General features: G+C 51.2%; 44 protein-coding genes (1 of these 44 only partly in view). 37 read left to right on the top strand and 7 right to left on the bottom strand.

Annotation, left to right across the window (positions count from 1 at the left end):
* The first annotated feature begins 641 nt into the window (after positions 1–641).
* The 12 genes from CFK45_RS14780 (at position 642) to CFK45_RS14725 (ending at position 20,798) form a co-directional block, all read left to right on the top strand.
* Entirely contained in the window at positions 642–2,480 is a 1,839-nt protein-coding gene (locus CFK45_RS14780; RefSeq protein WP_096087210.1) for an RICIN domain-containing protein, read from the top strand.
* 409 nt (positions 2,481–2,889) lie between these two features.
* Complete coding sequence (locus tag CFK45_RS14775; protein WP_096087209.1) at positions 2,890–4,347, top strand: circularly permuted type 2 ATP-grasp protein; 1,458 nt, start codon at positions 2,890–2,892, stop codon at positions 4,345–4,347.
* Positions 4,347–5,276, top strand: coding sequence for an alpha-E domain-containing protein (locus CFK45_RS14770; protein WP_096087208.1), 930 nt, complete (start codon positions 4,347–4,349; stop codon positions 5,274–5,276). The genes CFK45_RS14775 and CFK45_RS14770 overlap by 1 nt, the downstream gene beginning before the upstream one ends.
* Positions 5,277–5,291: 15 nt before the next feature.
* Positions 5,292–8,780: a transglutaminase family protein gene (locus tag CFK45_RS14765; protein ID WP_096087207.1), complete on the top strand. Its 3,489-nt coding sequence runs from the start codon at positions 5,292–5,294 to the stop codon at positions 8,778–8,780.
* Positions 8,781–8,849: 69 nt separating this feature from the next.
* Entirely contained in the window at positions 8,850–11,402 is a 2,553-nt protein-coding gene (locus tag CFK45_RS14760) for a circularly permuted type 2 ATP-grasp protein (protein WP_239923705.1), read from the top strand.
* A 2-nt stretch (positions 11,403–11,404) separates the two neighbouring features.
* Positions 11,405–12,283 (top strand): transglutaminase family protein, encoded by an 879-nt coding sequence (locus tag CFK45_RS14755; protein WP_096087206.1) that lies wholly within the window; start codon positions 11,405–11,407, stop codon positions 12,281–12,283.
* A gap of 51 nt (positions 12,284–12,334) precedes the next feature.
* A complete protein-coding gene (locus tag CFK45_RS14750; protein WP_239923703.1) occupies positions 12,335–13,180 on the top strand; it encodes a helix-turn-helix transcriptional regulator in 846 nt (281 codons plus the stop codon).
* Positions 13,181–13,277: 97 nt separating this feature from the next.
* Positions 13,278–13,883 carry a YbhB/YbcL family Raf kinase inhibitor-like protein gene (locus CFK45_RS14745; protein WP_096087215.1) on the top strand — a complete coding sequence of 202 codons (606 nt, stop codon included), beginning with the start codon at positions 13,278–13,280 and terminating at the stop codon, positions 13,881–13,883.
* Between the two features lie 152 nt (positions 13,884–14,035).
* Positions 14,036–15,052, top strand: coding sequence for a protein-methionine-sulfoxide reductase catalytic subunit MsrP (gene msrP / locus CFK45_RS14740; RefSeq protein WP_096087205.1), 1,017 nt, complete (start codon positions 14,036–14,038; stop codon positions 15,050–15,052).
* Between the two features lie 11 nt (positions 15,053–15,063).
* The gene (locus CFK45_RS14735) at positions 15,064–15,669 is read left to right on the top strand and encodes a protein-methionine-sulfoxide reductase heme-binding subunit MsrQ (RefSeq protein WP_239923701.1); all 606 of its coding nucleotides are present in this window, start codon (positions 15,064–15,066) and stop codon (positions 15,667–15,669) included.
* A gap of 208 nt (positions 15,670–15,877) precedes the next feature.
* Positions 15,878–18,235: a hypothetical protein gene (locus CFK45_RS14730; protein ID WP_096087203.1), complete on the top strand. Its 2,358-nt coding sequence runs from the start codon at positions 15,878–15,880 to the stop codon at positions 18,233–18,235.
* 166 nt (positions 18,236–18,401) lie between these two features.
* Entirely contained in the window at positions 18,402–20,798 is a 2,397-nt protein-coding gene (locus CFK45_RS14725) for an agarase (RefSeq protein WP_143247608.1), read from the top strand.
* A gap of 83 nt (positions 20,799–20,881) precedes the next feature.
* On the opposite strand, the gene CFK45_RS14720 is transcribed toward CFK45_RS14725, so the two are convergent.
* The 4 genes from CFK45_RS14720 to zntR all read right to left on the bottom strand — a co-directional run bounded on the left by CFK45_RS14720 (position 20,882) and on the right by zntR (position 23,756).
* Positions 20,882–21,595, bottom strand: a complete 714-nt coding sequence (locus CFK45_RS14720; protein WP_158224720.1) for a YbaY family lipoprotein — start codon at positions 21,593–21,595, stop codon at positions 20,882–20,884.
* Between the two features lie 272 nt (positions 21,596–21,867).
* On the bottom strand, positions 21,868–22,173 hold the full coding sequence (locus tag CFK45_RS14715; RefSeq protein WP_349677400.1) for a TIGR01212 family radical SAM protein: 306 nt from the start codon (positions 22,171–22,173) through the stop codon (positions 21,868–21,870).
* Between the two features lie 27 nt (positions 22,174–22,200).
* A complete protein-coding gene (locus tag CFK45_RS14710) occupies positions 22,201–23,307 on the bottom strand; it encodes an SO_0444 family Cu/Zn efflux transporter (RefSeq protein WP_096087199.1) in 1,107 nt (368 codons plus the stop codon).
* Positions 23,304–23,756, bottom strand: a complete 453-nt coding sequence (gene zntR / locus CFK45_RS14705; RefSeq protein ID WP_096087198.1) for a Zn(2+)-responsive transcriptional regulator — start codon at positions 23,754–23,756, stop codon at positions 23,304–23,306. The genes CFK45_RS14710 and zntR overlap by 4 nt, the downstream gene beginning before the upstream one ends.
* A gap of 255 nt (positions 23,757–24,011) precedes the next feature.
* Here zntR and CFK45_RS14700 point away from each other — a divergent pair, with 255 nt between their 5' ends.
* The 9 genes from CFK45_RS14700 (at position 24,012) to CFK45_RS14660 (ending at position 33,864) form a co-directional block, all read left to right on the top strand.
* Entirely contained in the window at positions 24,012–25,823 is a 1,812-nt protein-coding gene (locus CFK45_RS14700) for a DUF342 domain-containing protein (protein ID WP_158224719.1), read from the top strand.
* A gap of 80 nt (positions 25,824–25,903) precedes the next feature.
* The gene (locus tag CFK45_RS14695; protein ID WP_096087196.1) at positions 25,904–26,329 is read left to right on the top strand and encodes a CBS domain-containing protein; all 426 of its coding nucleotides are present in this window, start codon (positions 25,904–25,906) and stop codon (positions 26,327–26,329) included.
* Positions 26,330–26,448: 119 nt separating this feature from the next.
* The gene (locus CFK45_RS14690) at positions 26,449–26,760 is read left to right on the top strand and encodes an MGMT family protein (protein ID WP_096087195.1); all 312 of its coding nucleotides are present in this window, start codon (positions 26,449–26,451) and stop codon (positions 26,758–26,760) included.
* A 64-nt stretch (positions 26,761–26,824) separates the two neighbouring features.
* A complete protein-coding gene (locus tag CFK45_RS14685) occupies positions 26,825–28,270 on the top strand; it encodes an HD domain-containing protein (RefSeq protein ID WP_096087194.1) in 1,446 nt (481 codons plus the stop codon).
* Between the two features lie 60 nt (positions 28,271–28,330).
* Positions 28,331–28,996 carry an HAD family hydrolase gene (locus CFK45_RS14680; protein WP_096087193.1) on the top strand — a complete coding sequence of 222 codons (666 nt, stop codon included), beginning with the start codon at positions 28,331–28,333 and terminating at the stop codon, positions 28,994–28,996.
* Between the two features lie 385 nt (positions 28,997–29,381).
* Positions 29,382–30,551 (top strand): AI-2E family transporter, encoded by a 1,170-nt coding sequence (locus CFK45_RS14675; RefSeq protein WP_096087192.1) that lies wholly within the window; start codon positions 29,382–29,384, stop codon positions 30,549–30,551.
* A 15-nt stretch (positions 30,552–30,566) separates the two neighbouring features.
* The gene (locus tag CFK45_RS14670; protein WP_143247607.1) at positions 30,567–31,724 is read left to right on the top strand and encodes an HlyD family secretion protein; all 1,158 of its coding nucleotides are present in this window, start codon (positions 30,567–30,569) and stop codon (positions 31,722–31,724) included.
* 127 nt (positions 31,725–31,851) lie between these two features.
* Complete coding sequence (locus CFK45_RS14665) at positions 31,852–32,850, top strand: DUF2955 domain-containing protein (protein WP_158224718.1); 999 nt, start codon at positions 31,852–31,854, stop codon at positions 32,848–32,850.
* 123 nt (positions 32,851–32,973) lie between these two features.
* On the top strand, positions 32,974–33,864 hold the full coding sequence (locus CFK45_RS14660) for a prenyltransferase (RefSeq protein WP_096087189.1): 891 nt from the start codon (positions 32,974–32,976) through the stop codon (positions 33,862–33,864).
* Positions 33,865–33,873: 9 nt separating this feature from the next.
* Here CFK45_RS14660 and CFK45_RS14655 read toward each other — a convergent pair whose 3' ends face one another.
* Entirely contained in the window at positions 33,874–34,230 is a 357-nt protein-coding gene (locus CFK45_RS14655) for a hypothetical protein (protein WP_096087188.1), read from the bottom strand.
* Positions 34,231–34,690: 460 nt separating this feature from the next.
* On the opposite strand from CFK45_RS14655, the gene chrA reads away from it, so the two are divergent.
* Positions 34,691–35,911 (top strand): chromate efflux transporter, encoded by a 1,221-nt coding sequence (gene chrA / locus CFK45_RS14650; RefSeq protein ID WP_096087187.1) that lies wholly within the window; start codon positions 34,691–34,693, stop codon positions 35,909–35,911.
* A gap of 169 nt (positions 35,912–36,080) precedes the next feature.
* On the opposite strand, the gene CFK45_RS14645 is transcribed toward chrA, so the two are convergent.
* Positions 36,081–37,184, bottom strand: a complete 1,104-nt coding sequence (locus tag CFK45_RS14645; protein ID WP_096087186.1) for a tetratricopeptide repeat protein — start codon at positions 37,182–37,184, stop codon at positions 36,081–36,083.
* Between the two features lie 259 nt (positions 37,185–37,443).
* On the opposite strand from CFK45_RS14645, the gene flhA reads away from it, so the two are divergent.
* The 15 genes from flhA to CFK45_RS14570 all read left to right on the top strand — a co-directional run bounded on the left by flhA (position 37,444) and on the right by CFK45_RS14570 (position 52,968).
* Positions 37,444–39,675: a flagellar biosynthesis protein FlhA gene (gene flhA, locus CFK45_RS14640; protein WP_096087185.1), complete on the top strand. Its 2,232-nt coding sequence runs from the start codon at positions 37,444–37,446 to the stop codon at positions 39,673–39,675.
* 25 nt (positions 39,676–39,700) lie between these two features.
* Positions 39,701–41,110, top strand: coding sequence for a flagellar biosynthesis GTPase FlhF (gene flhF / locus CFK45_RS14635; protein WP_096087184.1), 1,410 nt, complete (start codon positions 39,701–39,703; stop codon positions 41,108–41,110).
* Between the two features lie 108 nt (positions 41,111–41,218).
* Positions 41,219–42,052: a MinD/ParA family protein gene (locus CFK45_RS14630; RefSeq protein ID WP_096087183.1), complete on the top strand. Its 834-nt coding sequence runs from the start codon at positions 41,219–41,221 to the stop codon at positions 42,050–42,052.
* Positions 42,053–42,088: 36 nt separating this feature from the next.
* The gene (locus CFK45_RS14625) at positions 42,089–42,799 is read left to right on the top strand and encodes an RNA polymerase sigma factor FliA (protein WP_096087214.1); all 711 of its coding nucleotides are present in this window, start codon (positions 42,089–42,091) and stop codon (positions 42,797–42,799) included.
* Positions 42,800–43,016: 217 nt separating this feature from the next.
* On the top strand, positions 43,017–43,403 hold the full coding sequence (gene cheY, locus CFK45_RS14620; protein WP_096087182.1) for a chemotaxis response regulator CheY: 387 nt from the start codon (positions 43,017–43,019) through the stop codon (positions 43,401–43,403).
* 14 nt (positions 43,404–43,417) lie between these two features.
* A complete protein-coding gene (locus tag CFK45_RS14615; RefSeq protein WP_096087181.1) occupies positions 43,418–44,212 on the top strand; it encodes a protein phosphatase CheZ in 795 nt (264 codons plus the stop codon).
* Between the two features lie 9 nt (positions 44,213–44,221).
* Entirely contained in the window at positions 44,222–46,525 is a 2,304-nt protein-coding gene (locus CFK45_RS14610; protein ID WP_096087180.1) for a chemotaxis protein CheA, read from the top strand.
* Between the two features lie 20 nt (positions 46,526–46,545).
* Positions 46,546–47,652: a protein-glutamate methylesterase/protein-glutamine glutaminase gene (locus CFK45_RS14605; protein WP_096087179.1), complete on the top strand. Its 1,107-nt coding sequence runs from the start codon at positions 46,546–46,548 to the stop codon at positions 47,650–47,652.
* A gap of 3 nt (positions 47,653–47,655) precedes the next feature.
* Positions 47,656–48,396 carry a flagellar motor protein gene (locus CFK45_RS14600; RefSeq protein WP_096087178.1) on the top strand — a complete coding sequence of 247 codons (741 nt, stop codon included), beginning with the start codon at positions 47,656–47,658 and terminating at the stop codon, positions 48,394–48,396.
* Between the two features lie 9 nt (positions 48,397–48,405).
* The gene (locus CFK45_RS14595) at positions 48,406–49,350 is read left to right on the top strand and encodes a flagellar motor protein MotB (protein WP_239923699.1); all 945 of its coding nucleotides are present in this window, start codon (positions 48,406–48,408) and stop codon (positions 49,348–49,350) included.
* 228 nt (positions 49,351–49,578) lie between these two features.
* Complete coding sequence (locus tag CFK45_RS14590; protein ID WP_096087177.1) at positions 49,579–50,361, top strand: ParA family protein; 783 nt, start codon at positions 49,579–49,581, stop codon at positions 50,359–50,361.
* 4 nt (positions 50,362–50,365) lie between these two features.
* On the top strand, positions 50,366–51,391 hold the full coding sequence (locus tag CFK45_RS14585; RefSeq protein ID WP_096087176.1) for a chemotaxis protein CheW: 1,026 nt from the start codon (positions 50,366–50,368) through the stop codon (positions 51,389–51,391).
* A gap of 116 nt (positions 51,392–51,507) precedes the next feature.
* A complete protein-coding gene (locus CFK45_RS14580; protein WP_096087175.1) occupies positions 51,508–51,993 on the top strand; it encodes a chemotaxis protein CheW in 486 nt (161 codons plus the stop codon).
* A complete protein-coding gene (locus tag CFK45_RS14575; protein ID WP_096087174.1) occupies positions 51,993–52,427 on the top strand; it encodes a DUF2802 domain-containing protein in 435 nt (144 codons plus the stop codon). Before CFK45_RS14580 ends, CFK45_RS14575 begins: the two co-directional genes overlap by 1 nt.
* Positions 52,428–52,449: 22 nt before the next feature.
* On the top strand, positions 52,450–52,968 hold the full coding sequence (locus CFK45_RS14570; protein ID WP_096087173.1) for a hypothetical protein: 519 nt from the start codon (positions 52,450–52,452) through the stop codon (positions 52,966–52,968).
* Between the two features lie 5 nt (positions 52,969–52,973).
* Here the strand turns inward: CFK45_RS14570 and CFK45_RS14565 are convergent, their stop codons facing one another.
* On the bottom strand, positions 52,974–53,117 hold the end of the coding sequence (locus CFK45_RS14565; protein ID WP_096087172.1) for a YciK family oxidoreductase. 627 nt of this gene lie beyond the right edge of the window; 144 of the gene's 771 nt are visible here — the last part of the coding sequence; the start codon falls outside the window, past its right edge; the stop codon is at positions 52,974–52,976.

Genomic DNA, 53,117 nt, shown 5'->3' with positions numbered 1-53,117 from the left:
TAGGGCCTGTTAACACTAATTAAATACGCTCTGCTGGAGCCTGAGTATTCGACCAGAAAGGCACTTTGAGCGCAGTTTAGCAAGCTAAATAAGCGATGAGTAACGCATCTGGGCGGATATCAGGCCCAGCCCAGTCGCGCTTACCGCTTGTGAGCGCGTATTCTTAAGCTTGTTGACCGTTCTCTACCCGCGTTTAGTTCTGAGCCTGCTTTGCTCGGCTTGTTTTTCTCTATCTGTTTTTCTCTATCTGCTTTAGTTGGCCTACTGGGTAAGCAAGACCACTTACTGACCTTTATTCTTAAGGCCGTTGTTACGATGTCTATACGCGTTGCATGTGTAGAGGCTGTTTTTTGATCAGTTGTTACCGTTTTATTAATATTTGTGATTTAAAAACCCATCTTTGAGTACTCAAGCTTCTCATATCCGTGAATCTGGTTATATAAACTTAACGTATGCATTCAAGGTGGTATATTGGCGCGTAATTCGTTGACAGTTCATACGGATGTTTGAATACTGGCGCAGCTTTGAGGGCCAAGGGCAAAGGTAAGCCTACCTAAGTACCTGGCTTGAGAAGTGTTGTTCTTAAAGAGCCTCAGCGCTTTATTCCATATTAAGACAATAAAAATAAACGGTGATGTTAGATGATGTACACACAAAAACTGTGCCTTGCGGCCGCGACCTTTAGTCTGCTTTCCAGCTTAAGCTTTAGCACAGCTGCACAAACTATTAACCATAGTTCGGGCCTTTGCTTAAGCCCTGAAGGTGGTTCCACTTCGCCTGCCAACGGTACCAAGTTGGTGTTGAGCAACAACTGTTCAACAGCGGCAGCCCAGTTTAGCTGGAGCTCCGGCGGCAGTATCAAGCATGTTGCCAGCAATAAGTGTGTGCACTCAGGTGGCGCCAATATTCCTGAAAATGGCACGGCCTTAGTGCTCTGGGATGGCTGCGATTTTACCGATCGTGTGCGTTTTGAGCGCAGTGCGGCAGGCAGTATCAAACAAGTTTCAAGTGCTATGTGTGTGCACCCAGTTGGCGGCTCGGCCAACCCCGCCAGTGGCACTGGCCTGGTTATGTGGCAGGGCTGTGACGAGAACCGCTTAGCCTTTAATGTGCAGAATTCGGGCTCTCAGCCGGGCACACAACCACCTGCCACAGGTGGCATTAACAGCCGCGCAGCCTTAGTTGCAGCGATTGCGAATGCAAGTGCCGGCGATGTGCTGACACTGTCGTCGGGCTTCAGTTATCAGCAATCCATTGTTGTCGATAAAGCGGTAGTCATCGATGGCAACGGTAAACAGCTGAATCACAGCGTACCGAGCAGCGGTGCCTACGCGGAATTTACCCCGGCCTTTATTATCGCGGCAAATAATGTGGTATTACGAAATTTAACCGTCGATGGTGGTAACCGTTACGGCTCAAATACGCTGATTGAGCTGAATAATAAAGCCAGTACACGCAGTAATAATTTTAGTTTGGTTAGTGTCACCTTAAAAAATGCAACCGCGGGTTTGCGCAACCAGGGTGTGATACCAAGCAATTTGTATATCGTCAGCAATACCTTTCAGAACATGAACAAAGGTATTGATTTAACTCGCGATGCATCGCTGTCGTATTTTAATAAAGTCGCCACCGGCTTGTATGACACTGCAGGTTCACCTCTTTATTACCAGCAGGCCGGTTCACTGACCATCAGCCAGAACCGCTTTTTTGTCGACAACGGCCAGCAAGCCATGCAGGTGGGTGTACAGATTGACGCAGGCAACGACGGTTTTAACGCCTACGAGGCGCCCGGTTTTCCGAACAATACAGCGGCCTACCGCGGTGCCAACAATTACATTATCACCAAGTTTAACAACGGTGTGATCTCTAAAAATACCGGCAGAACCGCCAGTGACGCTGTGCGCGCGACGGAATTTCCTATCGCGGTTGCGAAAGTGGCCGATGTGCGCATCGAAAATAACTTTGTTGAAACGGTCGGTGTTAGCAGTGATATGTACGACTTTTCATCGGCAATTAATGTTGAGCATATGTCGCGCGATGTGATCATCCAAAATAATGATATTGCGGTGAACCGTGTTGTAAATGGCGATCAGAACAATCAGGCCATCAGTATCCTGCCGTTCCAGGATCACGGTGCCAACGCCAACAGCACCGATGCCAGCGTTGGCATCAGCATTTTGTTTAATCGTTTTTACGGTTCCGGTCGCAGCGGCGTCTTTGCTTTGGCATTTCGCTCCCTGGAAATTGACGGCAATGACTTTGCCAGCTTTAGCTCTTCGCGCCAGGGCTTGGCAACCTTGAACTTGTACAATACCGATGACAACGGCAATGGGGCACTGGATCAGGGCGAGCGCTCAACCCTGCGCGGCTCATTTGTAAATATTGCAGCCAGTAGCAATCTAGGTGCCAGCGGTTTGGTTGAAGCGACTTTGTTTGATACCTCTGACCCGTCTGATTTACCGCCGGATCAGCGCCACTAAGCTTTCATTTTAAAAACTGTATGACTTGTAAGCCCGGCATCGTTGATGCCGGGCTTTTTTTTATCTTCGATTCTACTGTTCAGTGACAGCTAATCGCGCAACTACAAACACAGACACAAACACAAGCACTGACACAAACAGTTAATCGCTGCTGCCCCCTGGTGTTTTAACGCTCTTTTGTAGTCGGGCCTAGGTGCATAGGTGATGCATAGGTGCCTAGGTGAATAGGTGCTTAGCGTTTTGTCATTGTTTTCAACGCCAGCGCTTTTATTGTTCATTAACCCGGTTTTTACTGGTATTTATTCGCGCTATTTTCTGTTTTGTCATAATGGTGTGATATCTGCATTGCTTACTCTTATTGAGATATAACGCGCGGCGAAGGCCTTTTCAGCGGAGTAAGAACAGCGATATGAGCATTGCCTGGAACGACTATCAAGCCGGGGAGTTTTACGATGAACTTATTTCAAGCCCCGGCAATGCACGCAAACCTGCACAAAAATTATTAAGTTATTTAAAAAGCTTGTCTGAGCAGGAAGTCGACGCGCGGCGCTTGGCGGCCGAGGCCACCATTCGTGAAATGGGCGTGAGTTTTACGGTCTACACCGAAGAGGGCAATATCGATAGAGCCTGGCCGTTTGACATTATCCCGCGTGTGATTGCAAAAAATCAGTGGCAGCAAACCGATGCCGGTTTAAAGCAGAGGCTTAAAGCTTTAAATATGTTTATTGATGATCTTTACCACGAGCAGAAGATTATCAAAGACGGCATTATCCCCGAATTTGTGCTCAAGCAGAGCAGTAATTACCGCGCTGAATGTGAAGGCATCTCGCCCGCATTTGGGGTGTGGGCACATATATGTGGCACTGACTTGGTGCGCCATACCGATGGCAAATTTTATGTGCTTGAAGATAACTTGCGTGTGCCCTCAGGCGTATCGTACATGTTAGAAAATCGCTCGATAATGAAACGAGTGATGCCAGAGGTATTTGAGAAAGTGGATATAGCGCCTGTCGGCGACTATCCGTCGCGACTGTTTGATACCCTAACGGCGCTGAGCCCACGAGCGATCGAAAAACCCGTTGTTGTGGTATTAACGCCGGGCATTTATAACTCGGCTTATTTTGAGCACGCTTTTTTGGCTCAGCAGATGGGGGCAGAGCTGGTTGAAGGCAGTGACCTTGTTGTCCAGGATGACTGCGTGTACACAAAAACCATCGCCGGGCTCGAGCGTGTTGATGTCATTTATCGGCGCATTGACGATCTGTTTTTAGACCCTGAATGTTTTCACCGCGATTCGGTACTCGGTGTTGCCGGTTTGATGCGCGCGTGGCGTGCGGGCAATGTTGCGCTGGCCAATGCGCCGGGCGCAGGTGTTGCCGACGATAAAGTGATTTATGCGTTTGTGCCAGAGGTGATCAAATACTATCTCGACGAAAGCCCGCTGCTGCCAAACGTTGAAACCTACTTATGTTACGACGATAAACAGCGCCAGCACGTATTGGCCAATCTCGACAAACTTGTGGTCAAACCGGCAAATGAAAGTGGCGGCTACGGCATGTTGATCGGCCCACATTCGACTAAAAAAGAGCGCGAGCATTTTGCTGCGCTGATTCAGGCAAATCCGCGCAACTATATTGCTCAGCCGACCTTGGCCCTGTCGACAGCACCTACGCTGGTTGGCCGCAATGTGGCCGAGCCGCGCCACCTGGATTTGCGCCCTTTTGTACTGCAGGGCAAAGACAGCTATGTCACCACCGGCGGCTTAACCCGGGTGGCAATGAAAAAAGGCTCGCTTGTGGTTAACTCATCACAGGGCGGCGGCAGCAAAGATACCTGGATAGTCGATACCGAAGGGGGGGCAAACTGATGTTGTCAAAAGTTGCCGAGCGAGTGTATTGGACCGCACGCTACCTGGAGCGTATTGAAAGCACGGCCAGATTAATTACCATCTACGACAAATTGTTATTTGATTTGCCAAGGTCGGTGAGCTTGTCGTGGTACAACCTGATTAGCATTAACAGCCTGCAAAGCGATTTTGACGAGCGTTTTTCCGTTCGCGATGAACGCAATGTTGTTAAGTTTATGCTCGGCGATAGCAATAACCCCTGTTCAGTGGTGTCGTCGCTGGCCGCGATACGCGAGAACGTGCGCACCACCCGCGATGTGGTTCTGCAAGAGACCTGGGAGCTGACCAACGAGCTTAACCTCTATGTGCAGGAAAATCTGCAGCAGGGCATTAATCGCTCCAAGCGCTACGAATTTCTCGACACCATTATTAAAGGCTGCCAGCAAATTCACGGCTTGCTCTATGGCAATATGCCTCACGACGCCGCGTGGTGGTTTTTGCGCCTCGGCAGAAATCTCGAGCGCGCAGATATGACCACACGCAACCTCGACGCCGGTGCCGCGGCGGTACTTGAAGTCATTGAAGATGACACCTATGTGCGCCAAATTATTTGGGGCACCGTGTTGCGTTCGCTCAATGCCGAGCAGGGTTATCGGCGCACGGTGCGCGGGCCGGTTTCAGGCAGCATGGTTGCCAACTATTTATTACTGGATGCCAATTTACCGCGCTCAATTGAACACTGTTTTATATCCATACTCGATTCATGTGAAAAGCTTCCCCAGTCTCAGCCGCTTGTTGAGCAGCTAAAACACAGCTACGACAAGCTGAGCTTACATTTCGACGGCGAAACCAACGGTGCCGCGCTGCGGGCGTATTTAAACGAACTGCAAATTTATTTAGCTAAGGTGCACACAGATATACGCGAACTTTGGTTTCCTAAATACAGCTAGGTTAAGAGATTCTATATGACTATTCGTGTCGCAATTTCTCATAAGACGTATTACGACTTTGATCGTTTGGTGAATTTGTCGGCGCACACAATCAGGCTCAGGCCGGCGCCGCACTGCCGTACGCCTATACACAGCTACAGCCTGAATATCGAGCCCAAACAACATTTTGTTAACTGGCAGCAGGATGCTTTGGGCAATTATCAGGCGAGTGTGGTGTTTCCGGAAAAGTGCCGGCGTTTAGCGGTTGAGGTGGAAGTTATCGCCGACATGGTGGTGATTAACCCGTTTGATTTTTTTCTGGAAGAAAAAGCCGAGCACTTTCCGTTTACCTACGATGACGACTTAAAAAAAGACTTAGCGCCGTATCTTGAGCTCGAAGCTTGCGGGCCGCTTTTTAAGGCGCTGTTGGCCGATTTGCCTTTAGCAAACGCAGGCGCTCACGGCCCGATTTCGGAATTAAAACAAGAAGCAAAACAAAAAAAGATGCGCAGCATTGACTGGTTGGTCGCGGTCAATCAACAGTTGCAGGGTTTGATTAAGTACAGCATCCGCATGGAGCCGGGTGTGCAAACGCCCGAGCAGACACTTGAAAAAAAACTCGGCTCGTGTCGCGACAGCAGCTGGTTACTGGTTCAGCTGCTTCGCCACCGCGGGCTGGCAGCGCGGTTTGTTTCGGGTTACCTGGTGCAGTTAAGCGCCGATGAAAAATCACTCGACGGTCCTTCCGGGCCGGAAAGTGACTTTACCGACCTGCACGCCTGGTGCGAGGTATTTTTACCGGGGGCCGGATGGGTTGGGCTCGACCCGACCTCGGGGCTATTTGCCGGTGAAGGTCACATACCCTTAGCTTGTACGCCGAGACCGTCGTCGGCGGCGCCAATTTCCGGTGCCACGGACAAGTGTGAAGTTGAGTTTAGTTTTAGCAACGAGGTTGCGCGTATTCACGAAGATCCGCGTGTAACCCGGCCTTACGATGATAGCGAGTGGCAAAATATCCTAGCCTTGGGCGACAGCATTGATCAGCAGATGCTGGAACAGGATATTCGCCTGACAATGGGCGGCGAGCCGACATTTGTATCCATTGACGATATGGAATCGGCGCAGTGGAATACCGAGGCGCTGGGCGAGGATAAACTGGCGCTCGCTAAAAGTTTGTTGCTGCGCCTTCGCGATCATTTTGCACCGCAGGCGCTGCTGCACTACGGCCAGGGCAAATGGTATCCCGGCGAAGAAGTGCCGCGCTGGGCCCTGGGTTTGTTTTGGCGCAAAGACGGTGAAGCGCTGTGGCGCGAGCCTAAACTGCTTGCGCGCATCGACAGTGATTTAAAACACGATATAAACACTGCCGAGCGCTTTGCTCACTGCCTGCTGGATTTAATCGGGATCGACGAGCGTTTTTTACAGCCGGCCTATGAAGACGCGTTGCACTATTTGCTTGAGCAACAACAGCTGCCGCTAAACATCGATCAATTGGCGATGCGCGTCAGCGACGACCTCGGTCGCCGGCGCCTCGCGCGTTTATTAGAGCGCAAGTTTTCCGAGCCGGTTGGTTTTGTCCTGCCGCTCGAGTGGGATGCGATCAGCAAAAGCTGGCAGACCAGCGCGTGGCCGCTGCGCCGCGAGCGGCTGATCTTAACACCGGGTGATTCGCCTTTGGGGCTGCGCCTGCCGCTGGCGCAGCTGCCCGAAAGTGCCGAGCAGCCTTTTGTTAAGCAGCGCGATCCGGGTGAGCCGTGCGAGCCTTTGCAAAAGCGCATCGATATTCGCCTGCCATTTAATGTGCGCGAAATACAGCAAAACGAATACCGCGCAGATGCTGCTGGGCAACAGGCCGGGCGACAGGTTGGGCAAGAGCCTGGTGACAAACCCAGTAAAAAATCGCCACCGGAGCCGGGCGATGAAGGCGGGCGCAGTGTTAATGTTATTCGCACGGCGCTGTGCATCGAAGTGCGCGGGGGCAAACTGCATATTTTTATGCCGCCACTGTACGCCCTGGAAAACTATGTTGAGCTGTTGGTCGCGCTGGAGACGGCTGCTGAGCGCTGCGATACGCCGCTGATTATCGAAGGTTATGAACCGCCGAAAGATGCGCGCCTGCAAAAACTTCTGGTAACGCCCGACCCGGGGGTGATTGAAGTCAATGTTCACCCGTCCAGCTCGTGGCGCGAGTTGATCTCCACCACCACTGAGCTCTACCACGCGGCGCGCCAATCGCGCTTAGCGGCGGAGAAATTTATGCTCGATGGCCGCCATACGGGCACCGGCGGCGGCAACCACATTACCTTAGGTGGCGCGAGCCCGGCTGATAGCCCACTGCTCAGGCGGCCTGACTTACTGCGCTCGTTTGTCAGTTTTTGGCAGCATCACCCGAGTTTAAGTTACGTGTTTTCAGGCAGTTTTATCGGGCCGACAAGCCAGGCGCCGCGCGTTGACGAAGGCCGCGACGAAATGCTCTATGAGCTCGAAACGGCATTTCAACAGGTGCCCGAAGGTCTCGCCGAACAGCCCTGGTTGGTCGATAGGCTGTTTCGCAATTTGCTGATCGATATTACCGGCAATACCCACCGCGCCGAATTTTGCATCGATAAACTGTTTGCGCCGGGTTCGGCCAGCGGCCGCCTCGGCATTTTGGAATTTCGCGGTTTTGAAATGCCGCCGCACAGCCGTATGGCGCTGGTGCAGGCGCTGTTGATTCGCGCGCTGCTGCTGCGTTTTTGGAAAACACCCTACAAACAGCCTCTGGTGCGCTGGGGGACCAGCCTGCACGATAAATTTATGTTGCCGCATTATTTGTGGGCCGATTTAAAAGAAGTGGTTGAGGATTTAAACCGTCACGGCTTAGCTTTTGACCTCGACTGGCTCAAACCCTTCCAGGCCTTTCGTTTCCCCTGTTTTGGCCGCCAGCAGTTTGGCGATATCCACTTTGAGCTGCACTGGGCCATCGAGCCCTGGCATGTGCTGGGCGAAGAGATCGGCAGTTTTGGCACGGCGCGTTACGTCGATTCGTCGGTTGAGCGTGTGCAAGTAAAACTATCGGGTTTGACAGATAGCCGTTATGTGCTCGCCTGCAACGGTCGGCGAGTACCGCTGCAAGCCACCGGTAAACAAGGCGAGTTTGTGGCCGCAGTGCGCTATCGCGCCTGGGCGCCGCCGAGTGCGCTGCACCCGACTATCGGCGTGCACGTACCGCTGCACTTTGACTTAATCGACTGCTGGAATGGCCGCTCGGTAGGGGGCTGTACATATCATGTCAGCCACGAGGGCGGGCGCAGTTACGACAGTTTCCCGGTGAACGCCATGGAGGCCGAAGCGCGGCGGGTGAATCGCTTTAGTAGCATTGGCCACACTCAGGGGCCGTTTGTGCCAAGGCCACAAATGCAGGCCCTGCGCGAATTTTTCCCGAATCAAACGCCGCCGCAGCCGATGAGCCCACCGCCGGAGGAGGCCGCAGATGAATACCCGCATACGCTCGATCTGAGGCGCAGTGCCGCGCCCTTTATTTAGGGTTTAGGCAATAAACATTGTTGCAAAGTAGTGAGATAATGCCGGCCCACCCAGTTTAAGGCCCTCGCCGTGATAAGTGCCAAGCCCACCGATACCGCCCCGCTCGAGGTAATGAATTACGTCGCTTCTCGCCCCGGCGCCTGCGATGAAGTTTTTGATGAAGCTGGCAATGTCAAAGCACACTGGGCGCAGCTGCTTAGTTCATTAAAAGGCATGGGCTTTGATGCGTTTGCCGACCGCCAGAAAAAAGCCTTGCGCATTCTGCGCGACGATGGCGCCACCTACAATATTTACGATCAGGGCGATGCCGGTTCTCGCACCTGGGGGCTCGATTTGGTGCCGGCGCTGATCAGCTCCGAAGAGTGGGCCAGCACCGAAGCGGGGCTACTTGAGCGCGCGGAATTATTTAATCTGCTGCTCAAAGATATTTACGGTGAGCGCAAGTTGCTGCGCAGTGGCGTCTTGCCGCCGGAAGTGCTGTTTGCTCACCGGGGTTTTTTGCGCGCCTGTCAGGGTTTGGATTTACCGGGTGAACACAATTTAGTGTTGCACGCGGTGGATATGATGCGCGATAGCTCGGGCCAGCTTAGGGTGCTGACCGATCGCAGCCAGTGCCCCAGTGGTTTGGGTTACGCGCTGGAAAATCGCACGGTGATGTCGCGGGTGTTGCCGAGCCTGTTTCGCAACAGCCGTGTGCACAGGCTCGCTCCGTTTTTTCAGCGCCTGCGAGTCAAACTAAACAGCCTGTCGCCGAGTGATGACCAAGCCCGCGTAGTGGTGCTGACGCCCGGCGCCCACAATGAAACCTATTTTGAGCACGCGTATCTGGCCAACTACCTGGGGCTGGATTTGGTGCAAAGTGGCGACTTAGTTGTGCGCAACGGTTTTGTGTGGATGAAGTCACTGGCCGGTTTGAGCCGTGTTGATGTGATTTTGCGCCGCGTTGACGACTGGTACTGTGACCCGGTTGAACTGCGCAGCGACAGCCAGCTCGGTGTTGCAAACCTGCTCGAAGTGGTGCGCGCCGGGCGTGTGGCCATCGCCAACCCACTTGGTTCGGGCATCCTTGAAAGCCCGGTGTTGCTGAAGTTCTTGCCCGCTATTGCCAAAGCTCTGCTCGGTCGTGACTTGCGCCTGGGCTCGGTGCAAAACTACTGGTACGCCGACGCCGAAGATCGCGCCTACATCGATGCCCACCTTGACGAGCTGGTTATCAAGCCGGTATTTCGCCGGCCCGGCGAGCGCAGTGTGTGCGCGCGTGAATTAAGCGAGCAGCAGCGCCTTGCGCTCAAGCAGCGCCTCGCGGCAGCGCCGCTTGATTATGTCGCTCAGCCTTTAATCGAGGCGGCGCCAATGCCGAGCTTTGACGGCCGCGCGTTGCAGCCGCGGCCGGTGATTGTGCGCAGCTTTGCCGTGGCCTGTGATAATTCCTACGCGCTGATGCCCGGCGCTTTGACGCGTGTTGGGGTTGACGAGAGCTCGTTTCATATTAGCAATCAGGCCGGTTCGCTCAGCAAAGATACCTGGGTCATTGCATCCGAACCCCAGCTTAATTTGCGCGATGATGAGCAGCCCGAGCCGCAAGCAAATCAAAGTGAATTAAACAGCCTGCCTTCGCGTGTGGTTGAGAATTTATTCTGGATGGGGCGCTACGCCGAGCGCGCCGAAGCGTCACTGCGCATCTTGCGCACGGTATTTGTATTGTTAAATGGCGAAGAAGACTTGCCCGATACCGTGCGCCGTATTTTGCTCGGCGCGGTGACCAAGATCAGCTCGACCCAGCCGGGTTTTCTCGAGGCGAGCGACGAGGAGTTGGCCGACCCCGAAGCGCGCCTGCTCGGTGTGATTACCGATGCAAATCTTGTTGGCAGCGTGCGCTCGAATTTAAATGCGATGTTGTTCTGTTCGGATGAGAGCAAAGAGCTGTTGTCGTCCGATACGCTTCGGGTCATTAACGACATTCGCGATGCCTTAGGTGAGCTGGATGCGAGTTTTAAACCTGGTTTGAACTCGGCACCGGAAGAGGCGCTCGACCCCTTGGTAACCGCGCTGATGGCGCTTTCGGGTTTGGTGCAAGAGAGCATGGTGCGCAATATCGGTTGGCATTTTTTACAGCTGGGGCGCCGGCTTGAGCGCGGCATGCAAACGGCGACCATAATTAGTGAGTTTTTAAGCCCCGAACTTGCGCCGGCCGAGCAGAACATTTTAATTGAGGCGATGCTGTTGTCGATGGAAACCCTGATTTCTTATCGGCGTCGCTATCGCGCCCGCCTGGCCGTGCAGAGCAGTCTCGATCTGGTCTTACTGGATACCAGCAATCCGCGTTCGCTGTTGTTTCAGATAGAGGCCATAGACGAACACCTTAAGCGCCTGCCCACAAACCAAGAGCCGCGGCACGAGTTGCAGCCTGAACAGCGGGCGATACTTGAAGCGCAGAGCAGCCTTAAGCTCAGTGTGCTCACTGAGCTCAGCCAGCGCGACGGTGGCGAGCGTAAAAAACTCAGCGATAAACTGGCCCAGGTTGGCGAACTGCTGGCATTGATCAGTACGCAAATCAGTGACAAACACTTTGATCACCGCGAGAGTTCGCGTCAGCTTGTGCGCAGTAATTGGGAGTTTTAACGGTGAAATATCGTATTCAACATGTGACCGAGTATCAGTACGCCGACCGGGTTAGTCACTGTTACAACTTAGCGCACATGGTGCCGCGCAATACCTTAAGGCAGCGCTGTTTATCTACCCAAATTAGTGTGTCGCCAGAGCCCGCGCACGAACACCGGCGCGAAGATTATTTTGGTAATCAGGCTTACCACTTTGAAGTGCAGCGGCCACATCAAAAACTAAGTATTTGTTCAAGCGCGCAAGTGGAAACTTCTGCTCAGCCTTTTGCCGACAACCTGGATTTTGGTTGGAGCTGCTCAGAGGTGCGCCGCAAGTTAGAGCAAAGCCGCGATCACGAGTGTTTGTTAGCGCGCGAGTTTTTATTAGATTCGCCGATGGTTAAAACCGTGGCCGAATTAAAAAAATACGCTGAGCCGAGTTTTGCCGACGATAAACCGCTGCTGGTTTGTGTGCGCGATTTAACCAAGCGCATATTTAATGATTTTAGCTATTGCCCGGAAGCCACCACCATCGCCACACCGCTTGAAGAGGTGTTAAAAAATAAAAAAGGTGTCTGCCAGGATTTTGCCCATCTGCAAATTGCGTGTCTGCGCGCACTTGGGTTTCCGGCAAAATACATCAGCGGTTATATTGAAACGCTGCCGCCGCCGGGGCAGGAAAAACTGGTAGGCAGTGACGCGAGCCACGCCTGGCTGTCGGTGTATTCGCCCGGCGAGGGCTGGGTTGAATTTGATCCGACCAATGACAGCTTAGCCGGCGAGCAGCATATTATTACCGCCTGGGGCCGCGACTACTTTGATGTCACGCCACTAAGGGGGGTGATTTATGGCGGCGGAGACAACCCTGCGCTCAGTGTTTCGGTGGATGTTGCCCGTCTATAGCCTGTCTGTAATGGTTTTAAGTCACGTGTTCTATTGCGCTTAAGTAAGCTTATGGCAAATTTTTTATCGCCCATTTTTATGCAGCGCGCCCGCACTTTGATCAATGCCGGGCGGCCGCTGCCGTTTTCGATATACAGCTCTAAACGCGAGCAACACCTTTTAAATGTGCCTATTCACAAACCGCTATTAGTTTGTGTCGCCACCGGCAATAAGCACTTGGGCAATGATGGTGAGCGCGTTTGCCGGGCTGGTCATTTTGTTTTTTTGGCAACTCAAGCGGGCATCAATATGCGCAATATCCCGGGCGATATCGAATACTGCGCGTTATTAATTGAATTTGATGTCGATGACTTCGCGTGTTTAAGTCCAAGCGATATTGAACCTAAAAAGCTTAAAAACAGCAGTGATAAAACCTTGCCGGTCACAGGGCCGCTCAGTGATCTAATGTCGCTGGCGCTTGAGCAGTTTGTTCACTGGTCGGCAATAGCGCCCGAAACGCTGTGGTCTGCCAGGCGTCAGGAGCTGTTAAAGCTATTGCTTCTTGAAGGGCACAAAGGGCTTTCTGAGCTCGCCGGCGAAGCGCGCTTGAGTCAGCGCCTTTACGCCCTTATCGAAGCGGATTTAAGCTCGGATGACACCGCGCAGGTTTTTGCCCGCAAACTGGCGATGAGCGAAGCGAGCTTGCGGCGCAGATTAAAGGCCGAGGGTACCGGTATTCAGCAGCTCAAAGACGCTGCGCGCCTGGGGCGGGCACTGCACCTATTGCAAAGCAGTGATTTAAGTGTTGCGGCGGTGGCCGAGCAATGTGCGTATCAAAGCCCGTCGCGCTTTACCGATAAATTTAAACAGCGTTTTGGTTTGACGCCCAGCGAGCTGCGTAAAACACGTTCAGCGTGATCGCTTTGAGCGAAAAATTGAGTGTTTTTGTAGTAAAGCGCGGCGCTTTCAGGCTTTATCATTGTTGCACCGAAAACAAGAGCCTATGGAGGGCGCTATGTACCAAATATTAAAAAGCCAAAAACTCAATTTTTATTTAAGCGCAAGCCTAACAAGGGCGCGCTTACGTGTGTTGACGCTCGGCCTTGGCCTTGCTTTGTGTGCACCGTTAAATGCGCTGGAGCTTAGCAGCGAAGATATTAAAAATGGCGAGTTTATGGACAAAGCCCACGAGTACCAGGGTTTTGGCTGCGATGGCGACAATCTCTCGCCCGAGCTTAGCTGGTCGGAGGTGCCCGCGGACACCAAGGCCTTTGCGCTGTTGGCCTACGACCCGGATGCACCCACCGGCAGCGGCTGGTGGCACTGGCAGCTGGTCAATATCCCGGCGGATGTTCGCCACTTGCCCCGCGGCGCCGGGCAGGAGGGCTCAAAATTACTGCCCGATAACAGTGTGCAAATGCGAAACGACTACGGTGCCAACGCCTTTGGCGGCGCCTGCCCGCCCAAAGGGCACGGCAAACACCGCTATCAATTTACGCTCTATGCTCTGTCGACGCCGCTGCAGTTGCCCGAACAGGCATCGGCAGCTCTGGTTGGTTATATGGTTAAAGCTCACGCCATCGACGAGGCGAGCATAGAGGCTTATTATCAGATTGATTAAGCCTCAGCGCGGCGTCTGTTTGTGTACACCGAGCACAAGTGTAAGACCGGGCCTGCGGCCGCGACAAAGCTTTAAAGAATGTTTTAACGAACGCTTTAAAAGTTTTAAAGCATGATCCGGCCGCTACGCGGCTACTGTAGTTGAGGTTATTGATGTCTAAAGCTTGTTTATCTGGCGGCAAGTTGCGCGAAGGCGACGTTACTCCGGAATCGCTGTATGTAAATCGCCGCAGTTTAATTAAAGCACTGGGCCTTGGCAGCGCCAGTGTTGCGGCTCCGGCTCAGGCGGGTTTGTTGGATTTTTGGGCCGGTGACAGTGACAACCAAAACGATCGAAACCGCGATCAACGCAAACCCTTAAGCTATCAAGTCGATAATAATGCGGCCAAGCTTTCGCTGACGCCTTACCAAAAAGCCAGCAGCTACAATAATTTTTACGAGTTTGGCACGTCTAAAACGGCGCCGGCTGAAAACGCACACTCATTAAAACTCGAGCCCTGGACTTTGACAGTGGAAGGTGAGGTCAACAAACCTGGCAAGGTGGATGTCTGGCAGTGGATGAATCAGCAGAAACTCGAAGAGCGTATTTATCGCATGCGCTGCGTTGAGGCGTGGTCGATGGTGATACCGTGGCTCGGTTTTGAGTTGGGGAAGTTTTTAAAGCAGTTTGAGCCGACAAGCAACGCAAAATTTGTAGCTTTTGAAACGCTCTATGACCCCGAGCAAATGCCCGGGCAGAAATCTCGCTTGGTTGGCGGCGGTATCGATTACCCCTATGTTGAGGGGCTGCGCATCGATGAAGCCATGCACCCTTTGAGCATACTCGCCGTCGGCATGTATGGAAAAACACTACCGCCGCAAAACGGCGCGCCGCTGCGTTTAGTGGTGCCGTGGAAGTACGGTTTTAAAGGTATTAAATCCATCGTTAAAATCCGCTTGCTTGAAAAAATGCCGGCGACAACCTGGAATTTATTAGCACCGAACGAATACGGCTTTTACGCCAATGTTAACCCCGAGCACGATCACCCGCGCTGGTCGCAGGCGAGTGAGCGTTTTATTGGCCCCGGCTCGGCATTAAAAGTTGTGCGGCAAAAAACGCTGATGTTTAACGGCTACGCCGATGAGGTTGCGTCGCTGTATCGCGGCATGGATTTACATAAGTTTTATTAACGGTTTTTTTTGTGATCACGGTGCTTAAGATGCTGCTGCACTTGGCTGCATTTTTGCCCCTGGTGTGGCTTGTTTACGCTATTCCCGCCGGCGAGCTCGGCGGCGACCCGGTTAAAGAGTTAATACATTTTTTAGGTCTCGGTGCCTTGCGTTTGCTGCTGTTGACCTTGTTGGTTTCCCCGCTGCGTGCTTTAAGCGCGTATTCGCCGCTAATAAAATTGCGCCGGCCCTTAGGCTTGTGGTGTTTTGCCTGGGCCAGCCTGCACTTTTTTGCCTGGCTGTATTTAGAGCTCGGTTTTGATTGGCCCTTGATTGCCTCGGAGCTGTTAACGCGTAGTTATGCGCTAATTGGCCTGTTTGTTTGGTTGATACTGAGCTTGCTTGCACTGACCTCTGTGCCGTTATTGCAGCGTAAAATGGGCCTTCGCTGGCGCGCATTGCACGGCTCGATTTATATCCTGGTATTACTGGCCTGTTTGCATTTTTACCTGTCGGTAAAAAGCGATGTTGTTGAGCCGCTGCTGTATTTTGTGGCCGCTGTTGTGCTGTTGGCGCTGCGCCGGCGCAGTATCAAATCGTGGCTTAAGAGTTTGAGCGTTTTGTGGTCCCGAGCTTAAGGCAGCTTTTGAGCTGAAAGCTATCAACGTTAAGCGCTTTATTTAAGCGTTTTAATTCCTTTCTTATTTGTCTTTTGGCGTCTAAATTATCTTTGCTTATATCCGCTGGAGCGGGGTGAGTTTTGACCTACACTGAACTGTACTTTCGCGGCGGAGCCCGCAGCCCCCTGATATCTCTCAGTCATCAGACAATTGGAAGTACAGATTTATGACCTTTAAAAAGCTCGCCTTAAACAGTGTTTTTCTTTCTTCGATGGCCGTATTAACGGCCTGTGATAACGGCAACGGTGGCAGCGACGGCCTGCTCGGATCAAGCCCGGAGCCGTCGCCGAGCTCAGAGCCGGTGGGCAGTACCACCTTTACTATTTCGGTTGAGGCGCCGGATTCACTTGCCGGTGCGCAGACGGCGAGTATATTTGACAAGCTCGGCCAGTTTTTTCTGCCCTCGGCGTATGCGATTGGCAATGACGACCTAGATGCCGATAACTTTGTGGTCACCATTGTCGATACCGCCGGCAATGTTGTAGAGCTGGTTGAGATTGCCGCTGAAAATATTTTCCAAAATGAAGACGGTACCTGGGCCATTCAGGTTCCGGGCGATCCACGGCTCGACTGCGTGATTGCGGTGGATGTGAACGGCTCGCCTCAGGTCACGGTCGGTTCGCCTTTGCCAAGTGATACCCTGCAAGCGCCCACTTTGGATGAGGATATCGACATCGACATCGCATCGACGGTGGCCTTTCAGAGTTTTATTGAATCGCTGGCCGAAGAGGGCGGCGGTGCCGGCGTGGGTTTTGATGAGCTCGACATCGACGTCGACGACAGCACCGAGCTTGCGGCGGTCGAACAATTGATTATCGCTGTTGAAGAAACCTTTGACGACCTAGTCGACTCGGGAGCGATTGCGCCGGAAGACTTTACTTCGGTCGAGAGTTTTTACGCGGAAGTTGAAGCGGTCACCGCCGAGGTGATAGAGCAGGAAATTGAAAATATTCAGTCATCGGTCAGCGACACACTTGCCGACAATATCAATGGCGGCGGTGCTCTGTACTGGTGGGAAGCCGAAGATGAGGGCGAAGATGGCTTCTTTATTGAGCGCGGCGTGGTATCTACCAGCGCTGAAGTGCTCTACGAGTACGATGTCGACGGCGGCCAGTGGCAGATGTTTGTTGCCGATGTCGCTGACGACGATTTAGTGTTAAGTGCCGATGGTTGGGTCTTTTCATCTGATTCCGTTGTGATTTCCAATGTCGCTGACGACGGCACCATCACGGTTGCTGACGGCGCGGTTGCCAGTATTCAAGAAACAGTGATCAGCGAGCAGAGCATAGATCTTAACGGCCGCTCTATTGCCGACTTTGCCGCAACTAATGCCGACATAGCGCTGTTGAGCCCGCTGATTGATGCCGGCGCTAACTTTGGTGATGGCGCGCGCGCCTACCGTATTACCGCGGCGACAATCACCGATGTTTACCACCTGTGGTACGAACCGGGCGACGACAACGGTACATGTCCGTGGTCTGAACAGAGCGCTGCGGCACTTGGGGGCAACTGTATTACCGCCATCGTCAACAACTCCGGTCAGGATGAAGCGGCGCCGGCAACGCTCGATGCTCTGTTAAGTGAAAGCGCCGCCGATGCCACGGTCAGTGCGCCACAGATTAAGGGTGTGCAGCTGGCCTGGACAGAGCAGGGCATAATCCTGGCCGAACTGGTTGACAACAGTGCCCGCGACGTAAACGTTTATCATTACATCTGGCAAAGCAGCGCCGGTACATCTGAGTACGAATTTATCGCGGCGGCTAACTGGCAGCAAACCAGCCCGGCCGGTCTGCCCGATGGGGAAAGCATGATCGTGCTAGAGCTGCCAGATGCAGTGCTTGAAGCCGGTGATATGGATGAAGACGAGCGCATCGCTATCTTTGCCGTGCACGACAGTTTTGTGCGCCAGGGTAGTTTTGAAGCGGCCGGTGCCGAAGAAAGTGGTATTACTGTCTATAACGAACTGGCCAATAATGAACTGCTGGCCGCACTCGACTTTGTGCATATTTCGGCGCTCTATGTTAACGAGGCCAATGCTTGTTCGTTTGCCAGCGAGTGGGACGATACAGCCTACGATGGTTTTGGTGGCCCGGCCTCTGAGGCGACAATGGTGACCTTCGAAAAAGTTGTTGAGCTGTGTCGTCAAAATACGGGTTATGAGGGTGCGGGTTTTGTTGCCGCAGATTTGCAAGATAGCAGTTTCCTTGTTGGCAACGATACCTACAGCTTTAATGCCGATGGCAGCGGCGACAGCGGTGCGCCGTTTACCTGGTCGGTGGCTGAAGGGCGCTTGAGCTTGAGTTACAACGATGTGCAGATGCAAGGTGATAGCGGTACGTCCTATACCCTTAATGCGAGCGAAATATTTGAAGTGGTGGCGCAAGATAGCAGTACGGGTTTGATGGAGTTCAGGGCTTTTTTCCAAAACGACTTGTGGCAGCAAGCGAGCCCGGGGCCGGCAATTGATGCAGCCTTCGGTGATTTGTGGAGCGGAGGGTTTGAAGAGCTAAGCGCTCAGCCCTAAACGCGGCGCCAGTCCCTAGCTAAAAGCCCGAGCTGAATTGTCGCCCGGGCTTTTTTGTTTGTTTTAGTTGTTGGAGATATTGATCGTTCGTTGAGCTTGGCGCCCTAGTTCTTTTTTAGTGTTTCGGTATACTCGGTGCTCAAAATAAAGATAGCTAGGGAAAACTATGATAATGCTTCGCCCTTGGTCCCACGTTGTAGCGCTTGCCTCTGTGTGCTGTTTGGCAGCGTGTAAGCCCCATGCCACCGATACCGATAGCGCTAAAGACGCTGCTCAATCGACTCAAAGCTCGCCGTTAGTTAGCAGTGATCAACCGGCAAAAACGAGCGCCGATGCCTTTGCCCAAGAGCGGGCGCTGTTGACCATGCTCGATTTTGAAAGCCCGGATCAGATCGCTTGGTTAGAAGACAGCGGTGCCAGCCACACGCTTCAAAAAAGCGACGATGGCAATGCCGCGCTTGTACTTAGCTTTTCCGATCAACACGGTATTTCCAAAGTCTCGGCGACACCCTCTAAACCGTGGCCGTTAGCAGGCTTGGAGGAGTTTAATCTAGCCCTGGATGTGCAAAACCTAAGCCCGGTTTCGACGCAGTTCTATGTATCAATAGAAAACGGCAGTGGCGCCTATATGAGTCGCTCGATTGCGCTGCCGGCCTCGTATAAAGGCACTATTTATTTCCCTGTTGCCGGTGTTGCCGCTGAAACTGAAACCGGCCTGTGGGGCGAAGAGCCTGTGTGGCACAGCGAAGATCAGTTGATGATCTGGCGTTCGTGGCGCAAAGACTGGGCGCCTTCAACGCAATTAAGTCGCATCAACTTTTTTGCTCTGGGTTTATTACAAGAGCAGCAAGTGCAAATAGATAATGTGCGTTTGCGGGCCAACCCTAAAATGCGCGAGGACTGGATGCTCGGCATTATCGATCAATACGGCCAGTACAACCGCATGGATAGCCCGCTCTATGTGCACAGTGATGCCGAACTAAAACAGCGTGCCGAACAAGAATTGAAAGAGCTGGAAAGCTCTAAAGGCATGCCCAATCGCTCGCGCTTTGGCGGCTACAGCGCCGGCCCCAAACTCGAAGCAACGGGATTTTTCCGCACAGAAAAAGTAGATGGCAAGTGGTGGATGGTTGACCCAGACGGCTACGTGTTTTTCTCCCACGGCCCGGCAAACGTGCGCATGGCCAACCTGACAACCATTACTGGTATCGACTTTAAAGACGAGCGCGTTCGCGCGCGCAGCGACGATGAGCTGACGCCGGAAGATTCGATGGGCATTGTTAAAGTCAGCGACGAAGCGCGCAGTACCCGCTATGTGGCCTCCGAGCTTCGCAAAAATATGTTTGCCTGGCTGCCAGCTTACGACGAGAGCCTGGCCAAGCACTACAGTTATCGCCGTTCGACCTTAAAAGGCCCGGTCGCCCACGGTGAAACCTACAGTTTTTACCGCGCCAACTTAGAGCGCCGCTACGGCGAGCAGGCGCCGCTGTCGTTTATTAAAAAATGGCATGAAGTGACGGCTTTGCGCATGAAGCACTGGGGTTTTACCTCGTTTGGCAACTGGGTTGACCCGGCTTTTTACGATATGGAACAGGTGCCATATTTTGCAAATGGTTGGATTATCGGCAATTTCAAAACACTTTCTGGCCATAAAAATCACTGGGGTTTAATGCCCGATTCTTACGACCCGGTATTTGCTGAGCGCGCCGAGGCAACGATTAAAGCCATTGCCGATGAGGTCAAAGCGTCGCCGTGGTGTGTTGGTATTTTTGTCGATAACGAAAAAAGCTGGGGTGAACGAGAGGGCAGTGTCGAGGAGCGCTACGGCGTAATTCTTGACGCGCTGTCAAAAGATGCGGCCGACAGCCCTGCTAAAACTGCGTTTAGTAACATCATTAAACAGCAATACGGCAGCATCGAAAAGTTAAACCAGGCATGGAATACCGAGCTTGCCTCGTGGCAGCAGTTTGAAAAAGGCTTAAATTTTACTCAGCACAGTGACGCGCTAGTGGCCGACCTGTCGATGCTGCTTGAACAGCTTGGTGAGCAGTACTTTAAAGTGGTCAAAGGCACATTAAAGCGCTACCTGCCGAATCATCTATATATGGGCGCGCGCATGGCGAACTGGGGCATGCCCGATGAAGTGATCAAAGCCTCTATTAAATACTCCGATGCGTTGAGCTTTAATATTTACGAAGACGGTGTGCAGCAAAGCTCTTGGTCCTTCCTCGAAGAGGTTGATTTACCGGTTGTGATTGGTGAGTTCCATATTGGTACGGCAACGGATTCGGGCCTGTTTAACCCCGGCATTGTGCACGCCTCGGATCAAAAAGACAGGGCCAGAAAGTACCGCGATTATATGGACAGTGTTTTGGCAAAAGATTATATGGTTGGTGCGCACTGGTTCCAGTACGTTGATGAGCCTGTTTCCGGCCGTGCCCTCGACGGTGAAAATGCCAATATCGGTTTTGTTACCGTTGCGGATATTCCCTACCCGGACTTAATCAAAGAGGTGCAAGACTTTACTTCAACGATGTATCAGCGCCGATTAGATCAAAAATAGGCCTATTACTAAAAAGTAACGGCATGCGCTGTATTGTCTTAAGCGCATACCGTTACTGCCACTGCCTATCGGCACTTAAGTTATTAGGGCTTATTTACGCGGGTAAAGCTCATCAGCGCATTGCCACTTTTATCAAAAAATACCAGTGATTCAGCCGCTGCTTGATAGCTGCTAACTTGAGAGAGGGCGGGCAGGTAAAGATCTTCATTTTTCTGGCCGTCGCCCTGGCAGAGCATCTTGGTCGAGGCGAGTGGGCCGAGTGTGATTTTACTGCCCTCGAGGCTATAGCCGCCCATAAAACGGTTGCAACCGCCATAACCGTTGGCCTGCCCCTCACTGAGTTTTAAACTCAGGGCCTCGCCACTGGCACCTTTAGGGTTTTTCAGCCCGCCGAGTGAACTTAGCTCCCAGTGGCCTTCTATCAACACAGCTTTAACCTCACTTTGATTAATTTTTTCGCTCGCAGGCAAGCTCGGCACACGGCGCACTAATACCTGCACAGTTTCGCCTTCAGCTTTTGCAAACGGGTCAATATGTTCGGTATTGGTAAACATTAATTTGCCGTCGTTATTGATACGTGCGCGCAGCGCGTAGCGGTGTTTGCTGTTTATCTCAGAGGTTGTGTAACTTAACTTGATTTGATATGGCGGTGCTTTATCGAGCGTAATTTGTTGCTCTTCAATCACCGTGGCAGCAACGTCTTGCTTGGATACATCTTCGAGGCTAACGGTTAGGGTTGCACTCGGTGGCAAGGCCATGCGCTCGCGATAAAAAACTTCGACAGGGATGCTTTTCATATTTTTGTCCCCATTACCCTCACAGGCCGAAAGGCTTAGAAGAAGCGTAGCGGATACAGAAATTATCAGCGCAGTGCGCATAATCAGGGCTTTGAACATAGTTCGTCCTTGGTTCTATTGGTTAATGCAAGAATGTGGATTACAGAGATTCATACGCTAGCATGAAGCTTGAATACGTATTTGAAAAGCCTTGCAGGTAAATTCAGCAGGTGTTTTTTGTCGTTTGTATATTTAAGCTTCGGCCGAGTTGTGCTCTGGTCGCGTGAATCATTCTAGAGCGCAGCCTTAAACGGCTTTTCTGTCAGTGAACCTTGTGCTCCGCGCTGCTTTAGCTTCTCGAGAACTAAATTTGGCGCCAGCCATTTGTTGGCTATCCACTCGGGTGCAAGCAAGGTGGGGCGCCGTGCGTAGGCGCTGATGCGGTGCATAACAATATCGCCAGGGCTTTTTCGGATAAGTTCGGCGGCCATTGTCGCGTAGTCATTTACGCTTAGACAACTTAGCCGCCCGTTTCGCCAGGTACGGGCCATAGCGCTGCCATCGACGCCGCACCTTAACTGAAAGCTGTGTGTAGTCAGTGACGTATCAAAGTGCCCTAACAGTTTTTAATTATTTGTGGGAGCCGGCCTTGCGTTAAATTGACTCACCAAGCCCCTTGTCATAAATGCGGCAAGCACAATAGCGGCGGCGTAGCTCAGGGTGCTAGGCAGCATGGCATGAGCGTGCTGAGCCTGGGCGAGAAAGTTAAGATCATACTGTGCGGCAAGATAATTAGTCAGTGCACCAAAAACAAAACCGACGCCGATTACGCTGCCCAGGTAGGCCGCCAGCGCGCGTTTGCCGAGTTCGCGCCGGACCAGGCCAACCGTGGCGATATTGGTGGCTGGGCCAACCAGCATAAACACCAGCACGGCACCGGGGGAGACGCCACTAAATAAAAAACCGGCGGCAATTGGCGTAGACGCGGTGGCGCAGATATACATCGGCACACCGATGGCTGCCATAACAATAAAAGCAAGCAGGCCGTCGCCCCATTGGCTCAAAAATTCGGTTGGCACATAAGTGCGCACGATCGCCGCAAAGGCAAGGCCAATTAACAACCATGGGCTGATATCTTTAACCAGGTCGATAAAACAAAAACGCAGGCCCTGTTTGATCTTTTCTATAACACTCGTGCTTGTGTTTGCTTTTTCTTTGCTGCAGCACGTACTTGTTTCATTGGCTTTGGTTTCAGTTGTTTCAGTTGTTTCAGTTGTTTTAGCACAGCAGCTTGCTTGTTTATCCGCCTGTTCTGTTGCGCTCGTGGGCGTTTTATCGTCGTCCTTGCCGACCAGAAGGCCGGCGCAGATAGCGCTGCATATCGCAGCAATCGGGCGGATGATGGCCATAAATGGCCCGAGCAGGGCGTAGGATATTGAAATGGAGTCCACCCCGGTTTCTGGGGTGGAAATTAAAAATGAGGTGGTTGAGGCCTTGGAGGCGCCGCTTCGCCTAAGCCCCAGAGCAGCAGGAATAACGCCGCAGGAACAAAGCGGCAGCGGTGCGCCAAACAGCGCAGCTTTAAGTGTTGAAGTAAAACCCGGTTTGCCTAGATGGCGGGCGAGTAACTGCTGGGGCACAAATGCTTTCATCAGGCCGGCTACCAATAAACCGAGTAATAACCACGGCGCAGATTCAACAAAAATATCGGCGAAGTTGGCAATTAGATTCATTGCGGTGCTCCTGTTTGTTCGTTTGCCGCAAGGGCTTCGAGTATGCTGCAGTGGCTTGCGCTACTCGGCCCGCCGGCGCAGTTTTGGCTAAGCAGAGCCAGGCTTGCACGGATTCGGTGAAGTTCGCTTATGCGCGCATCGACGTTGGCCAGCTTTTCATCGACGAGGTCTTTCACCTCTTGGCACGAACTTTTATCTTTGTCGATTTTCAGCGCCAGCAATTCGCGGATCTCAGTTAGGCTAAAACCGACTTGTTTGGCTTTAAGAATAAAATTTAAGCGCGCGAAGTCGTCATTGGAATAGAGCCTGTAACCCGAGGCGCTGCGCGCGCTGGCACAAATAAGTGCGTTTTTTTCATAAAAGCGCAGGGTGTCCTGGCTGATGCCCGCTCGCTTGGCCAGTTCACCTATTTTGAACTGCTGTTTCGCTGTGTTATCTGAGTCTGTCATGGGCTTAGTATAAACCTTTGACTATGGTCCAGGGTCAAGCCTTGAATGGCTTTCTTTTGCATAATTGGCAGCAGCGCTTAGGTTTGCTTGCTGTTTAGCTGCTGTTTGCATTTGCTTCGTTTTTTGTGGGCATATTCGTAGCTATCGTTAGCTTGCGTCTCAGCTTAAGCTTGCGCTGCGATAATTGGGCCAAGTTGGCGATATCGAGCTTAAGTTGATCTATATTAGAAGTACTATATGACAGCCGGCTTGTTTATGAGCAGCGCCTCTGATTCGCCTTCCTCCAGGTCTTCCAAGCAAGCTTCGCCCGGTGTTGAAAACAACCGGCATGAAGCTCCACCAGCGCGCCGCGACCCGCCCGAGCGACCGCAGTTCATTCCCTATCGTTTTGAGTTTGATGAAGACAAAGGCCTGCTCTGGGGGCATGCCGAAGAAAAACCGACACTAGAGCAGTGCAATGAAGAGGGCAGCCCCTATCAGTTCACTGAGGTTGAGCGCAATATCAACCGGGTGACCTTGCCAAAACTGCAGATGGAACTTGAACAGCTCGGCTGGGGTGAGCTGTTTTATCCGCGCAATAGCCTCGATTCATTTGTGCGCAAAGTTAAGCAGAACTTCCCCGGTCGTTATCAGCTGGCTGAACGCAAACACGCCGGGCTTAAAATTACCGTCAGTAACGATAGAAAATCTGCGCGCGCACAGACAACTCAGGCGTGGGGCGGTATGGCAATTAGTGACGAGGCGATAGCGCTCGCGGTAGACAAAGCCCGCCTTGACGAGCGCTGCACTATCCCCTCGGCGCTGGCTAAATTGCGCAACTGTAAGATCGCAATTGATGTGATTGTTGCTGAAGCAAAGCCGGCCGTTGATGGCGATGATGCGTTGATTAAAATCAACGTGAACAGTAAAAAAACAGTTGATCGGGATGTCGACTCACTCGAAGCGATCGATATGCACGAGGTGTTTGATTACACGGTGGTGGATGAGGGTGAGGTACTTGCTGAAAAAATCCCAGCAAGCGAGGGTGAGCCCGGTTTAGATGTGCTTGGCAAAGCGATAAAACCTAAAAAAGGCAAAGACCTTAAGTTACCTAAAAAAGGTGACGGCGTTGATTATCACCCCGAAAATAAGCATGTCTTAATCGCGAAGATAAAAGGCCACCCGGTTGTGTCACCGAGCCAGGCAAAGGTCGACCCGGTACTTACCTTAAAATCCGTTGATTTAAGCAGTGGCAATATTGACTACGATGGCACGGTAATTGTTACCGGCAATGTCAGAAGTGGTTTTGAAGTTAAAGCAACGGGCGATATTTTTGTTAAAGGTTTTGTCAATAAATCTCATTTAAGTGCCGGTGGCAGTATTTTTATTTCTGGTGGTGTGCAGGGGGATAGCGGTGACAACGAGCACAGTTCATCGTTTTCCGCCAAGGGCAATATTGAAGCGAAGTTTATCAATCAAAGTAAAATTCACTGTGTTGGTGAGCTGCATGTGAAAGAGTATTTGCTCGGTTGTGACACGCTGGCGCTTAGCAAAATCAGCCTCGGGGAAAAAAGCGGTCGCGGTGCCATCATCGGTGGTGTGACCAAGTGCAATGGCCCGATTTACGTAAAAAAACTCGGCAGTGAAGCCTACATCAGTACAAAAATTGAGCTGGGTACTGTGTCGGCCGCACAGAAAGAGCTGGAAAAAACCAAGCTAAAAAGAGAGCGGCGTGTGGCTGAAAGCCAGCAGCTTGGGCAAATCCTGGAAAAATATCGCCAGTCTGACACGCCGACCTTAGTTGGTAAGCTAACGGTTGATAAGGCGCGAAAAATCGAAGAGACATTTTTGGCTATCCAGAAAATCATTGAAGATTACGATGCGCATATTCACGCATTGCAGGCACTGGTGCCGGATGCCGATAAGCTCTATATCGATGTGCAACATCGCATTTATCCCAATGTCTCGATTTGTATTAACGATGCCTGTCAGGAAATTGAACGGGAGCTTAGCAAAGTGCGTATTGAAAAGTCGGAGCAGGGTTTGCAGTTTCAAGCCTTAACAACCGGGCTAAAGGGGCAGGCTTAGGTTTTCAGGCATTCGGTTTTAACGATTCGGGTTTGGCTTTAAGCATGCGGGCTTAGCTTGTAAGATTAAGAGGTAAGTAGATGTTTGTTGCAGATATTATGACTGCCAAGGTGGTGACAGTTGGGGTAGAGGCCAATTTGGCCGAGCTTCGTGCAACCTTTGAGCTGGTCAATTTTCGCCACCTGCTGGTTCAGCAGCAGGGCAAGCTACTCGGTGTGATCTCCGATAGGGATGTCGCCAGGGCCTTGAGTCCTTTTTTAGAGACAGAACAAGAACGCGAGCTCGACCGGCAACTGCTGAGCCGCAATGTTGCCGAGATAATGAGTAAAAACTTGATTACAGTTGATGAAGAAACCCTGATTGACAGCGCCTCAATACTATTAATAGAAAACAATATCTCTTGTTTACCGGTTGTGGACGAGCTGTCACATATACGCGGTATCGTTAGCTGGAAAGATATTTTACAGTTTCATGTCTACGGTGTTGATACAACGGTAAGTGCTTAGCCGGGTTTTGATTCTATTGCTGGCTAGTAAGCTCTGAGGCCGCCTCTGCAGGCTAAAAGGCGTGTTCACCATTTATCTGAGCCAGCTTGAATTTAAAGGAAGCACGTGCGCGCTAGCTTATGAGTGACAGCAACGACAAACAACATCGTATCTGGCTTGCGTTAAGTGCTATACCCGAAGGCAAGTTGGTCACTTACGGCCAGCTAGCAAAGCTAGCCGGGCTGCCAGGTTATGCGCGTTACGTTGGCACGCAGCTTAAAAAGCTACCGCACGATACCAATCTGCCTTGGCATCGTGTTGTCAATGCGCAGCGCCGCTCGTCGTTTCCACCGGGTTCAGATTCATACAACAAACAGCTACAGCGCCTGCGGTTAGAGGGGGTGGATATCAAAAACGGTAAAATCCCTCAGACCTTTTTTCTGCCGTCTTAGGGCCGGTTAACACTTGTTAAATGCATTCGGGATTTTTTACTCAAAGAGATAGGCTGGCTCACGCATGGCGCAAACGCTTTTTGGTTCAAGTTGTTCACAAATTATGGATCCAGTGCACGGAGGCATCGGCTGTCTTAGTCACGAAGTGCACTGCATTGATCACGCTCTGTTTCAGCGCCTGCGCTACATTGTTCAAAATGATGTGGCTCACTTTGTATTTCCGGGTGTTACTCACACGCGCTTTAGCCACTCTCTTGGGGTAATGCATTTAGCCGGGCGTTTTTATCGCAATTTAATCGAGCAATATCTGGCGCAGGCAAAAGACAGTTTTTACGGCAGTCAGGCGCATGTTGATGCTATTTATTATGTCAATTGTTGTTTTCGCTTAGCTGCGCTTTTGCACGATACCGGCCACTTTCCGTTTTCCCACGAATTTGAACGCATTCATTTTGCACAGCCGGTATTGGCCGATAAGCGCTTGCTAAAAGAGTTCTGGGGCAGCGATAAACTTTGGCAAAAATACGCCGCTGCGCGGTTCGAAACGCCTGGCCAGAGTTTTGCCCACGAAGACTACTCGCTTGCCGTTGCCTATAAAATTTTAACGCATGCTAATGCAGTGGCTGAACTGCCGGTGCTTGTTGACGACGTGCTTGCGCTAATGGAAGGCAGTTGTCATCCGAGCTCAGAGCGTTGGCAAAAGAGCTGTGTTTTGCTTTATGAGGTGATTGCCGGCCGCGAAGATGCAAGCCAAGCGCAGGATCACGACTTTCTCTGTGCTGCTCTGCGCAAATTCTTTTCGCTGATGGTTTCGGGTGAAGTGGATGTCGATAAAATGGATTACCTACTGCGCGACTCGTATTTTTCCGGTGCGAAATATGGCTTATACAACTTAGATCACCTGCTCAGCACCTTGCGTGTTGGCATTGACCCCGATACCAAGTGGGTGGGTTTAACGGTGATGGAAAAAGGCGTTGTCGCACTTGAAGACTTTGTGTATTCGCGTTTTCAGCTGTACCAAAATATGTGGAGCCATAAAGCCGTTGTCGGCGCCAAGCTTTTGTTGGCCGATGCGCTACTGGAGTGTGAAAGTCCCGAGCTGGTTGCTCAAATTCGAGCTTATTTAAGCTGTGAAAACAGTTTTTGTTTGTTTACCGATCAGTTTTTCCTCGAGTTGTTTCGCCGGTCAGCGATGCAGGGCCAAACTGTTGCAGTCAAACGTTTTTTAGCGCGCGAAAAATACACGCTGCTGGCCAAACTTGAAAACCCAAGTGGTGAAGAGGTAGAAACACAGCTGACTTTGTTGCGACGTCGTTATGGTGATAGCATTCGCTACCGGAAAACACGTATTAAGTTTTCAAAAATTCCCGATCGGGATTACAGCGATATCAAAGTCATAGGTCGCAGTGTAAATGGCCAGGCGGCCCCATTGCAGCCGCTGAACAAATCGCTTGCAATGCTACAAAAATTTACTGAGGTACTGCTAGTTAACTTTTATTTGGCCGATTATTAGTGCCAGTAATACCGAGTTGCAGCGGCTATTTCTACAAACCTTTAGCTGGATAACGATACGATGCTGCAGCGCCCAGTGCATCTGATGTTTGATATTGATGGAACCTTAACTGAGTCCTGTGCCTTTGACAGTGAATGCTACGAAGCGGCAATTGCTGAACTGGTCGCTAGCCCATTAGTTGAAGATAGAAATCATTACCGCGATGTCAGCGATGAAGGTATTTTGCGTCAGCATTTAAGTGAATGTGGCATCACTAATCAGCAGGCTCTTATCGCGGAGCTTAAGACAAGCTTTGTTGCCAAGATCGGGCAGCGCCTTAAGCGCGAACCTGCGCGGGCGATTACAGGTGCCAGGCGCATGCTTGACTACTTCGGCACAATGCCGCATTGCACCTTGTCCTTGGCAACGGGCGGCTGGCTTGAGAGCGCTAAGCTGAAACTGGCGTCTGCGGGCCTGAATGTAAATGATGTGCCTATAGCCAGCAGCAACGACCACTTCAAGCGCACTGAAATTATGCGATGTGCCTACAACAGAGCCGGCGTCACGGAAGCTCAAACCGTTGTTTATATCGGCGATGGCCTTTGGGATAAACGCGCGTGCGCCGAGCTGGGCTGGCCTTTTGTGTTGGTGGGCAATAAGTGTGAGCACCGTTATCGCGTCGACGATTACTCGGATCTGGATCATTTTCTGTTCGAGCTCAAGCTCGCTGTTAACTCCATGCCTTAGTGCAGGTGTTGAATAGGTATTTTCTCTTCTTATGCTGCTTACTGAAATGCCGATTAGCGCAAGGTGGTTTGTCTCAGCCTGTTTGTGGCTTGGGCATTGCTTTTTTGACATAGCAATCGTCAAATAGGCTTGGTACTATTTCATCTTCATCTATTAGCCACTGCTCTTCGCTGAATTCGTTTTAGTGTGTCAGGATTTCTCAACCTTTAGGTTTCCGCTACCAGCGCTAGTTGCCGCTGTCTGAGTGCTGGCAACTAATACTAGTAAGTGCCGTTAGCAAGTAACGTTAGTAAGTAAACGCGGTTTAGATGGAACATAACAACAAATAAAATAACAAGAAAGAACGATACAGCAGTAGACCAACAACGAGTAAAAGGGACGATCTATGCTCGACCAAAAGCCATCAAGCAAAGCTATCTTTGAACACATTATTCAGTTGCTGATACTCGGCATTATGATTTATTGGTGTTTCAGCATTATCCGCCCGTTTATTCAGCCTGTGGTCTGGGGCATGATTATCGCGGTGTCTTTATTTCCGCTCTATACGCGTTTTAAAGCACTGTTTGGCAAACGGCCCAAACTGGCCTCACCTATTTTCACCTTGATATTATTGGCCTTGTTAATTGTGCCTGCCTATCAGGTTACTGTCAGTGCCTCTAGCTCGGCTGCAGACTTTGCGCAAAAGCTCGATGCCGGTGAGCTGGTGGTTGCGCCACCGTCCGAGCGTGTCAAACAGTGGCCCGTCGTCGGTAAAGACTTATATGAGCTGTGGTACAGCGCCTCTAGAAACCTAGACGAAACCATTGCCAAGCATAAAGACGCTATTGGGCGTTTTGGCAAAGCCGCGTTTTCAACGGTTGCCGGTGTAGGTTTTGGCATCTTGCAGTTTATTTTATCGATCATTATTGCAGGTATTTTTCTTGCGAATGCTGAGTCATGCCGCCGCTTCGCGGATGCATTGGTGGTAAAACTTGCAGGTAAGGTCGGTGAAGATTTTGCTGTGCAAGCGGGCAAAACAGTTGCCAGTGTCGCCAAAGGTGTGCTTGGTGTTGCGTTTATTCAGGCGGTATTGGCGGCAATAGGTTTGCTGCTATTAGGTGTGCCCGGTGCTGGAATTTGGGCCATATTGGTGTTGATTGTTGCCATCGTGCAGTTGCCGCCGATTATTGTATTAGGCCCCGTTGCGATCTATGCGTTCTCGGCTTACGACAGCACATCGGCGACCATATTTTTAATTTGGAGCCTGCTTGTCAGTGCATCCGATGGTGTGCTCAAACCGATGTTGCTCGGTCGGGGCCTGCGAACGCCAATGCTGGTGATTTTACTCGGCGCAATTGGCGGCATGATGATGTCGGGCATTATGGGCCTGTTTGTTGGCGCAGTTGTCTTAGCACTTGGTTATGAACTATTTATTGCGTGGCTTTACGGTCATCGGGACAGCCTTGAGCAAACAAACAGCCCTGAGCCGATAAACAGCCCTGAGCAAGTAAACAGCCCTGAGCCCCAAAACAACCCTAAACAAGCAAAGAGCGACGATATGGAGGCCGAGGCCTAAGGTCGGGTGAGCGATATGAGCAAGGATAAATCCGCGGCGGGACACGACGACGCTGCGCAAGGTGACAGCGGGCAAAGTGACGATACGCAGACAAAACACACAGCCGACGAGAAAGACCCGATTAAAAAGCTGACAAAAATAGTATTGGCGCTGTGTCTTTTTCTGTTTATCTGGCATTTGTTTGCCGATCGTTATACGCCGTTTTCCGACAACGCTCGGGTGCGCAGTTATGTGGTGCCGATCGCCCCGCAGGTCGCCGGTAAACTTGTATCGGTGCAGGCAAATTTCTCTAAAAAAGTTGAAGCCAATGAGCTGCTGGCGCAGATCGATGCGCGAAGCTATCAGATGGCCCTGGATACGGCCGAGGCAAATCTGGAACTGGCCGGCCAGGACATCAGTGCCAGTACGGAAAGTATTAGCTCTGCTGAAGCCAAGCTGGCGCAGCAACAGGCGCAGCTGACCTATGTTCAGCAGCAGGCCTCGCGCTATCAAATTCTTGCCGCCAAAGGTGTTGTGTCAAAATCAGAGCTCGATCGCAGCATCGCCGAAGTCGCTAAAGCTGAAGCTAACGTCGATGCCGCTCAGGCCGAATTTGATAAAGCCAAAGAGCAGCTGGGAGTAGGCGGTCAGGACAACCCTAAAATTCGCTCGGCCATCGCAGCGCTCGGCCAGGCGCGGCTCGATTTAAGCTACACCGAAATCAGAGCGCCAGCTGCAGGTTACGTGACCAACGTTAGTCTCGATGTTGGTCAGTACGCAAGCCCCGGGCAGCCAATTATGACCCTGATTTCTTCGAAAGAAACCTGGATTGAGGCCTATATGCGTGAAAACAACCTCGGTCATTTGCGGGTTGGCGCACCGGTTGATATCGCGCTCGATAGCATGCCGGGAAAAGTGTTTAAAGGGCATGTTGTATCGCTGACGCTGGGCGTTGACTGGGCAAATAAAAGCACCAGCCCAGGCAAGCTACCCGTGGCGCCTCAGCAGAGCGGTTGGCTGCGCGAATCTCAGTCGTTTCCGGTCATTGTGCAGTTTGATGCAGGTGAAACCAAGACCATGCGTTTAGAAGGCGGGCAAGTCGAGCTTGTTGTTTATACAGGTTCAAATGTAATTTTGAACAGCTTGGCCTGGCTGAAAATACGAGTGTCTAGCTGGTTGTCTTACATTTATTGATGCCTGAGTTCAGTCGATGACACAGACGGCCTTGCCCCGACAGCTGCGAGCTGATCAAAACATAAAAAAACGTTGGCCGGTTTTTACAGTCGCTGGCCTGGATCTTCGCCAGCGCAGGATTCTGCGCTTGGCCTGCTTTTTGTCATTGTGTTTTATCGTTGCGGTGAGCATAAACTGGCCACTGGCTTTTTTGAGCCCGGTATTGCTGTCGAGTTTATTGGTGTCAAATAAAAAGCCGCTGGATCTAAAGGCGGGCCTGGGTTTGGTGACGCTTATTTTCCTGGCGCTTTTCCCTTTTGTTTTGCTCGGCTTAATTGTACCGCGCTGGCCGGGTATATCTGCCTTACTGTTGATACTCTGTTTTTATTATATTTTTTACTGGCGGGCGATGGAAAAACTGCCTGAGCTCGCTAGCTTATTGTTACTTATTGGCATTTGTTTGATGCCGCTGATGAGCTTGACCAGTCAGGCGCTGCCGCTTGGGGTGACCGCCGGCTTTATATTTTCAGCGGGCATTGCCGTTGTATTTGCCTGGTTTGCCTTCAGTGTATTTCCCGACCCCGCCGGTACCGAATACGATGTTACGGCTTCGAGCTCGACCTCGCTCTTTCGCCACGAAGCTCAGGTCAAGGCGATGGCAAGTACGCTTGCACTTTTACCGCTGGCCTTAAGTTTTTATGCCCTCGATTTACTCGACGCAGCCTTAGTGTTTGCATTTGTGGCGATTTTGATGCAAAACCCTGATATCGGTACCAATTTGAAGGCGGGCGTTGGGCTGTTGCTCGGTAATTTTCTGGGCGGCTGCATTGCCTACGCTGTATTTATTTTGGTCAAAGCCTCGCCCGAGCTGCTGTTTTTTTACTGTCTGATGCTGCTGTGCTTGTTATTGCTTGGCCAGCGTATTTTCTCTACTCATCGGCTCTCTGGTTTGTATTCGGCGAGTTTGTCAACGGTGCTGATATTGCTCGCTTCGGTAACGAGTTCGGCCGGTGGCGATTTTCAAGACAAGTTTGTCAGCCGTATGGTGCAGATATTTTGTGCCGGTGCTTACGTTATTATTGCTTTGGTGGTAATCAAAGGCCTGTTTCGAAAAAAAGCGCTGCGTTATTTGGCGCGTTTTGATTAACGTCAAGCGGCAAGGATTGGCGCTTGTAGCACGTGCTGGTGCTTGATGTTTGTCGAATCGATCGAGCTGCAACCTGATATAAACGCTCATTAATGTTTATTTCTGTGGATTCGAGGGGAATCTATGCTCAAAGCTGTATTAATGACAAGTCGCCCGCCATTTTTGGTGTTGGCGTTTACCTGCATGAGTTTAGTTGTGGCAACGGGCTTGTGGCTTGGCGGTACAGCGACAACGGCCTTTGTTGTGGCGATGTTGCTGTTGCTTTTTTTGGCCCATGTCAGTGTCAATGCATTAAATGAAGCGGAAGATTTTCGTTCGGGGCTCGACCTAAAAACCATTAAAACTCCGTTTAGTGGCGGCAGTGGCACTTTGCCTAACAAGCCCGAAGCGGTGAATGCCGCCTATGCTTTTGGCTTGGCAGCTTTGCTGTTGGCGGTATTCATTGGTTTGTGGCTGGCCGTGAAAACGGATTGGTATTTGCTGTTACTGGGTTTGCTCGGTGTTGTGATTATTCTTGCCTATACCAAGTGGATCAATCGTATGCCGTGGCTCTGCTTGATCGCACCGGGCCTTGGTTTGGCCGTTATTCCGGTATTTGGCGGGGCTTGGGTGTTAACCGGTCACGCTGAAGCGGACGCGCTGCTAATTAGTTTTATTCCGGCTTTGCTGATTAATAACTTGCTGCTTTTGAATCAATTTCCCGATCTTGAAGCCGACCAAAGTGTTGGGCGGCGAACCTTGCCTGTGGCATATGGGCGCCGTTTTAGCGCGTTTGTTTATTTATTGAACTGGTTGTTGGCGCTGATATTGCTGCTGGTGTTGATCGCTTTGCAGAAATTGCCACTGCTGGCGTTTGCAGCGGTAGTGAGCATGCTGCCCGGCTTGATTGCAGCGCGAGCTGCGTTTGCCTGTGGTGATAAATTGCACGAGCAAACGGCTTTCCTTGCCGCAAATGTTGCCTGTGCCGTACTGAGCCCGTTGGTGCTCGCCCTGGCGATGTATGTTTCGCGCTAGTGTTGCAATTTAGGCGACAACTCGGCCGCGATACATTTTTTTAGGTGTCTTGTTTTTACGCTCGTCGGCGCTGTCAGCTTTGGCCGGGGCTTTGTCTTCAAATACGGTCTGCCCGCGATAGACTTTTACTTGCTGGCGCGGGTGGTTTTTAGTGGGGTTATCTAAGCGCTCAGCCCACTCGCCGCCGGCAAGGTTGAAAAGCTCCTTAATCAAAGCTTTGTTAACGGCCGTAGCGGAGTCAAAATAGTAGTTGCGCAGTTCATCAAAAAGCTCGGGGTTGGCGAGCTTCACTGAAGGTTTCAGATCGCTAGGGCAGGTTCTACGTATCTCGTAGACCAGCTCTATCATTGGTTTGCTGAAATTCATATGTGCACCAGTTTAAGGCTTACCAAGCATTGGCGCGCACTCATGTTTGGCGTGCGAGCACAAGGTAAGAATGTTTTTGTGTGAAAACCCAAACTTTTTTCTTAGCCTGGGTACCGACATTATGTAAATAGACTTAGCTCTGTAGAAGCCTAAAGTAAATAGGCATAAAACGCGCCAAATTATTGTCTCCTTTTAGTTTACAAACAGCAAGAAAAGTCTCGGTGCTTGTTGTCGGTCTTTGTGTTTTGCGTGTTGGTTCAAAATTATGCGTCGCCGCAGACATCTTTTTGCCGTGTTGTTTTGTCATAATCATTGGCAAAAAAAATATGTGCTTACGATTTGAGTGATTTACGAAGTCGAAGTCGCACTTAGAACACTTTATCTTTGGCCTTTACACGGGCTGTATTAAATATCACTTAACAGTTTTTAGGTTTTAAATCGATACGGGTTTGATTGCTTGATGAGTACATATTGGCAGCGTGTAGGACAAATATGGCAGGCGTTCTTGTTGCTGGGCCTGACAAGCTTTGGTGGCCCCATGGCGCATATTGCGTATTTTCGCCAGGCGTTTGTCAGTAAGCGCGGCTGGATAAGTGAGCAGGGCTTTGCTCAGCTGCTGGCGCTTAGTCAATTTTTACCCGGGCCAGCGAGCAGCCAACTGGGCTTTTTAATTGGTTATCACCGCGCGGGCGTATTCGGAGCGCTATTGGCATTTGCTGCGTTTACCTTGCCTTCGGTGCTGTTGCTGATTGCTTATGCAAAGTTCAGCACTGCACTTTCACCGTTTTGGCAGCAGAGTTTGCTAGGCGGCTTAAAAATTTTGGCCTTGGTCATTGTCTGTGATGCATGCTGGGGCATGGGCAGGAACTTCTGCCGCGAGACCAAAGCCTTATTGTTAACCTTTGTTGTGTTTGTTGCTTTAATTATTTTTCCAACGTGGCCGTGGTTGGCTATCTCCTTGGGGGCTGTATTCGGACTGGTATTTTTTTCTGGCGCAGGTGAAGTCGGCTATGAAGCAAAAGCGGCGCTTAAAGAGGGGGGCTTAGTTCGTTCCTATGCAGCAGGGTCGTATAAACGTTCACTGCTTTTGTTGGCCGTATTTATTTTTTTGTTGCTTTTGAGTTACACGCTGCTTCCCGATACTTTGCTCGCTCGTTTAGCGCTGTTGTGTTATCAAAGTGGCGCCTTGGTCTTTGGTGGTGGCCACGTGGTGTTGCCGCTACTTGAAGTACCTGTGGTGCAGGCGGGCATGCTGACAAACGATGATTTTCTTGCAGGTTATGGCGCGACCCAACTTGTACCCGGGCCGATGTTTAGTTTTGCGGCATTTCTTGGGGCGAAAATTTCGCAAACGCAGCCAATCATGGCCGCGCTGATTGCGACATTGTGCATTTTTTTACCAGGTTTTTTGCTAGTGTTGGCGGCGCTACCACTTTGGCATAAATATATGGCTCAGCGGCATCTGGCCGGTGTTATTCACGGTGTTAATGCCGCGGTTGTTGGCCTGCTGGCGGCGCTTATTTTTACCACGCTGATTCCGAGCGCGATCCACGGGCCACAGGATGGTGTGTTTGCAGCGCTTGTTTTTATGTTGTTCAAGGCTCTGCGTTGGCCGATACCTGTGTTAGCGCTTGTGTGCTGTTCGTTTACGGCGTTATTTAATTTTTTTACGGGTTATTAAAGGCGACAACGAGTTGAGTTTAAAGCGCTCTACGCCCTGATAAATATTTTCGGCACTTTGGTTGAGCAATTCGGTGCGCGCTTTATCGGACTTAATTGTTAACAGGTGCTTGCATGCCCGCCTGCTTTATGTGGCGAGCCCAGGGTAAACTCAATGTTTTCCTGGCGCGCTAGAACGATGGCGCTAACGCTGCGACTTTTTGCTCATAGCGCTGTTTGTCTTGACCTTCAGCCAACTTGGCGGCCCGTTGCAGGGCATCAAAACCTTGCGTGGCAGCGCCACTTCGGTAGTAGATTCTGGCCTGTAGATAATGGAATTCGGCGTGTTCTGGGCGCAGTTTGATGGCTTTTTTTATGCTGCTCAGTGCGACATCGTACTGCTCATTCACCAGCGCTTTCCCGGCAAGTTTTGCCAGCCGAAAGGGGTTTTTACGGCTGTATTTTTGCACTTTGTTGGAGATCTCTTTGGCTTCTTGCTTGCGCTGCTGTTCACTTAAAAGTACGTAGAGATTTGTCAGTGCGCTGTAGTTGCGCTTGTTTATCTTAAGCGCTGTGCGGTAGGCCTTTTCGGCGGCTTGGCTATTGCCGCTGAATTTTTCAAGCACACCGAGGTTGGACCAGTACATGTCGGAGTCGGGTTCAAGCTCAATGGCGGTTTGCATGGTACTGCGGGCCTGTGGCCACTTTTTTTGATCCATAAGTGCCATGGCTATGTTGTTGTAATAGTCGGCAAAGGCTTGTTTGTCACTAATGCGTCTGCCTTGGCTTGGGTCAACTTCAAAGTCGTAAAAGGTGCCGAGAAATTCGATATAGATACGCTGGCGATGGGTGCTGACAGCGACGTTGACGTGGCCGGGTACTAAATAATAATCGCTGCGCTGTTCCCATTGGGCCGGCGTTTGCACACGCTGGAATTGCGCTTTTAAGCCGACATAGCGGGCGCTGGCAACATAGAGTAGGGCCAGGCTCAGGCAGTTACCGCGGCGAAGTTGCCAGGCCTGCTGCGCACTTAAGTTGGCATCGAAGTCGTAGCGAATCTGCCAGCCGTCTGGGCCAAACATCAGTTGGTGCAGAGCGACGGCGCGCTCACCGGGTTTGCGAATGTTTTTTATATTGTTTTCAAGTTCGGTTTTTATCTCGGCGCTGAGTTCAAGCAGTTTACTTTGATCAATAGCATAACGATTGCCTTCGACACTGTGTACAGGTGTGGCGCTGCTGTTAAATGCCAGGCTGAGCCCGGCGACGAGGCTCAAAACTTTGAGTGGCAATGTCATAAGCGTACTCCGGGCGCGAAGTAACCAATACCGTTTAATTATAGTTTGTGTTGCCGTTTAGCTGTTACGGCTCGACGCATTTTTACGCCTGTTTAACGCCTATTGAGGCCGCTTGTAAGGCATGTAAAACATAGCTGTGCGCCGCTTGCTGATTACTTTATTTGATAGGCTTTTCGATGCGGCACAGCTTTTGCGATAAGCCCCCTTAGTAAAAAAATCGCCAATTTATTGGCAAGTTTGTTGTTGCTTTGGGGTCGTTATGGCAGAAACATTTTTTCAGCACTTGCGCAGTTTGCCGTCGACGGTCGATGGCCAAAGCTTGCGTCAGGGTGTCGGCAGTGCCTGGCGCGGCAATTTAACTATACCTGTGCTGCTGCTTGCGCTGCTGGGCATGATGACGCTGCCGCTGCCGCCATTTCTTCTGGATGCATTTTTCTCTTTTAATATCGCCTTATCGATTGTTGTGGTGTTAGTCGCTGTCTACACCTTAAGGCCGCTGGATTTTGCCGTTTTCCCTACGATTCTGTTGGTCGCGACGCTGCTGCGTTTGGCGCTGAATGTCGCTTCGACACGGGTAGTTTTACTTAATGGTCACGAAGGTGGCGATGCCGCCGGCAAGGTTATTCAGGCCTTTGGCGAGGTGGTGATCGGCGGCAATTACGCGGTTGGCTTGGTTGTATTTATTATTCTGATCATCATTAACTTTGTTGTGGTCACCAAGGGCGCGGGGCGAATATCTGAGGTCAGCGCGCGTTTTACTTTAGATGCAATGCCGGGCAAACAAATGGCCATTGATGCCGATTTGAACGCCGGGCTTATCGACCAAGAAGAGGCGCGCACCCGCCGGGCCGATGTCGCTGCCGAAGCGGATTTTTATGGCGCGATGGACGGCGCCAGCAAGTTTGTTCGCGGCGACAGTGTTGCCGGTATTTTAATTTTGGTGATCAATATCATTGGCGGTCTTGCTGTTGGTATGGTCCAGCACCAGCTCGAGTTCCAAACAGCTTTGCAAAATTATGTATTGCTGACCATTGGCGACGGCCTTGTCGCCCAGATTCCGTCGCTGCTGCTATCGACGGCAGCGGCGATCATGGTTACCCGTGTCAACAGCTCTGAAGATATGAATCGCCAGGTCTTGTCACAGATGTTTGAGTCGCCAAAGGCGCTTGCGGTAGCGGCTGCGATCTTATTTATTATGGGCTCTATTCCCGGCATGCCACATTTTGCATTTTTAAGCCTCGGTGCAATCTGTGGTTTGTTGGCTTATTACATTTACTACCGCCAGCGAGAAGCGGAAGTGGTCGACGAGGGCGGCTTTAAAGGTGGTCGCGCCGCCGGAGCGCCGCCGTTTGTTCCCGGAGACGGCAGCGCCGCGCCGGTCGCGGCTATTGAACATCAAGCGCCCTCGGCGGCGCCCGCCGAGCCGGTGGAGGTTAGCTGGGACGATGTGCAGCCGGTCGACATTATCGGCCTGGAAGTTGGCTATCGTCTGATTCCACTGGTTGACAAAGCTCAGGGGGGCGAGCTGCTGGGGCGCATAAAAGGGGTTCGCAAAAAGCTCAGTCAAGAATTGGGTTTTTTAATACCCGCTGTGCATATTCGAGACAATCTCGATTTAATGCCAAATACCTATCGCATTAGCCTGATGGGGGTTGCGGTTGCCGAAGCTGAAGTGTTCCCCGGGCGCTTTATGGCCATCAACCCCGGTCAGGTTTTTGGCAAGCTCGATGGCACACCCGCCAAAGATCCGGCATTTGGCCTGGACGCCTACTGGATAGACGACGACAAACAGGATCAAGCGCAGAGCCTGGGCTACACCGTTGTCGACCCGGCCACCGTGGTGGCGACTCACCTCAATCAGATTATGCAAAATCATTCGCACGAGTTAATCGGCCACGAAGACGTGCAGAAGTGGCTCGACTTACTGGCCGAGAAATCGCCGAAGCTTGTTGAAGAACTGGTGCCAAACACGATTGGAATCAATCAGTTACGGAAGGTTTTGCAGATGCTTCTGGCCGAGAAGGTTTCGGTTAGAGATATGCGCAGCATCGCTGAGACACTCGCAAGTCGCGGCAATAATCAAATGAGCACCGAGGCGCTGTGTGCCGAAGTGCGGGTCAGCTTGGCTCGCCAAATTGTGCAAAGCATTGTCGGCAACGAAGCAGATGTGCCGGTGTTAACACTGGCTCCACGGCTGGAACAGTTGTTGCTTCAGAGCATACAACAGGCACAAAAAACTGGCGCGGACGACAGCGCTTTTGTTGAGCCGCAGCTAGCCGAGCGCATAAATCAAGCGCTGGTCAGTGCAGCTAAAAAACTAGAGGCGCAGGGTAAACCACTTATTTTGCTGGTCGCCACGCCGCTCAGGTCAATGCTTTCGCGCTTTTCACGCATAGCGATACCTGAACTGCGCGTACTGGCTTACAACGAGGTGCCGGATAACAAGCAGCTGACCATCGAAGCGACGGTGGGCGAAGGCTTGGTAAGTTAACCCCTGAACGGTGGCGGGAAAAAAGATGAATGATAGCGAAGCTGAAGTAAAACGTTTTGTCGCGCCGAGCATGAGTCAGGCTCTGGCGTTAGTTCGGGATGAGATGGGGCCGGAAGCGGTTATTTTAAGCAGCAAAAAAATTAATGGTGGGGTTGAGATCATTACTTCGCTCGAGCCCGATTACCACACCCGCGGTGTACCTGAGCGCCGCGATTTTGGTCAGAAGTTTGACACTGAACTCGACCACGCCATGAGCAGCGATAGCAGCTGGCAAAGCCAGGCAGGTATCGAGCAAGCTCTGGCCTCATACCCCAATTCTATGACCCCGAATGAGCGCGATCAGGCGCAGGTGCAGCCCAAAGGTGTTGAGCTTGCCGCTGAGATTGAGCGCGCGAGAGAGCGCATGCTTGCCGCGCGCAAAGCCGCTGCACAGGCTGAGCAGCAGGTATCGGCGCCGCAGGCAAACGAGTTGCCTGCATCCGCCGTGGCCGAACGATCGCCACCGCCAAAACAGGCTTGGTCGGAGGATCTGGTTCAGGAGCAAAAGCTCGCCGGCCTTAAAGAAGAGATTGCCGATTTGCGCTTGTTATTAGAGCAGCAAAGCTGGGCGGCGGTGGCGAGTGATGTTCAGGAACCAACACCGTCGCGCAGTAAAGTGCACAGCCATTTAGAACGCGTCGGGCTCAGCCCGGCCGTTATCAGTGAAATTCATATGGCCGTGCCCCACGGCCTTCGCCTTAACGATGCCTGGAAGCAGAGCCTGGCGACCTTGGCCAAAGGCATTCCTGTTGCTGAAGAATACGCTATTGAGCGCGGTGGCTGTTTTGCTTTTGTCGGCCCGACAGGCGTTGGCAAGACAACGACACTAGCGAAATTGGCAGCGCAGTACACCTTGCGTCACGGCCCAGGCAAAGTCGCGCTGTTGACACTCGACAGCCATCGTGTCGGAGCGGTAGAGCAACTGCGCTCGCTGTCAAAAATCCTCGCGGCACCTTTAAAAGTTGTCGGTCCGCGTTCGAGCTTGCTTTCTTGTCTTGCCGATTTTCGCGAGTTTCCACTCGTGCTTATAGATACCGCGGGTTTTCGTCACGGTGACACTAAACTCGCCGAGCAAGAAGCGCAGCTTGCCCAGTGCCCCCAGCTTCGGCGCATGCTGGTGCTGTCGAGCTTGAGCCAGAGTCAGCACCTAAAAGCGAGCGTACACGCCTACAAAGCCCGAGCCGATAGAGATTTGTGTGTATTGAGCAAGCTCGATGAGGCTTGCTCGCTAGGCGATGCACTAAGTGCGCTTTGGCAGAGTAAATTACCGTTGGCCTATATCACCGATGGCCAAAGCATTCCCGACGACATTCATCGAGCCAAGCGCCACGACTTGATCAGCCGTGCGGTCAGTTTGTCAAAGGCTTCGTATCAACAAGAACAGGCGAGCTTTTAACCAGCCGAGCTAAGTGTGTTTGCAAACGCAGCTGTTTTCCCTACAAGCTCAAGTGAAGTGCCCAGCCTTTGCTACATTGAAGTTAGATAAAAGTAAGTAGAGCAGATTATGAGTTCAAATCATCCAGTTAGAGTGATTGCGGTTACCGGCGGCAAGGGGGGAGTTGGTAAAACAAATGTGTCCGTGAATCTCAGTCTAGCTCTGGCCGCGCTGCGCAGGCGGGTTGTGTTGATGGATGCCGATCTCGGGCTCGCCAATGTGGATGTTTTGCTCGGTCTCGATGTCAAATACAGCATCGCCGATGTGCTCGATGGTTCTCGCAGTTTACGAGAGGTGTTGGTCAACGGCCCGGGGGGCATCAAAGTGGTTCCGGCCAGTTCAGGTGTACAGCAACTGGTGCAGTTGAGTAATCATGAACACGCGGCCTTAATCCACGCGTTTAGCGATATCAGTGATCAATTAGATGTGTTGGTGGTCGACACCGCCGCTGGTATCAGCGACATGGTTGTTAATTTTGTCCGCGCCTCTCAAGAAGTGCTGGTAGTTGTCTGTGACGAGCCGTCATCAATTACCGACGCCTACGCATTGATGAAACTGCTTAACACTGAACACGGTGTCAGTCGTTTTCGGGTTATAGCCAATATGACTCGCAGTGCAAAAGAGGGGCGCATGTTGTTTGAAAAACTCAACACTGTGTGTGAGCGTTTTTTAGACGCGACGATGAGTTACCTCGGCCACGTTCCATTTGACGAAAATGTACGAAAGTCTGTACAGGCTCGCAAACCGCTGCTCGAAACTGCACCGAACAGCAAGGCTGCACTTGCAGTTAAAGAATTGGCAAAAAAAGTAGATGAATGGCCGCTGCCGGGTGGTCCGCGTGGACATCTCGAATTTTTTATCGAGCGTCTATTGGCAAGTTCCAGCGCCGATACTCTGGTGTAGCGCTTTTCAGTATCAGTGGAGATAAATGCTGAAAGCATGTATGAGCTTAAAAACACGCTGCAATCGACGTACCGGGCTGAAGATTACGCTTATTTAGTCAAGCGCATTGCCCTGCATATTATGGCGCGTATGCCGGCCTCCGTTCAGTTAGAAGACCTTATGCAAAGCGGCATGATTGGTTTATTGGAGGCGATTCAGAAATTTGACGACAGCAAAGGTGCGAGTTTTGAAACCTACGCGGGGATTCGTATTCGCGGTGCAATTGTCGATGAAATGCGTCGGGGCGACTGGGTGCCTCGCTCTGTTCACCGCAACAAGCGAGCCATCAGTGAGGCGATTGAAGGGCTTGAAAAACGTTTGGGTCGAGATGCGCGAGACACTGAAATTGCCGACGCGCTGGGCGTTACGCTCGACGACTATTACAGCATGGCGCACGACTGCATGTCGGCGCGTTTGTTCAGCCTAGAAGAAAGCCTGGAGGGTGACGACGAGCACAGCCCCGGCGAAATTAAGGCCAACGATGGCGCAGAGCCGGCCGCGCAAGTTAGCGACGATGCGCTGCGCAGCGCCCTGGCTGCACAGATCAAGCACTTGCCGGAGCGCGAGCAACTGGTGCTTTCACTCTATTACGAGCAGGAACTCAATTTAAAAGAGATTGGTATGGTGCTCGGAGTCAGTGAAAGTCGGGTCAGCCAGATTCACAGCCAGGCGGCTGCGCGTTTGCGATCGCGCTTAAAAGGCTGGTAAGGCCTTGAAAGAACGCCAAAAACTGGAGTACTGACAGCGAGCGACTAGACTTTAATTCTGAGAAGGCGTGGAAGTTTGCGCTCGGCGCTCAGCAAGCAGGCTTAATCGCTCGGCACAGGCGCATGGCTCGACTGGAGCCTGCGGGGAATTTGAACAGTAAAAGCCGGATAACAAAAACCGGATACGTAAAGCACAAGCCGAAAATTAGGAGGCTGACTTGGACAAAAATATGAAAATCCTAATCGTCGATGATTTTTCGACGATGCGGCGCATCATAAAAAATTTACTGCGCGATTTGGGCTTTACCAATACCCAAGAGGCAGATGATGGTTCCACAGCCTTGCCAATGTTGCGCAGCGGGGATTTTGATTTTTTAGTCACCGACTGGAACATGCCAGGCATGACCGGCATCGATTTACTTAAAGAGGTTCGCGCCGACGCGAAACTTGCATCGCTACCGGTGCTAATGGTAACGGCTGAGGCAAAGCGAGACCAGATTATTGAAGCCGCTCAAGCCGGGGTCAACGGCTACGTTGTTAAACCTTTCACTGCTCAGGTTCTGAAAGAGAAAATCGACAAAATTTTTGAGCGTGTTAACGGTTAGTCCGGGGGACTCAGATGGCGAATGCATCTTTAAGACCGGATGATGAGCAATTCATTGCCAAGCTGGAGGACTCCGCCAAACAACTGGTTGATGTTCTTCAGAATCAAGAATACAAAACTGCATCCAAAATTATTCACGAGTTAATCGAGGCCAGGGATAAACATATCTTTAATTCTGTGGGGCAGCTAACGCGTGCACTACATACGGCGATTGTTAATTTTAATGTCGATGCGGATGTAAGTACTAACCCGCCGGAAATTAAAAACTCCGAAATCAGTGACGCCTCCGATCGGCTCCACTACGTATTGAGCCTCACCCAGGCGGCAGCTGATAAGACCATGGACAAGGTTGAAGCGGTTGCACCAATAGCGATGAATCTCGGCCAGGAGGCGCAGCGCCTGCAGGATGAGTGGAGCAAACTTAAGCGCCGGGAAATGACCAAAGAACAGTTTAAAGCTTTGGTTCTGCGCATTGATGAATTTCTTGAGCAGATGGGCGATGGCACCACTCAACTTAATAAAAGTCTGCAGGATATTATTCTTGAACAGGGCTTTCAGGACTTGACCGGCCAGGCCTTAAAAAAAGTTATCGAGCTTGTTACGGATGTCGAGCGGGAGCTGGTTGATTTAATGCGTATCGCCGGCCAGGTTGAAGTGGTAACGGGCTTGGCAAATGAAGACACGCCGGAGGGCGCTAAGCGTGAGTACAGCTCGCAAGGTGAGGGCCCCGCCATGCATGCAGATAAACGCGACGACGTTGTCAGCGGCCAGGACGATGTCGATGACCTCTTGTCGAGCCTTGGATTTTGAGGAATAAGCATGGCGTTTGGCGATGACGAAGAAATACTCCAGGACTTTCTTGTTGAAGCAGGGGAGATCATAGAGCAGCTGTCCGAGCAGTTGGTAGAACTAGAGCAGAGCCCCGATGATAAAGATCTGCTTAATGCAATCTTCCGTGGTTTTCATACGGTCAAAGGTGGTGCAGGCTTTTTGCAGCTCAATGCGATGGTGGACTGCTGTCACGTCACTGAAAACTTATTCGATATCCTGCGAAACGGCGATAGAGAAGTCAGCCCTGAGTTGATGGATATTGTTTTACAGGCGCTCGATACGGTGACAAGGCAGTTTCATCAACTGCAAAACGGAGAGAGCCCTGATGAAGCCGACCCTCAGTTAATTCATCAGCTCGAGCTGCTTGTTGCAGGGGAAGACCTGAATGCGTCGTCTGCAGCAGTCGAGCCAGCCCAGTCTACTGAGTCGGCTGATAGCACAAGCACAGACAACACACCAGCGCCAAGTGTTGAGGGGGCAAGTCAGTCAGGTGCTGAGGCTTCATCGGCTGATTTTGATATGAGCGATGAGGAGTTTGAAGGTTTTCTCGATGCGCTTGATAACAAAGATGATGCCTCGGCAAGTCAGAGCAAGCCCAGTGACCCAAGCGCCAGTGTCGGCGGGGTAAATGTCAGTGCCGCAGGCGACGAGATAACTGAAGAGGAGTTTGAAGCTTTATTAGATCAGCTCCACGGCAGCGGTCAGGCACCGACGCTGGCCGACAGTAGCGCAAGCGCTGGCGCCGCTGAATCAACTGGCGCAACGAGCCCGGATGAAATCAGTGAGAACGAGTTCGAAGATCTGCTCGACCAGTTGCATGGTACCGGCAAGGGGCCGGGGCAAAATGCGAGCGAGGCAAACTCATCTGGTGGTGGTGATTTAATTTCTGATGATGAATTTGAAAATCTTCTCGATGAATTGCATGGCAAAGGTCACGGGCCGACAGCAGCGAAGGAGGAAGTGCCGGCGGCAAAAGATGAGGCTGCGCCGGAGGCGAAAGCCGAGCCGGTAAAAGCCGAAGTTCCAGAACCCAGCAAAGCTGCATCCGTCACAAAGTTGAAACCCCGAGACAACAAACAGGGGAATCAGCAGGCGGCTCAAGTTGCTCAAGGTGAGACAACGGTACGTGTCGATACGCAGCGACTTGACGATATTATGAACATGGTCGGTGAACTGGTATTGGTGCGCAATCGTTTAGTTCGTCTCGGCGAAGAAAGCACCGACGAGAGCATGCAAAAGGCGGTGGGTAATCTCGACGTTGTTACGGCTGATTTACAGACGGCCGTGATGAAAACTCGCATGCAGCCGATTAAAAAGGTTTTTGGGCGTTTTCCGCGTGTTGTGCGAGACCTTGCTAGAAACTTGAAAAAAGAAATTAATCTTGAGCTGAAGGGCGAAGACACTGACCTTGATAAAAACTTGGTTGAGGCACTGGCCGACCCTCTGGTGCATTTGGTTAGAAACTCCGTTGATCACGGTATTGAGTTACCTGCAGAGCGCGAGCGCAATGGTAAAACCCGGGTTGGAAAAGTTGTACTCGCTGCCGAGCAAGAGGGTGACCATATATTGCTCTCTATTTCTGACGATGGCGCAGGTATGGACCCAGATAAGCTGCGCACAAAAGCGGTTGAAAAAGGCATTATGGATACCGATGCTGCAAGCCGCTTAAGTGATGTTGAAGCATATAATTTAATCTTTGCTCCGGGTTTCTCCACCAAAACTGAGATTTCTGATGTCAGCGGCCGCGGCGTCGGCATGGACGTTGTAAAAACTAAAATTACTCAGCTAAACGGCTCCATTGAGATTCAATCGGCTTTGGGTGAAGGTACACGCTTTAATATTAAGGTGCCGCTGACTTTAGCAATTATGCCGACGCTAATGATTATGCTCGGCAAGCAAACTTTTGCGCTGCCCCTGGTTAGTGTCAACGAGATCTTTCATATGGATCTCACCAAGGTCAGTATCGTTGATGGCCAGGAGTGCATCGTTATTCGCGAAAAAACCGTACCTGTTTTTAATCTCAAGCACTGGTTGGTTAAAGGTGGTGCCGGTGAGAAAAACCCGCCTGAAGCACATGTTGTGATTGTGTCAGTCGGGACCCAGCGAGTGGGCTTTATCGTTGATCAACTAATTGGCCAGGAAGAGGTTGTGATTAAACCTTTGGGCAAGTTGCTTCACGGCACGCCCGGAATGGCAGGGGCAACAATAACGGGTGACGGCACGATTGCGTTGATTTTGGATGTCCCTTCGATGTTAAAACGTTATGCGGGTAATAATAAACGCGTGGCCTAGCTTAAATAACAGGAGTTAGCGTGGCTTATAAAGTATTGGTCGTGGATGACTCCGCCTTTTTTCAGACACGATTAAAAAAGATTATCGACGAGAGCCCTGAGCTCGAGGTGGTTGGCGTTGCCGCGAATGGGCAAGAAGCCATTGACCTTGATGAAAAGCTCAAGCCCGATGTTATTTCAATGGACTACGAAATGCCGTTTGTCGACGGCATTACCGCAGTGCGGACAATATTGTCCCGGCGCTCTGTCCCTATAGTTATGTTTTCATCAATGACCTATGAAGGGGCTCGAATTACGCTTGAAGCTCTTGATGCAGGTGCAGTTGATTTTTTACCAAAAAACTTCGCAGAAGTTTCTAATGACAGCGCCCAGCTAAAAAAACGGTTGCATGAAAAACTTATTAGCTTTGCAAAAAACGCCAGGCCGACAGTCGCTCGAACGGTAAGTGCAAGGCCGGTTGATACAAATGCGACGGTCAGTCGCAATAGTTCGTCAAAGCTTGAAGGTGGAAGTTTACGCAGTGAAAAACCTTCAGCTTCCAAGCGTTCGGCCGTTAAGCTCAAAGGCAAGGTGAAACTGGTTGTAATTGGTGCTTCTACCGGTGGTCCGGTGGCAGTGACCGAAATCGTGTCAAAGCTTGCATCGAATTTCCCGGTGCCGATTATTGTTGTGCAACATATGCCTGAAAACTTTACCCGAGCTTTTTCAGAGCGGCTCGATAGGCAGTGCCAACTCAGTGTCAGCGAGGCTAAAAACGGCGATGTGCTTGCCGCGGGCACAGTATTAGTAGCGCCGGGTGGCAAGCAGTTAATGTTCGAAAAAAATGCAAGTAAAATAAAAATCATCGACGGTGATGACAGGGTGAATTACAAACCTTGTGTCGACATAAGTTTTGGTTCGGCGGCTCAGGTTTTTGGAGCGAATGTACTCGGTATTGTGCTTACGGGTATGGGATCTGACGGTTGTGAAGGGGCGCGCATGTTAAAGCAAAAAGGCGCTGCCATCTGGTCTCAAGATCAAGCGACAAGTGTTGTTTATGGTATGCCGGCTGCGATTGCTAATAATCAGCTTAGTGACGAGGTTCTGGCAATAGGTGAATTCAGCGGTAAATTGACGAGCAGTCTCTAAACGATGGATCTAGTCAGCGTCATAGGCGTTACCATAGGGTTTGCAGCGCTGATCGGGGGCAATTTCCTCGAGGGCGGTTCTATCGCTACGCTTTTAAATGGCCCAGCGGCGATTATTGTATTTGGCGGCACGTTAGGGGCCGCCGTTTTGCAAACTCCGCGCGAAGGCATACGCAGGGCTCTATCCATGTTCCCCTGGATAGTCTTGCCACCAAAATGTAGCTTATCTAACGGTATCGCGCAGGTTGTAAGTTGGTCCCAGACTGCACGCAAAGAGGGGCTCTTAGGTTTGGAAAATGCCTCTGAGAGAGAAAACGATAGTTTTGATCGCAAGGCTTTGCAGCTGCTTGTGGATGGCAGCGATACCGAAGTGATTCGTCACGTGCTTGAAACAGATCTTGCGGTAAACGAGCAGCGCGATGTTGAGGCGGCACAGTTTTACGAAAGCATGGGGGGCTACGCACCGACGATAGGCATTATCGGTGCGGTGATGGGGCTTATTCATGTTATGCAACACCTCGCGGACCCTTCGGAGCTGGGGCCGGGAATTGCTGTGGCGTTTGTTGCCACAATTTACGGTGTCGCTGCTGCTAATTTGCTGTTATTGCCTATTGCGAGTCGCTTAAGGGCGTGTATTAAAGAGCAGAGCCTTTATCGGGAGCTGACTATTGAAGGCATTTGTGCGATTGCCGATGGTGAGAACCCCAAAGCCATCGAAATGAAACTCAGTGGATATTTGCGGTAGGTACCTGCTGTGAGCCATCGGCGTTTGTTAAGTCGAGCCCGCAAAGGCGAGCACCACGCGCGAAGCGTCGGCCATGAGCGCTGGTTAATTTCTTACTCAGATTTTATAACGCTGTTGTTTGCTTTTTTTGTGGTTATGTATTCGGTCAGCCAGGTACACGAAGAGAAGTACCGCACTTTATCAGAGACCTTAAGCGCTGCTTTTCACAGCCAACAAGACTTGCCGCAGCAACAAAACCAGCAACAGAAAAAACAACAAACGCTTGCTGAGCTTGAACAATTGGCGGGCCAACTTCAGCGGGAATTATCTGGCTTTCCTATTGCGGGTAAGGTTAGTTTGGGCGCCAATGAAAATTGGCTGGAGCTGAGCTTAAGCTCGGAATTGATTTTTGCCAGTGGTGCGGCGCAACCTAGCAATGAAGCGCTGGCTCTGTTTGCTGCGCTCGCCAGTCAGTTGGCACCTTATCAAAATGAAATTCAAGTCAGTGGCCACACCGATAGTGTTCCGATTAATAATAATCGTTATGCGAATAATTGGGAGCTGTCGTCTGCGCGAGCGCTGGCTGTAGTTAAAGCCCTCAGTGAGCAAGGTGTTGATAGTCAGCGCCTTGCCGCGGTGGCGTTTGCTGAGCACCGGCCGGTTGCTTCTAACGAAACAGAGCAGGGGCGGCGTCAGAATCGAAGGGTGGTGCTCAGGGTGGCGAGCTCAGCGCTTAAGGCGCCCGAAACTAAGCCCGAGCAGGCGCTTGAGCAGCTGCAATTGGCGGATGAGCCGTCAACTGACATTCGCTCAGAGCAGCAAGCTTTACAAAATGCAGCAGCGCCGCAAAGTGAACGAAGCAACGCTTCTGCTGAGGGCGAAGCGTCGATAGAACCGATTCGCTTAAAGGGCGGAGACCTGCTGTTTAGCTCAGACCCCAACTTGCCGAGGCTAAGGGCGATCGAGCAAGAATAATGCTGGTGCAGATTTTGCTGGCTTTCAAATAAAAATGGAAACAAAGCAGAAATGCTTGCAAAGAATTTAGCTGTGAGCGCTTGGCCGAGACCAAGGATTTCAAGGGGCAGTACGCAGCAATTAAGTTTTCAAATGGTTCGCGCAAAGTCTTTGTTGTGCGGTAAAAGAATGCGGTAATACACGTTGCCTGGATGGTCGAATATTGCCGCTTTTGATAGTGGAGTAGGTGTGCGAGTCTGGGCAGTCGCCAATCAAAAGGGTGGAGTAGGTAAGACCAGCTCAAGTGTTAGCCTTGCCGGTATTGCTGCTGCTGCGGGTAAGCGGGTGTTATTAATTGATATTGATGCGCACGGCTCACTCAGCGCGTGGTTTGGAATTAACCCGGACCAAATTCAGCTCAGTGTCTTTGATTTGTTTGAACAGCGCGCTTCGTTGAACACTTCGTTTTTACACAAACTGATTAAAAAAAACGTGTATCCCGGGGTGGATCTAATCCCGTCCGCTGTGGTTTTAGCCACACTTGAGCGTCGCGCTGTCGGCGAGGGCATGGGCTTGGTGCTCAAAAAAAGCCTGGCGCTTGTTGAGGCGCACTATGACTTAGTCATTATCGATTGCCCGCCCCAGCTCGGTGTACTGTTGGTCAATGCGCTTGCGGCCTCTGATTTAACGGTTGTGCCCGTGCAGACGGAGTACCTCGCCATTCAGGGGCTTGAGCGCATGCTAAACACCCTGAACATGATGCAGCAATCGCGCGGTGCGGCGCTGCAACACTGCGTGGTACCAGTGATGTACGATAAGCGCACCCAAGCTTCTGTGCATAGTTTGAGACAGATTCGCATGGATTATGGCGCGCAAGTCTGGCCGGGGAAAATTCCAATTGATACGCGCTTGCGCGATGCCAGTAAAGCGGGTGTGCCTATTCACAGTTTTGCTCCCCAGTCTCGCGCCGCGCAAGCCTACGCTAAACTGTATAAATATTTATTGTCAGCACAACAAAGCGAGGCAGCTTAGTTTTATGCTCGCTAACGATAAAGGCCTACGCGATTATTTTGACGAGTTACTTTGTGACTTAAGTCCAGGCAGCTCTGAAAACGCTCTTGAAGAAACTACTCAAGAGACTACTGAAGAGACTACTGAAGAGACAAGGCCCGGGCCTCAATCTCGTGAGCGTGATGACTCACCAGAGCCGGCCCCTGACGTGGCCGTGAGCGTGCCACCACAGCCGACTGCGCAGCGCAGCCAAAGCAAGGCGCCGCCCAAAGGTTTTTCGCTTAAAGACAAACGGCAAAACAAGCAGCTTGCTGATAAACAAAAAGAACAGCTTCAAGCACTATTAAGTAAGCCGATTGTCGGCATTGCAAGCGCGCTTGAAACTAAAGCCATTGACGCTGCAGCTGACAGGAAAAAATTAACAACTGAAGCCTTAGCTAAGCAAATAAATAAAGCGCCAATCGCAGACATTTCCGCGAAGCAGGCGGCGCCTGAACTGCACGAGCAACAGCTTGGAATAAGCCGAGCTGAGGCGCAACTTGCAGATCAGGCTTATAAGGCTGCTTCCACGTGGTGTGAAAATGGTCGGCCTGAATGGGCCCAAGAGCACTTTGAGGCCCTGTTGTTTGAGGTCTCCGGCTTGAAACTGGCTGTTCCTCTTGTGGCTCTTGGACAAATATTGCCGATGGAGCAGGGTTTAACCCATATCTTTGGTCAAAGCTCTTGGTTTATGGGGGTATTGGCGTCGCCCTTTGGCAACTTAAGAGTCGTTAATACCGCTTTATTTGTCATGCCCGAGCGCTATGACGAGTCTTTTCTAGACTCCGCTGCCTACGTGATCTCTGTACATGGCGTACCCTGGGCGCTAGCTGTGGATAGTGTGACTCAGCCTATCAAACTCGATCCGAACGAAATCAATTGGCGTTCCGAACGCTCAAAACGACCCTGGCTCGCAGGTACGGTTAAATCTGCCATGTGTGCGTTGATCGACATCCCCACAATGGCCGAGCTACTTATTGAAAGTGACGCGGGACTCAATAACGCTAAGTAAGTGAATGCCGTTGTCGACTGGCATAGAAGCTGCTCTTAACTATATTTAGAGTGCTGTGGGTCGGCATTTTGACGCCAGGTCCACTGCCACAGTTAATTTTTTGAGGGCACGGTGCAATGACAGCAACTTTAAGCAAAGACAGCGTCAGTGAGGACCCGGTATTACAGTGGGTTACTTTTAAACTGGCTGGCGAGACCTACGGTGTAAATGTCATGCAGGTGCAAGAGGTGCTTCGCTACACCGAGATCGCTCCGGTACCTGGTGCGCCGCCTTATGTTATGGGCATCGTTAATCTGCGCGGCAATGTTGTTACGGTGATCGATGCGCGTTTTCGCTTTGGTTTGCAACCCGGAGAAATCAGCGAAAATACGCGCATTGTTATTCTTGAGGCCGAAGCGCACGTCGTAGGCATTTTGGTAGATAGCGTTGCTGAGGTTGTTTATCTCAAACAAAGTGAAATAGAGACGGCGCCAAATGTTGGCAATGAAGAGAGTGCTCGCTTTATTCAGGGCGTTTGCCATAAAAATGACGAACTGCTGATACTTATTGAGCTCGACAAGCTGCTCACTGACGATGAGTGGGCGGAGTTGGAGGCGGTCTAATGCTCGGTGAATTGATGATGGCTATTAACAATGGATTGGCAGAGTACAGTGGTTTAATCAGCCTTGGCCTTGTGTTGATGAATGTGGTTTTAGTTGCAACGATCGTGCAAATGCGCGTTAGTGCGCTCAGGCGTCAACAAGCATTAGTAAAGCACGTCAACATGAGTCAAAACAGTGTGATTGATGTGGGTGAGCGTTTAATGGGCTTGGAGAAGCGTTTGCTTCAGCTGAATAAAGAGCAGCGGGAGCTCGGTGATAGTCAAATTGAGCTATGCTTCAGTAGAGCCCGGACGATGCTGGATCAGGGCCTAAGCGATGAAACCATCGCTGCAAACAGCGGTTTAAGTATGGCTGAAGTTAGTTTGTTGAAAATGGTACAAACTCAAAGTCAGCAATCACAGAGCCGACATACTTCGGAGGCCTTGGCGTCCTGAGCGCGACTTGATGAGGTGGCTTATGAAAGTGGTATTTGAGTTTATGAGTCACGCATTTACCGTTTTGTTTGTCTGTACGGGCTTAAGCATAACCTTAGCTGCTTGCAGTGTATCGGATCGATTGGTCTACGAGGACGCCGAAGGTGTGGTGCCGCAATCGTTTTTTTCTACTGTTAAAAAAAATAAAACCCACAAGCGCTGGATTGTCGATAATTTGGGTAGCCCGCACTTTTCTGTTGAGGGCCCGAATCAGGAAGAAATTTACACCTACCATTTCAAGCAAAGTCGTTATCGCAAAACAAGTTTCCTACTTGTTTTAAATTACAACGGCTCTGAGAACCAACAAATTAACTACCATGTTTTATTGTGTGACGATGTCGTTAAGAAAGCCTGGTGGGATCAATTTGTTGCCGTTGAAGTCGATAAGCTCAGCCGAGACTCTGATTGCGGCGAAAGCAAAACAGAAATGGAAGCGCGCGCAGACAAAACCGACGAGCGCTTTGAGATACCTGCCCCCGTCGATGCGGCTAAAGTTGGTTAGCCGCTTTAGTTATCCTGTAATTTTCTAGCTGTAAATAACAAGCCACTTTGCTGGCAGTCCTGGCTTATAAGGTAGAGATAACTGTTTACCAGGCCGCTGCAGTCCGGCACAGACTTTGGATCTTCCGCCGGGTAAGCGTTCAGGCGCAG

It is taken from the genome of Agaribacterium haliotis (genome assembly GCF_002312815.1).
Lineage (GTDB): Bacteria > Pseudomonadota > Gammaproteobacteria > Pseudomonadales > Cellvibrionaceae > Agaribacterium > Agaribacterium haliotis.
Note: the sequence above shows the minus strand (reverse complement) of the source record. Positions and strands in the feature narration are given on the sequence as shown.

Coding starts and splice junctions, on each gene's coding strand:
- chrA (WP_096087187.1), top strand. CDS start 34,691: ATGAGTACATATTGGCAGCGTGTAGGACAAATATGGCAGGCGTTCTTG.
- CFK45_RS14660 (WP_096087189.1), top strand. CDS start 32,974: ATGCTCAAAGCTGTATTAATGACAAGTCGCCCGCCATTTTTGGTGTTG.
- CFK45_RS14765 (WP_096087207.1), top strand. CDS start 5,292: ATGACTATTCGTGTCGCAATTTCTCATAAGACGTATTACGACTTTGAT.
- CFK45_RS14770 (WP_096087208.1), top strand. CDS start 4,347: ATGTTGTCAAAAGTTGCCGAGCGAGTGTATTGGACCGCACGCTACCTG.
- CFK45_RS14720 (WP_158224720.1), bottom strand. CDS start 21,595: ATGAAAAGCATCCCTGTCGAAGTTTTTTATCGCGAGCGCATGGCCTTG.
- CFK45_RS14615 (WP_096087181.1), top strand. CDS start 43,418: ATGGCGAATGCATCTTTAAGACCGGATGATGAGCAATTCATTGCCAAG.
- flhF (WP_096087184.1), top strand. CDS start 39,701: ATGAATGATAGCGAAGCTGAAGTAAAACGTTTTGTCGCGCCGAGCATG.
- flhA (WP_096087185.1), top strand. CDS start 37,444: ATGGCAGAAACATTTTTTCAGCACTTGCGCAGTTTGCCGTCGACGGTC.
- CFK45_RS14625 (WP_096087214.1), top strand. CDS start 42,089: ATGTATGAGCTTAAAAACACGCTGCAATCGACGTACCGGGCTGAAGAT.
- CFK45_RS14750 (WP_239923703.1), top strand. CDS start 12,335: ATGGCAAATTTTTTATCGCCCATTTTTATGCAGCGCGCCCGCACTTTG.
- CFK45_RS14655 (WP_096087188.1), bottom strand. CDS start 34,230: ATGAATTTCAGCAAACCAATGATAGAGCTGGTCTACGAGATACGTAGA.
- CFK45_RS14645 (WP_096087186.1), bottom strand. CDS start 37,184: ATGACATTGCCACTCAAAGTTTTGAGCCTCGTCGCCGGGCTCAGCCTG.
- CFK45_RS14670 (WP_143247607.1), top strand. CDS start 30,567: ATGAGCAAGGATAAATCCGCGGCGGGACACGACGACGCTGCGCAAGGT.
- zntR (WP_096087198.1), bottom strand. CDS start 23,756: ATGACAGACTCAGATAACACAGCGAAACAGCAGTTCAAAATAGGTGAA.
- CFK45_RS14585 (WP_096087176.1), top strand. CDS start 50,366: ATGCTCGCTAACGATAAAGGCCTACGCGATTATTTTGACGAGTTACTT.
- CFK45_RS14610 (WP_096087180.1), top strand. CDS start 44,222: ATGGCGTTTGGCGATGACGAAGAAATACTCCAGGACTTTCTTGTTGAA.
- CFK45_RS14580 (WP_096087175.1), top strand. CDS start 51,508: ATGACAGCAACTTTAAGCAAAGACAGCGTCAGTGAGGACCCGGTATTA.
- CFK45_RS14575 (WP_096087174.1), top strand. CDS start 51,993: ATGCTCGGTGAATTGATGATGGCTATTAACAATGGATTGGCAGAGTAC.
- CFK45_RS14775 (WP_096087209.1), top strand. CDS start 2,890: ATGAGCATTGCCTGGAACGACTATCAAGCCGGGGAGTTTTACGATGAA.
- CFK45_RS14570 (WP_096087173.1), top strand. CDS start 52,450: ATGAAAGTGGTATTTGAGTTTATGAGTCACGCATTTACCGTTTTGTTT.
- CFK45_RS14685 (WP_096087194.1), top strand. CDS start 26,825: ATGGCGCAAACGCTTTTTGGTTCAAGTTGTTCACAAATTATGGATCCA.
- CFK45_RS14730 (WP_096087203.1), top strand. CDS start 15,878: ATGACCTTTAAAAAGCTCGCCTTAAACAGTGTTTTTCTTTCTTCGATG.
- CFK45_RS14695 (WP_096087196.1), top strand. CDS start 25,904: ATGTTTGTTGCAGATATTATGACTGCCAAGGTGGTGACAGTTGGGGTA.
- msrP (WP_096087205.1), top strand. CDS start 14,036: ATGTCTAAAGCTTGTTTATCTGGCGGCAAGTTGCGCGAAGGCGACGTT.
- CFK45_RS14630 (WP_096087183.1), top strand. CDS start 41,219: ATGAGTTCAAATCATCCAGTTAGAGTGATTGCGGTTACCGGCGGCAAG.
- CFK45_RS14690 (WP_096087195.1), top strand. CDS start 26,449: ATGAGTGACAGCAACGACAAACAACATCGTATCTGGCTTGCGTTAAGT.
- CFK45_RS14680 (WP_096087193.1), top strand. CDS start 28,331: ATGCTGCAGCGCCCAGTGCATCTGATGTTTGATATTGATGGAACCTTA.
- CFK45_RS14710 (WP_096087199.1), bottom strand. CDS start 23,307: ATGAATCTAATTGCCAACTTCGCCGATATTTTTGTTGAATCTGCGCCG.
- CFK45_RS14675 (WP_096087192.1), top strand. CDS start 29,382: ATGCTCGACCAAAAGCCATCAAGCAAAGCTATCTTTGAACACATTATT.
- CFK45_RS14600 (WP_096087178.1), top strand. CDS start 47,656: ATGGATCTAGTCAGCGTCATAGGCGTTACCATAGGGTTTGCAGCGCTG.
- CFK45_RS14725 (WP_143247608.1), top strand. CDS start 18,402: ATGATAATGCTTCGCCCTTGGTCCCACGTTGTAGCGCTTGCCTCTGTG.
- CFK45_RS14700 (WP_158224719.1), top strand. CDS start 24,012: ATGAGCAGCGCCTCTGATTCGCCTTCCTCCAGGTCTTCCAAGCAAGCT.
- CFK45_RS14745 (WP_096087215.1), top strand. CDS start 13,278: ATGTACCAAATATTAAAAAGCCAAAAACTCAATTTTTATTTAAGCGCA.
- CFK45_RS14780 (WP_096087210.1), top strand. CDS start 642: ATGATGTACACACAAAAACTGTGCCTTGCGGCCGCGACCTTTAGTCTG.